At 45.2% G+C, this 54,860-nt stretch carries 42 protein-coding genes, 3 tRNA genes and 2 pseudogenes (1 of these 47 only partly in view); 22 read left to right on the top strand and 25 right to left on the bottom strand.

Going from position 1 to position 54,860, the window contains the following annotated elements; all coding sequences use genetic code 11:
- Positions 1-84: 84 nt before the first annotated feature.
- Together QUB35_RS08495 and QUB35_RS08490 are read right to left on the bottom strand one after the other, a co-directional pair.
- Positions 85-861, bottom strand: coding sequence for a polysaccharide deacetylase family protein (locus QUB35_RS08495; RefSeq protein WP_333141146.1), 777 nt, complete (start codon positions 859-861; stop codon positions 85-87).
- A complete protein-coding gene (locus QUB35_RS08490) occupies positions 854-1,582 on the bottom strand; it encodes a glycosyltransferase (protein WP_333141144.1) in 729 nt (242 codons plus the stop codon). Before QUB35_RS08490 ends, QUB35_RS08495 begins: the two co-directional genes overlap by 8 nt.
- Positions 1,583-1,718: 136 nt before the next feature.
- Between QUB35_RS08490 and QUB35_RS08485 the strand changes: the two genes are divergently transcribed.
- Both QUB35_RS08485 and QUB35_RS08480 read left to right on the top strand, forming a co-directional pair.
- A complete protein-coding gene (locus QUB35_RS08485) occupies positions 1,719-1,937 on the top strand; it encodes a hypothetical protein (RefSeq protein ID WP_333141142.1) in 219 nt (72 codons plus the stop codon).
- A 168-nt stretch (positions 1,938-2,105) separates the two neighbouring features.
- Positions 2,106-3,032: a polysaccharide deacetylase family protein gene (locus tag QUB35_RS08480; protein WP_333141140.1), complete on the top strand. Its 927-nt coding sequence runs from the start codon at positions 2,106-2,108 to the stop codon at positions 3,030-3,032.
- A gap of 61 nt (positions 3,033-3,093) precedes the next feature.
- Here QUB35_RS08480 and QUB35_RS08475 read toward each other — a convergent pair whose 3' ends face one another.
- Positions 3,094-3,240 (bottom strand): hypothetical protein, encoded by a 147-nt coding sequence (locus tag QUB35_RS08475; RefSeq protein WP_333141138.1) that lies wholly within the window; start codon positions 3,238-3,240, stop codon positions 3,094-3,096.
- Between QUB35_RS08475 and QUB35_RS08470 the strand changes: the two genes are divergently transcribed.
- Positions 3,239-4,687 carry a DUF5009 domain-containing protein gene (locus QUB35_RS08470; RefSeq protein ID WP_333141136.1) on the top strand — a complete coding sequence of 483 codons (1,449 nt, stop codon included), beginning with the start codon at positions 3,239-3,241 and terminating at the stop codon, positions 4,685-4,687. The genes QUB35_RS08475 and QUB35_RS08470 overlap by 2 nt on opposite strands.
- An 80-nt stretch (positions 4,688-4,767) precedes the next feature.
- Here QUB35_RS08470 and QUB35_RS08465 read toward each other — a convergent pair whose 3' ends face one another.
- Complete coding sequence (locus tag QUB35_RS08465) at positions 4,768-5,829, bottom strand: hypothetical protein (RefSeq protein ID WP_333141134.1); 1,062 nt, start codon at positions 5,827-5,829, stop codon at positions 4,768-4,770.
- 191 nt (positions 5,830-6,020) lie between these two features.
- On the opposite strand from QUB35_RS08465, the gene QUB35_RS08460 reads away from it, so the two are divergent.
- Together QUB35_RS08460 and QUB35_RS08455 are read left to right on the top strand one after the other, a co-directional pair.
- Complete coding sequence (locus QUB35_RS08460; RefSeq protein WP_333141132.1) at positions 6,021-7,070, top strand: AAA family ATPase; 1,050 nt, start codon at positions 6,021-6,023, stop codon at positions 7,068-7,070.
- Positions 7,054-7,659 carry a HEPN domain-containing protein gene (locus QUB35_RS08455; protein ID WP_333141130.1) on the top strand — a complete coding sequence of 202 codons (606 nt, stop codon included), beginning with the start codon at positions 7,054-7,056 and terminating at the stop codon, positions 7,657-7,659. Before QUB35_RS08460 ends, QUB35_RS08455 begins: the two co-directional genes overlap by 17 nt.
- A gap of 171 nt (positions 7,660-7,830) precedes the next feature.
- Here QUB35_RS08455 and QUB35_RS08450 read toward each other — a convergent pair whose 3' ends face one another.
- The 7 genes from QUB35_RS08450 to QUB35_RS08420 form a co-directional block, all read right to left on the bottom strand.
- Positions 7,831-8,196, bottom strand: coding sequence for a type II toxin-antitoxin system HicB family antitoxin (locus QUB35_RS08450; RefSeq protein WP_333141128.1), 366 nt, complete (start codon positions 8,194-8,196; stop codon positions 7,831-7,833).
- Positions 8,168-8,371: a type II toxin-antitoxin system HicA family toxin gene (locus tag QUB35_RS08445; protein ID WP_333141126.1), complete on the bottom strand. Its 204-nt coding sequence runs from the start codon at positions 8,369-8,371 to the stop codon at positions 8,168-8,170. Before QUB35_RS08445 ends, QUB35_RS08450 begins: the two co-directional genes overlap by 29 nt.
- Positions 8,372-8,521: 150 nt before the next feature.
- Positions 8,522-9,931: a ferredoxin:protochlorophyllide reductase (ATP-dependent) subunit N gene (locus QUB35_RS08440; protein WP_199292772.1), complete on the bottom strand. Its 1,410-nt coding sequence runs from the start codon at positions 9,929-9,931 to the stop codon at positions 8,522-8,524.
- Positions 9,928-10,212, bottom strand: a complete 285-nt coding sequence (locus QUB35_RS08435) for a hypothetical protein (protein WP_333141124.1) — start codon at positions 10,210-10,212, stop codon at positions 9,928-9,930. Before QUB35_RS08435 ends, QUB35_RS08440 begins: the two co-directional genes overlap by 4 nt.
- Positions 10,213-10,411: 199 nt before the next feature.
- Entirely contained in the window at positions 10,412-11,884 is a 1,473-nt protein-coding gene (locus QUB35_RS08430; RefSeq protein ID WP_333141122.1) for a DUF5331 domain-containing protein, read from the bottom strand.
- A 34-nt stretch (positions 11,885-11,918) separates the two neighbouring features.
- Positions 11,919-12,785 (bottom strand): ferredoxin:protochlorophyllide reductase (ATP-dependent) iron-sulfur ATP-binding protein, encoded by an 867-nt coding sequence (bchL, locus tag QUB35_RS08425; protein ID WP_006634709.1) that lies wholly within the window; start codon positions 12,783-12,785, stop codon positions 11,919-11,921.
- 913 nt (positions 12,786-13,698) lie between these two features.
- Positions 13,699-15,861 (bottom strand): CBS domain-containing protein, encoded by a 2,163-nt coding sequence (locus QUB35_RS08420; RefSeq protein WP_333141120.1) that lies wholly within the window; start codon positions 15,859-15,861, stop codon positions 13,699-13,701.
- 47 nt (positions 15,862-15,908) lie between these two features.
- Here QUB35_RS08420 and QUB35_RS08415 point away from each other — a divergent pair, with 47 nt between their 5' ends.
- Both QUB35_RS08415 and QUB35_RS08410 read left to right on the top strand, forming a co-directional pair.
- Positions 15,909-18,563 (top strand): PhoD-like phosphatase, encoded by a 2,655-nt coding sequence (locus tag QUB35_RS08415; RefSeq protein ID WP_333141118.1) that lies wholly within the window; start codon positions 15,909-15,911, stop codon positions 18,561-18,563.
- A gap of 148 nt (positions 18,564-18,711) precedes the next feature.
- Positions 18,712-18,921 (top strand): hypothetical protein, encoded by a 210-nt coding sequence (locus tag QUB35_RS08410; protein ID WP_333141116.1) that lies wholly within the window; start codon positions 18,712-18,714, stop codon positions 18,919-18,921.
- Between the two features lie 153 nt (positions 18,922-19,074).
- Here the strand turns inward: QUB35_RS08410 and QUB35_RS08405 are convergent.
- The 4 genes from QUB35_RS08405 to QUB35_RS08390 form a co-directional block, all read right to left on the bottom strand.
- Positions 19,075-19,146, bottom strand: a tRNA-Thr gene (locus QUB35_RS08405).
- 73 nt (positions 19,147-19,219) lie between these two features.
- Positions 19,220-19,301 (bottom strand) — tRNA-Tyr (locus tag QUB35_RS08400).
- Between the two features lie 854 nt (positions 19,302-20,155).
- Entirely contained in the window at positions 20,156-21,976 is a 1,821-nt protein-coding gene (locus tag QUB35_RS08395) for an ABC transporter ATP-binding protein (RefSeq protein ID WP_333141114.1), read from the bottom strand.
- 289 nt (positions 21,977-22,265) lie between these two features.
- A complete protein-coding gene (locus QUB35_RS08390) occupies positions 22,266-22,406 on the bottom strand; it encodes a hypothetical protein (RefSeq protein ID WP_172188980.1) in 141 nt (46 codons plus the stop codon).
- A 219-nt stretch (positions 22,407-22,625) separates the two neighbouring features.
- Between QUB35_RS08390 and QUB35_RS08385 the strand changes: the two genes are divergently transcribed.
- The 4 genes from QUB35_RS08385 to QUB35_RS08370 all read left to right on the top strand — a co-directional run bounded on the left by QUB35_RS08385 (position 22,626) and on the right by QUB35_RS08370 (position 26,088).
- Positions 22,626-22,697: transfer RNA gene (locus tag QUB35_RS08385), tRNA-Gly, on the top strand.
- 252 nt (positions 22,698-22,949) lie between these two features.
- On the top strand, positions 22,950-23,354 hold the full coding sequence (locus QUB35_RS08380) for a hypothetical protein (RefSeq protein ID WP_333056560.1): 405 nt from the start codon (positions 22,950-22,952) through the stop codon (positions 23,352-23,354).
- A gap of 4 nt (positions 23,355-23,358) precedes the next feature.
- Positions 23,359-24,624, top strand: coding sequence for a glutamate-5-semialdehyde dehydrogenase (locus QUB35_RS08375; protein ID WP_333141111.1), 1,266 nt, complete (start codon positions 23,359-23,361; stop codon positions 24,622-24,624).
- Between the two features lie 324 nt (positions 24,625-24,948).
- Positions 24,949-26,088 carry a fatty acid desaturase gene (locus QUB35_RS08370; RefSeq protein ID WP_333141109.1) on the top strand — a complete coding sequence of 380 codons (1,140 nt, stop codon included), beginning with the start codon at positions 24,949-24,951 and terminating at the stop codon, positions 26,086-26,088.
- A gap of 125 nt (positions 26,089-26,213) precedes the next feature.
- Here QUB35_RS08370 and QUB35_RS08365 read toward each other — a convergent pair whose 3' ends face one another.
- Positions 26,214-27,917 carry a lipoxygenase family protein gene (locus tag QUB35_RS08365; RefSeq protein ID WP_333141107.1) on the bottom strand — a complete coding sequence of 568 codons (1,704 nt, stop codon included), beginning with the start codon at positions 27,915-27,917 and terminating at the stop codon, positions 26,214-26,216.
- Positions 27,918-28,238: 321 nt separating this feature from the next.
- Positions 28,239-29,372, bottom strand: a complete 1,134-nt coding sequence (locus QUB35_RS08360) for a class I SAM-dependent methyltransferase (protein WP_333141105.1) — start codon at positions 29,370-29,372, stop codon at positions 28,239-28,241.
- Positions 29,373-30,067: 695 nt separating this feature from the next.
- Here QUB35_RS08360 and QUB35_RS08355 point away from each other — a divergent pair.
- From QUB35_RS08355 to QUB35_RS08345, 3 genes are all read left to right on the top strand, one after another.
- The gene (locus QUB35_RS08355) at positions 30,068-31,123 is read left to right on the top strand and encodes an adenylate/guanylate cyclase domain-containing protein (protein WP_333141103.1); all 1,056 of its coding nucleotides are present in this window, start codon (positions 30,068-30,070) and stop codon (positions 31,121-31,123) included.
- Between the two features lie 36 nt (positions 31,124-31,159).
- Positions 31,160-31,588, top strand: a complete 429-nt coding sequence (locus tag QUB35_RS08350; protein ID WP_333141101.1) for an NUDIX domain-containing protein — start codon at positions 31,160-31,162, stop codon at positions 31,586-31,588.
- 62 nt (positions 31,589-31,650) lie between these two features.
- A complete protein-coding gene (locus QUB35_RS08345; RefSeq protein WP_333141099.1) occupies positions 31,651-32,106 on the top strand; it encodes an HD domain-containing protein in 456 nt (151 codons plus the stop codon).
- Positions 32,107-32,650: 544 nt separating this feature from the next.
- On the opposite strand, the gene fabG is transcribed toward QUB35_RS08345, so the two are convergent.
- Positions 32,651-33,415 carry a 3-oxoacyl-[acyl-carrier-protein] reductase gene (fabG, locus tag QUB35_RS08340; protein ID WP_333141097.1) on the bottom strand — a complete coding sequence of 255 codons (765 nt, stop codon included), beginning with the start codon at positions 33,413-33,415 and terminating at the stop codon, positions 32,651-32,653.
- 73 nt (positions 33,416-33,488) lie between these two features.
- Here fabG and trxA point away from each other — a divergent pair, with 73 nt between their 5' ends.
- From trxA to QUB35_RS08325, 3 genes are all read left to right on the top strand, one after another.
- Positions 33,489-33,806, top strand: a complete 318-nt coding sequence (trxA, locus tag QUB35_RS08335) for a thioredoxin (RefSeq protein ID WP_333141095.1) — start codon at positions 33,489-33,491, stop codon at positions 33,804-33,806.
- Positions 33,807-33,965: 159 nt separating this feature from the next.
- On the top strand, positions 33,966-34,550 hold the full coding sequence (locus QUB35_RS08330; protein ID WP_333141093.1) for a hypothetical protein: 585 nt from the start codon (positions 33,966-33,968) through the stop codon (positions 34,548-34,550).
- Between the two features lie 663 nt (positions 34,551-35,213).
- Positions 35,214-40,325, top strand: a complete 5,112-nt coding sequence (locus QUB35_RS08325; protein WP_333141091.1) for a DNA/RNA non-specific endonuclease — start codon at positions 35,214-35,216, stop codon at positions 40,323-40,325.
- A gap of 204 nt (positions 40,326-40,529) precedes the next feature.
- On the opposite strand, the gene QUB35_RS08320 is transcribed toward QUB35_RS08325, so the two are convergent.
- The 3 genes from QUB35_RS08320 to serA form a co-directional block, all read right to left on the bottom strand.
- Complete coding sequence (locus QUB35_RS08320; RefSeq protein WP_333141089.1) at positions 40,530-41,012, bottom strand: pentapeptide repeat-containing protein; 483 nt, start codon at positions 41,010-41,012, stop codon at positions 40,530-40,532.
- 172 nt (positions 41,013-41,184) lie between these two features.
- Positions 41,185-42,075 (bottom strand): 50S ribosomal protein L11 methyltransferase, encoded by an 891-nt coding sequence (prmA, locus tag QUB35_RS08315; RefSeq protein ID WP_333141088.1) that lies wholly within the window; start codon positions 42,073-42,075, stop codon positions 41,185-41,187.
- Positions 42,076-42,259: 184 nt separating this feature from the next.
- Entirely contained in the window at positions 42,260-43,843 is a 1,584-nt protein-coding gene (gene serA, locus QUB35_RS08310) for a phosphoglycerate dehydrogenase (RefSeq protein ID WP_333141086.1), read from the bottom strand.
- 289 nt (positions 43,844-44,132) lie between these two features.
- On the opposite strand from serA, the gene QUB35_RS08305 reads away from it, so the two are divergent.
- Positions 44,133-44,639, top strand: coding sequence for a hypothetical protein (locus tag QUB35_RS08305; RefSeq protein ID WP_333105187.1), 507 nt, complete (start codon positions 44,133-44,135; stop codon positions 44,637-44,639).
- Positions 44,640-44,663: 24 nt separating this feature from the next.
- Here QUB35_RS08305 and QUB35_RS08300 read toward each other — a convergent pair whose 3' ends face one another.
- Together QUB35_RS08300 and QUB35_RS08295 are read right to left on the bottom strand one after the other, a co-directional pair.
- The gene (locus QUB35_RS08300) at positions 44,664-45,803 is read right to left on the bottom strand and encodes a transposase (protein WP_333141150.1); all 1,140 of its coding nucleotides are present in this window, start codon (positions 45,801-45,803) and stop codon (positions 44,664-44,666) included.
- Positions 45,745-46,350, bottom strand: a pseudogene (locus QUB35_RS08295) (IS607 family transposase); the annotation flags it as partial. The gene QUB35_RS08300 and the pseudogene QUB35_RS08295, both read right to left, overlap by 59 nt.
- A 154-nt stretch (positions 46,351-46,504) precedes the next feature.
- Here QUB35_RS08295 and QUB35_RS08290 point away from each other — a divergent pair.
- The 4 genes and pseudogenes from QUB35_RS08290 to QUB35_RS08275 form a co-directional block, all read left to right on the top strand.
- Positions 46,505-46,639 (top strand): annotated as a pseudogene (locus QUB35_RS08290) (Uma2 family endonuclease); the annotation flags it as partial.
- A gap of 377 nt (positions 46,640-47,016) precedes the next feature.
- The gene (locus tag QUB35_RS08285) at positions 47,017-50,295 is read left to right on the top strand and encodes a DEAD/DEAH box helicase (RefSeq protein ID WP_333141083.1); all 3,279 of its coding nucleotides are present in this window, start codon (positions 47,017-47,019) and stop codon (positions 50,293-50,295) included.
- 96 nt (positions 50,296-50,391) lie between these two features.
- Positions 50,392-51,216: an SWIM zinc finger family protein gene (locus QUB35_RS08280; RefSeq protein WP_333141081.1), complete on the top strand. Its 825-nt coding sequence runs from the start codon at positions 50,392-50,394 to the stop codon at positions 51,214-51,216.
- Between the two features lie 238 nt (positions 51,217-51,454).
- On the top strand, positions 51,455-52,234 hold the full coding sequence (locus QUB35_RS08275; protein WP_333141079.1) for a photosystem II S4 domain protein: 780 nt from the start codon (positions 51,455-51,457) through the stop codon (positions 52,232-52,234).
- Positions 52,235-52,579: 345 nt separating this feature from the next.
- On the opposite strand, the gene QUB35_RS08270 is transcribed toward QUB35_RS08275, so the two are convergent.
- Together QUB35_RS08270 and QUB35_RS08265 are read right to left on the bottom strand one after the other, a co-directional pair.
- Positions 52,580-54,034 (bottom strand): hypothetical protein, encoded by a 1,455-nt coding sequence (locus QUB35_RS08270; RefSeq protein ID WP_333141077.1) that lies wholly within the window; start codon positions 54,032-54,034, stop codon positions 52,580-52,582.
- A 90-nt stretch (positions 54,035-54,124) separates the two neighbouring features.
- Positions 54,125-54,860: the end of a tetratricopeptide repeat protein gene (locus QUB35_RS08265; RefSeq protein ID WP_333141075.1), read on the bottom strand. 2,930 nt of this gene lie beyond the right edge of the window; only the last 736 of its 3,666 coding nucleotides appear in the window; the start codon falls outside the window, past its right edge; its stop codon occupies positions 54,125-54,127.

The following is a 54,860-nucleotide window of genomic DNA, read 5'->3' as shown; positions in this document are numbered from 1 at the left end:
AGGAAAGAGGAAGAAGGAAGGAGCCAGAAGAAGGAAGGAGCCAGAAGAAGTATTTTTACAAATATGAGATGCTCCCTATTTGCTCTAAGGTTGACTGAAGTTGTGCTTAAATTCTGAAATAGAAATAAATTTGCCTTGGGTTTTCAGCTTTGTGAGGTATTTTTCTAGTTTGTCAACCATTTTGCTGCCTGAGTCTTTTTTGACGTAACCGGGTAATTTAAACTGGGAAATATCTGTGAATTCCCAGGGGTGAAAGTAGATGTTCAGATAAGAGTCGGTTTCTAGGGTTAGTTGGGTTGCTAATTCTATCATTGAGAGGGGGAAGTTTTTAAAGCTCAACCAAAATAAAGGAAATCTGATCAGAGGAGTGACTGAAATGGGAAGGTTGAGCAGTTTATTCGTATAATATGCAGTTCGGGGTTTAGATAGGTTGTTGTATCTGCCGGGGATGTAAGTTGGATTCATTGATGAGTTGTATTCGTAGCCTGCCTTTTCTATGTCTGCGTCGTCAACGGGCTGAAGTCTTGCCATCCTGAATCCAGTGATTTGAGTATTAGTTATTTGTTCTAAGGTTTGTTTAGATTTCTGTAAATCTTCTAGGCAAAATTGAGAGTGGTAAAAGCCGTGGGATGCGATTTCATGGTGTTGTGAAATTTCTCTGATTGTATCTGGGTTGTGGAGTGCAAAGTTAGCTGTAACAAAAAATGTGGCTGTAATATCTAATTTTTCTAGAAGTGCAATAATCTTTGACAATCCTCGATTAGAAATTTCAAACTTGAGCTCGGATTCCAGGGGTTGACCGTATTCTTCGGGGATGTCAAATTCTTCTATATCAAAGCTCAACAAAATTGATTTATTCATAGTAGCCTGCGCGGTCGTTGGCTCTAATTTTAAATAAGCAGAGCAGCATTTTTAGCGAATCTTTGAATATATTGACTTGAGATTTTTTGTAGATGTGGTGCTGGGCAACTTTGGCGGGAATTTCACCAATGGTATATCCTCTTTTTTTTGCTAAAAAAAGCAGTTCCGCATCAAATGAAAAGCCAGTAATTGTTTGGTATTTAAATATTTCTTGAGCTGGTATTTTGTTAAATCCTTTGAGTCCGGCTTGCATATCTCTATATGGGAGATTCAGAATTTTTCTAGAAATCCAGTTAAATATTTTGCCGGATATTTTTCGGAGTAAGGTAAGATTTCGGAAGTTTTCTCTATCGAGGTTTCTGCAACCAATTACGACATCAAATTCGTCTAATTTTTTGACTAAGGGTTCGAGGTGTTCGAGGGAGTATGCTAAGTCGCCATCCATGAAGCAAATGCAGTCGGCGTTTACAGATTCGCTGCCTTTTTTGACGGCATATCCTTTGCCTTGACGGTTGCTGTAAGAAATTAGTTTGATGTGATGTGTGGGGAAAGTTTTGAGTTTGTCGTCGAGAATTGGCAGTGTATTGTCGGTCGAGCCGTCATTAACAATAATAAAATTGTAACCATGATTTTTTTGAGAAAATTCTAAAATTATGTCAAAGGTTTGGGCTATGCAATTTGCTTCGTTGTAAACAGGCAGAATTACCGCTATCTTCATCATGGTTGTTGCACCGGGCTTTAGGTAAAATATGCTACCACCTCGGGACGTAAATCACAAGTAAAAAAATTACAGATAAAATTTTACAGGAAAATTTACAGATAAAATTTACAGATAAAATTTCTGGCGGGGAGAGGTATTGTTAACTGCGGAGGAGAAAATTGACTTCAACTTCGCCTTGAAAGTGCAAAGCGAAGTTGGACTTTTTGGAACCTTTGAACAGCGGGCAGTTTCGGGGTTGGAGGGTGCTGTCGGAATTGTTGCCATCGCCCCGCCCATACTGGCTAATCTATCTCAAATGATGATTTTTGAGCAAGGGGACGATCGCCACTCCTCTAGCACCATTTGTCAAGTGTGAACGGGGGTTGCCGGATAAGTGCGATCGAGACAAATTGTATCATGCTGGAGTTGATCCAGCTTATCTTTACGGAAAACGCGGGCGATCGACAATCTAGATTCTTCCAGCAGCCCGAAAAACCCTCTTACTCTCCCCCGAACCTTTTACCTCATGAGGTTGTAATTGTCAATGGTAAATTATTTAGTTAACAAATTGCCGGAGTATTTTCAACAGGGTATTACGCTCCGAAAAAAACGCATTATTAGCTTTTTACTAGCATTCATCCTAAGTTGCATCACTTATCAAGTAATCTTAGAAATCATCACAGTACAAATTCCGATTTTCGGCTTTCACGATATTGTTGACATTCAGAATCCCCAGGAAATACCGCCGCTGCGGCGAGAATTTCCCGGCGACTACAGCCAGCAAAACTTGGAAGCTTTTTTAGATTATTTAGTTAGCCATAACTATTGGTTTTTGTCATCCCAAGAGCTTTACAAGTATTTCATAGCCAATCCCAAAAAGCCGATGCCGAGTGAATATCGCGATCGCCCAAAAGTCATGATTACTTTTGACGACGGAAATAAAAGCATTTCTACGCACTTACTACCGATTTTAGAAACACTCGAAAATAAATACGGCAAAAAAACCAAAGTAGTTGTATTTATCAACTCCGGCTTCTTCGGTCATCATGACTCGCTCATAAAAAAAGTAACTTGTCAAGACTTGAGAGACGGAATGCAAAAAGGTTTTTATGATATTCAATCCCACGGACTGAATCACCAAAAGTTAACAAAAATGTCTCTGACCGCATTAGACCGAGAATTATCTGAAGATCAAATTAGATTGAGGAAATGCACCCAAGATTTAGACCCAAATCGAACAGTCGCCTCACACATAGCCTACCCGTTTGGCGCTGTCAACAAACAAGTTGACAAATACGTTGCCAAATATTTCTCATCAGGATACTTGTACGACACTTCAAAATTAAAACTGTGGTTTTTTCCACCCAATAAATACCGAATTTCGAGGTTAACAGTCAATAAAAAATACTCCGCAAAAAGACTCAGCAACCTAGCTTCAGGAAGCTGGCTGCACAAATTAATTGGCAAATAAGCCGGAGAGATTCTATTATTTTAGAACAAAAAAGATGTGTAGTAATATCCTGTCCCGTAAATTAACCGTTATTCCCCTCCGGGTTAGGTTCACCATTATCTATCAAAAATCGCAACAACTCCAGTAAACCCGCCCCGGCCGATATCTTGCGGTCAACCAACCCTACTTGATATAAATTAGAATCCCCAACATCAGAGGTAAAAGACATGGTGAAACAAGAAAATAGTTTAGCAGTTGCTGCCGTTTCCCAACGCGCAGACGCGCTGGATGCCCTGCGCGGACTAGCAGTTTTAGCGATGGTTTTATCCGGTACAATAGCCCGGAAAACATTGCCGGCGTGGATGTATCACGCCCAACTGCCACCGCCGGATCACATTTTTAATAACAAACTGCCGGGATTAACCTGGGTTGATTTGGTTTTCCCCTTCTTTTTGTTTGCAATGGGGGCTGCGATACCGCTAGCTTTGTCACGCCGCATCGCCAAGGGATGGGATACAAAAAAAGTGATTTTATCTATTTTGCAAAGAGGCTTTTTGTTAGCGTCATTTGCGATATTTCTCCAGCACATTCGCCCGACTATAATTAACCCAGACGCCTCCATCCCGCAGAAGTGGTGGATGGCATTGTTTGGATTTTTAATATTATTTTTAATGTATGTTCGCTGGCCGTCCAGGTGGTCTGTGTGGCGGCGGAGATCCTTAACCCTTGCTGCTTGGAGTGCCGGGATTGGCTTCGTATCTCAGATCAAATATCCCAACGGTGTAGGATTTTTAGTTAGCCGTAGCGATATTATCTTGATGGTACTAGCAAATATGGCCGTTTTCGGCTCGCTAATTTGGTTTTTTACTCGTTCAAATATGTGGTTGCGAGTGGGATTTTTGGGTTTGCTGTTGGCGGCGCGACTGTCTTCTCAGACTGACGGTTGGATTAATTTAGTTTGGCGGTACTCTCCTGCACCTTGGCTGTTTCAATTTGATTATTTAAAGTATTTGTTTGTGGTGATTCCCGGTACGATTGTGGGGGATTTGCTGGGTCGGTGGATAGAGTATTCTTCGCCGGAAGAGGCGAGTTATGCTAGCTGGAAGAGTTGGCGCTATTTCAGCATTATGGTTTTGATGTTTACTGTCAATTTAGTATTGTTAATTGGACTGCAAGCTAGATGGGTATGGCAGACTGCATTAGTGACGGTGGTGCTGTGTTTCTGCGCTTTGGTTTTGTTGAGAAAGCCAGGGAATGTCACAGAAAATTTATTAAACCGCCTTTACAAATGGGGGTTTTATTGGGTGGTTTTGGGTTTGCTGTTTGAGCCTTATGAAGGCGGCATCAAGAAAGATTCAGCGACGATGAGTTACTTGTTTTTAACCGCTGGAATGGCTACTTTGCTGTTGATTGGGTTGATTATAATTATCGATGTGTTTCACAGAAAATGGTTTTTGCAGTTGTTTATTGATAACGGGGTGAATCCGATGATTGGCTATGCAGGATTTGCGAATATTATCTGGCCTATTCTGGTTTTAAGTAAATTGGAACCGGTGATTATTGAGATGACTTCAACCAATCCGTTTATGGGGTTTTTGAGGGGGTTGGGATATACGATTATTCTGGCGTTAATTGTCGTAGTGTGTACGAGGTTTAAACTGTTCTTGAGGACATAAATTTTGAGGTTTGTAGTAATAAGTTTAGTTTTTATTGATTCAAACTAAGGGAGAGGACTTCCGTCCTCTCTACGAAAATATTAAGATTGGAGCGACTTCAAAATACCGCTTTCCAACTGATAAATTGCTGCCATGATTCCGCTTTCAGGATTTGTGAGCAGGGACTTTTTGACATCTTTCAAGTATTCTACAATGTGTTCCCGCAAAATCGGTCTTTCTACTTTGACTGTGTGATTATAATCCCACAAATCCCAGATGATAATCCCGATGCCGACAATCGGGTCTATTAAACTTACTCCCAACTGACTAGCGACTGTACCGCCTGTTTTTGTGGCTACCTTGGCGGCCGCTTTGCTGGCAACTTTTGCCGTAACTTTACTACCAACTTTAGCTGCTACTCCCAAAATTAAGGGTTTAGCCACTAAGTAACCGCTACCGCCAACTAATACTTTTAATGATAAATTCGAGACATTTCCTTTATCGCTAATTGTAGTAGCAATATCGTTCAGATATTTGTCCCACTGTACTTGCGGTATATTATAACTGTTTTGAACTACTTTCACATTCTTGCTAACTTCTGATATATACAAATTAGCAGTATCTTGAGTGATTAATTGAAATCGCAGTTGAGCATTTTTGGGTGCCAGAACGCGGTTAGCAAATTCTCTTTGAAAGTCTTCAGTTAATTTTTCGGAAACAGCTTGAGATGCTGCTGTCATATCAAATCTGTTGAGTACGGCAGATTTCACGAAGTTAAAAGGTACGGTAAACTCCATCTTTTTTTGAGTGAAGTAATCAAAGTACCAATCGAGGAAACTGTTGTCAACCCGCGCGATTACTTCGGTTTCCCATTTGTCCAATTCTTTGGATGCGAAAGTTTCGGCTGTTATATGGGATTTTTGGATGGCGTTTTTAATGTCTTGGTTGACTTTGCTGAAATCGTGTGGCGGGGAGACTACAACTGCTGTGGTTCCGGTATTTGTTAGTGACTGGGAAATTAGAAAGTTACCTAATAGGGGAATGATGACTACTAAAATTACGATCGTCCAAATCATCGGTGTCACAGTTTTGATAAACTGACCGATAACTCTGAGACGTTCTGTTTTCTCTGAATAGCTAATTTCTTCCTTGTCTTGACTCATGGCGGTTTCTCAACTGATGAGAGTTTGGCTAGTTTCGATTATAGGCGATCGTACCTGCGATCGTGTTACGGGCGTGTGGCCTGAGATTCTGGAAAGGTTGGAGAAAAGTGCGCCCTTTCATCCCTGACTGTATAATAGTCATAGCCTGAGTTATAGCTCAGGTACTGACTTCCCCAAAAGTATAAAAAAAGATGGTTCAGAAAATAGCTCTATTTAATCACAAGGGCGGCGTTAGCAAAACAACCACTACATTTAATCTAGGATGGATGTTAGCCACCAAGGGAAAAAAAGTAATCTTAGTGGATGCAGATCCGCAATGCAACCTCACAGGTATGGTTTTGGGGTCTTCAACTAAGGAAGAGCTAGAGGAAGTCTATAAAAAAGAACAGAATATTAAATCAGGCTTAGCACCTGCATTTGAATCAAGACCTAAGCTAATTGAGGCTGTAGATTGTTTACCAGTGGAGGCCTGCGAGGGTCTGTTTTTGTTGCCTGGTCATGTGGGATTTGCTGAATATGAGGTAACATTAGGAATTGCACAAGAGCTAAGTGGTTCAATTCAAGCACTTCAAAACTTACCTGGTTCAATTTCATATCTTTTGCAAAAAACAGCAGATAAATTTGAGGCAGATTATATTTTGATTGATATGAGTCCAAGTTTAAGCTCAATCAATCAGAATCTACTGATGACCAGTGATTTTTTTATACTTCCTACCAGTCCTGACTTTTTTTCAGTAATGGCGATTGATTCTTTGGCAACAATTTTGCCAAAATGGTATGCTTGGGCTCAAAAAGCTTCTGAAATGAGGATTTTGCAAGATGCTGCCTATCCATTTCCAAAAGTTACACCGCGCTTTCTTGGGACTGTAGTTCAAAATTATCGAATAATACGTCAAGAACCCGCTGCTGCTTTTCAGAAGTGGATCAATGCCATTGAAGAAGCTGTTTCTACTAGATTAGTACCATCTTTGCAAATAAATAATATGCTACTAAATAATCAGATGTACAATTCTCAAGGAATTGGCAGTGATTTCTGCCTTGCAAAAATTTCTGACTTTAACAGCCTTATTGCTAAGTCTCAAGAGCATCAAACACCAGTTTTTGCCCTCACCTCTGAGCAAATAGAACAGAGTGGTATAGTTTTAACAGATGCTCTAAAAGCACAAAAACCCTTCAGAGAAGCTTTTTCCAAACTAGCAGACAGAGTTATTGGGTTAACGTGCCATGCAGTCAGCAATTGATCTATTTCGCATCAGTATTACCCGCGTTCGCGATTTAATTGCTGTGCATAATTCTCTAAAAGCTCAAGCTAGTAGTGTTCTCGATCTTTCAGATATGCTCAGAGCTGCACTTGTTCTAGCGGTTAGCGCTTTGGACTATTATATTCACGAAGTTGTTAGGATAGGAATGTTAGAAATTCACCGAGGCCAACGTCCTGAACCTCCAGCATTTTCGCGGTTTCAAATTTCACTGGGTAACGCTCGCGCTGGTATAAACGCAGGACAAAATATTGATTCCTGGCTAGAAGATGAAATTCGGCAACGCCACAGCTACAAAAGTTTTCAACAACCAGAAGCTATAGCTGATGCTATCCGGCTGATTAGCGATAAAAAGTTGTGGGAAGAAGTCTCTACTAACATGGGTAGCCCTGCTAGAAGTATAAAACAACAGCTAAGTCTGATTGTCGATCGCCGAAATAAAATTGCACATGAAGCCGATATAGATCCTACATTATCAATAGGCAATCGCTGGCCTATTGATGAACTATTAGTTAATGAAGCGGTTGATTTTATTGAGCAAGTTGTTGAGAGCATACACAACATTTTGTAACCCGCGACGATTAATTAAAAAAGCGATCGCACTCTTCATCCGCGTTAATCTGCGTTAATCTGCCTGCATCAGCGGTTCATAAAAAAATAAAAGAGCGTGAAGCGAAGCTATCCCGAAGGGAATCGCCCTTTAACCCTCCCTCAAACTCGATCGTCCTTATCTGATTATCTTTTAACCTGCTTTACTTAACACAACCAGAATGTACTGGTCAAGACTAACTCCTTCCCTTTCCGCTTTTTCTGCTAAACTCAAATGTAGAGATTTAGGAATTTGCAACGATAAATTTCCGCTATACTCAATTTCCGTTGTAGGTAAAGGAATCTCATCTTCACACTCATAAGCTGTTTCTATCCATAATTCCCTAGCTTCCTGAATATTCTCCATCGCTTCCGATAAAGTTTCACCCTGAGACATACAGCCAGGAAGGTCTTTGATTATAGCTGTATAACCTTCGGATTCTGGATAAAAACTGATAGGATATTTAAGACTCAAGTAATAGTCTAGAGATTTAAGCTTGACTTTCATCTTCTGATTCATTGCTCCATTCCTCCAGTTTTAATAGCACAACAATTTGCTTGACGTATACTCCTTTTACCTTCTTCCCACCTTTTTTAGAAACTGTAATTTTTAATCCATCAGCATTTCGGAAAGTATGGTGACTTCCTTTCGATCGCTTTTCTTCAAATCCAAAAGCTGTTAGAATATAGCACACATCGTCAAAGCGCACTTCTGGTGGATTTGCTAAAAATTGTTCTACCAGTTTTCCTAACTTGCCCAGGAAGTTTTACAGATGCTTGTACTATTCTAATAAATAAGGGCGGGCATTGCCCACCCTCGCTATGAATCAGGTGTAATTCAAAAATTAAACCTTCGCTTCATTCTTCACCAAATTACCCCAACCCAAATCCTTCAGCGAATTATTCCGGCGCAACGGACGAGTCACCAACTCCAAAATATCCCGCGCATTACCAAAGCCGTGAATCTGAGCAAAAGTAAACTCAACTGACCACTTAGTATTAATTCCCCGCGCTTCCAAAGGATTAGCGTGAGCCATACCAGTAATCACCAAGTCAATATTCTGCTCGTAAATCCGCTGCAACTGATTGTAATTGTCTGGTTTCTCCACAATCCGAGGAGTAGGAACTCCCATCTCGTGACAAGTCTTTTCTAACAAAGCCAACTCGGCCGCCTGATAGCGCTTGTCCATGTAAGGAATGCCGATTTCCGGGCAAGTCATGCCGCAGCGAATCAAGAAACGTGCTAAAGAAATCTCTAGCAAATTGTCGCCCATAAAGAAGACAGATTTGCCGCGAATTATTTGCAGGTAATCTTCCAAACCTGCCCAGATTTGCGCTTCCCGTTCGTCCAAACCTTTTGGTTCAATTCCCAACACTGAGCAAATCTTTTCAATCCAAGCGCGAGTTCCGTCAGGGCCGATGGGGAACGGAGCACCAATTAATTTACACTTACGGCGGCGCATCAAAGTGCTCGCAGTACGCGACAAGAACGGATTCATGCCTGATACATAATAACCTTCTTCCAAGACTGGCAATTCAGTGTAGCGCTTGGAAGGAAGCCAACCGGAAACTTTGATTCCTTGCTTCTTCAATTCTAAGGTTAGCTGAGTAACAACCGGGTCGGGCAAAGAACCAAAAAGTACCAGCGGCGTGTGCTTGACATATTCCGATTCATCTGCTGCAACTTCCTCTTTTTTCTTGCCGAAATTCAGCAGTTGAGAGATAGCATTGCGTTCTTGTTTCTGAGATTCCATCACGGGCGCTTTCTCAGGGCATTTAGCAGCCATTGCTGCCAAAACGGTATCTTCCCCTTGAGTAAAAGCGTAATCCAAGCCGTTAGCGCGGGCTGTGACGATGGGAATGCCAATTTCTGCTTCGAGTTTCGGTGCTAACCCTTCCAAATCCATTTTGATGATTTCGGTGGTGCAAGTGCCGATCCAGACAATTACACTGGGGTTACGATCGCGCTTAATTTGCAAGCACAGCCGCTTCAACTCATCATAATCGTTTAACTGAGCGGAAATATCGCCTTCTTCCAACTCAGCCATCGCATAGCGAGGCTCAGCAAAAATCATCACGCCCATTGCGTTTTGCAAGAAATAGCCGCAAGTCTTGGTACCGATGACCAAGAAAAAACTATCTTCAATTTTTTGATAAAGCCAAGCTACGCAACTAATCGGACAAAAAGTGTGATAATTGCCTGTTTCGCATTCAAAGTTTAAAGCTTCCGGTTCATTAGTAGTAATAGCAGTCATATCTCAAATCTTCTCCATTTAAATTGTTTTTCGTCTCGAACAGGACTTGCGGCGGAGCGAGGAAACACCTGGATTTTGCGATCGTCTCGGTGCGATCGCCCAGGAGAGGAATAGGCTGTTTTTCCTCTCAAACGCGAACAGCCGCAGTGGCGATCAAACACCTGCGAAAGCGCGATCGCGACGCACAGCGAACAATAAATAGAAATACCTATTTTGGGGCTAATTCCTGTGAAAAATAGATGCAGCCCATTCACTATTTCCGCAGCAGCCGCAGCATCCAAAATTTGAGCTAAAAAATTCTGCGCGAGGGCATATAATCCCTCACAGCAGGGATTTAGTGTTCTTCAACTCGCTCGCGGGAAAAAGCCTTTTGGCAGTTGTGAGTTTGAGCTAATTAAAAATTAACAACTCGCAACTCACAACTCACAAATAGAGCGGAAAACTTCCAGACTAGAAGAGATGCGGGCGATCGCAACAACCTCACTTAAAATCAGATAAAAAGCCGGAAATTTCTTCATCTTCATCGTCGGAATCCAAATCGCCGAGATCTAGAGCATCTAAATCATCTTCATCTGGATCTCCGGTAGTTGCTTCCCCCAGATCGTCGAGTCCGAGATCGTCGAGGTCATCGTCATCAGATACAGAGAAATCGTCAATACCGTCATCGTCCAAGTCGCCCAGATCCATGTCTAGGTCATCTGAGGTCGCTGTCCCAAAAGGATCGGGTATTTCTTCGGCGACAAACTCTGCATCTTCTTCCCCAAACGGATCGGAAATCCCCGATTCAAGATCTCCAGAGGTCAAAGTCCCAAATTGTGAGGCTTCATCTTCCTCGTCATCGCCGAGGTCGAGACCGCCCAAAGCCGAGGCTTCATCTTCCTCGTCATCATCGCCGAGGCCGAGACCGCCCAAAGCCAAGGCTTCATCTTCCTCGTCATCATCGCCGAGGCCGAGACCGCCCAAAGCCAAGGCTTCATCTTCCTCGTCATCGTCCATATCAAAATCCGATACGGCGTCTTCCTCATCGTCGCCCATATCAAAGTCAGATACGGCGTCTTCCTCATCGTCGCCCATATCGAAGTCAGATACGGCGTCTTCCTCATCGTCTTCGAGACCGAGACCGTCCAAAGCCGAGGCTTCTTCCTCGTCATCGTCCATGTCGAAGTCGGAGACCGCTTCTTCCTCGTCATCGTCCATGTCGAAGTCGGAGACCGCTTCTTCCTCATCGTCGTCCATATCGAAGTCGGAGACCGCTTCTTCCTCGTCATCGCCCAGGTCGAAGTCAGATACGGCATCTTCCTCGTCATCGCCCAGGTCGAAATCAGAGACTGCTTCTTCCTCAAACTCATCGAAGGATTCGTCGTCGGAACTCAGTGCTGACGCAGCAGCAGCCAGACCGGCCGCTCCGGCGACTCCGGCGACTACTCCGGCTGCTGCTAAGGCCGCACCGCCCAATTTATTAGATTTGGCATCAGCGGGTGCAGCAGTTGCAGTTTGAGCGGCTGCGGGTGCAGCAGTTGCAGTTTGAGGGACTGCGGGTGCAGCAGTTGCCTTTTGAGCGGCTGCGGGTGCAGCAGTTGCAGTTTGAGCGGCTGCGGGTGCAGTAGTTGCAGTTTGAGCGGCTGCGGGTGTTGGAGATGTGCCGATCGTCTGCGGCACGATATTTGAGGGCATACCCAGCGCGATGTCAGGGTCAAAATTTAGCCCCAACACTTCGATCAGGCTGTCTGCATCCGGCTTGAGTTTTGAGAAGGGCAGCATTAATTGCTGGAGTTCCGGCTCCAGGGCAGCCGCAATTCCCAGGATGAGGTAAGAAACAGGCCTTTTCCCGCCGTCGGGTGTGGCGACCGTGTTGTCAGCCGTCATGTGCAGGAGCAGCCAAGCCCGATTTACCTGGTAGTAGTCCAACCACTTCTGTTTGAGAGCAACTGAAAAAGTATCAAAAAAAGCCATAACCTCTTTATCCTCATCCTGATCGCTAGACCTATTAAACCATCATCAGGTCTAGCTCATCTTCCTCCTTCTTGACCACCGGTTGCACTGGATTTAGATAAAAATCTGAAAGTAAGGCGAATAATTCGCGATCGGGCGTGTCGTTGGGCACTACTCCTTCGGGCATTGCCAAAATCTGGTCAGCGATGTTGAGGTAGTAATCGCAGACGTAGTTGAGGGAAGGATCGCTTTCGGCCATCTCAAACAATGTTTTGCCTTTGACGCGAGAAACTCGGATGTCTTCAATCAGGGGCAGCACTTCCAGCACCGGCATGGGTACAGAGTCAATGTACTTGTCGATCAAGTCGCGCTTTGAGGTGCGGTTGCCAATTAAACCGGCGAGTCGCAACGGGTGAGTGCGGGCTTTTTCGCGGACTGAGGCGGCGATGCGGTTGGCCGCAAATAAAGCGTCGAACCCGTTGTCGGTAACAATCATGCAGTAATCGGCGTAGTTCAAGGGGGCTGCAAAACCGCCGCACACTACGTCACCGAGCACGTCGAACAGGATGATGTCGTATTCGTCGAAGGCATTGAGTTCTTTGAGCAGTTTGACGGTTTCGCCGACTACATAGCCGCCGCAGCCAGCTCCTGCGGGAGGGCCGCCTGCTTCTACGCAGTCAACGCCGCCGTAGCCTTTGTATATGACATCTTCTGGCCAAACGTCTTCGTAGTGATAGTCCTTTTGCTGAAGGGTGTCAATAATTGTGGGGATCAAGAAGCCAGTGAGGGTAAATGTGCTGTCGTGCTTTGGATCGCAACCGATTTGCAAAACTTTTTTGCCGCGCTTGGCTAGGGCAACGGAGATGTTGCAGCTTGTTGTCGATTTACCAATTCCACCTTTTCCGTAAACTGCTAGTTTCACTCTTGGTTCTCCTATAGGTTTCTATCAAAACGATGAGGGCTGGGGTTTCATGCTTTTTTTCGATCGCCCAATTGCAATAGCCCAATTGCAATAGCCCAATTGCAATGCCTTTACTGTCAGTCGATTGGAGATTTCAGATTTGAGATTAAAGAATCGACTCCACAGATGAATCTGGGGCTTCTCCCTAACTAAAATTTTCGATCTCGACGACTTTTGTTTGGGGCTTGTATCCGTCTTTGGGTTAGGCCAATTTTGGACTCGGCCCTTAGTCACCTCGTTGAAAGCATTATTAGCTAACTTGCGATGAAAAGAAAGGGGGCGTCTAAATGAAAATGCTAGTAAATTTGTTTATTTTGCATCTTTGGGAATCTTAACTGGTTTTTGGATTTAAAAATCTATTTTTAGATTTTTTTTAGATTCTTAATTAATTTTAGGATACTTTTTTAATATAAAGAGGTACAAAAATAAAACAAAAATTAACTTGTCAAACAATCTGGGCTTTTGGCTTTGGGGCTAGGATGCAGGCAGTTGATGGCTTGTGCGGCTAACTTGAACGGGCACAAAGGCGCTAGTGGATGAGGCAAAGGAGATAGTGAGTTGGGCCCATTTGGGTCAGGGGAGGGCAAAGTGATGTTAGCTTTCGGCTGTGGCGGGTGATTTTGCTGGGGTTTTGAGTGTTGTGTAAAAAATTGTGAATTTTTAGGAATTGGCGGGTGAGGGGGAGATTGGGGGAGCGGGAGAGTTGGAGAGTTGGAGATTGGGAGAATATTATTTTTTCCCAATGACTACTGATACGAGTTAAAAAAAAGAATGCAACTGTAGGCCCGCGCTCCAAACCACGAGCTTCCTCAGTGATTTCCAATTCTTCAATCTAAAATCTAAAATCGAAAATCGAAAATCGCATGACTGCTGACTAATGACAACTGACGATCGGAATCTCGATCGCAAATTCAGTGCCCCCTCCAGGTTCCGAAACGCAGTCGAGCCGCCCCCCGTGCTGTTCGACAACTAAATGGTAAGAAATCGACAGTCCCAACCCAGTGCCCTTGCCGACTGGTTTGGTAGTAAAAAACGGGTCAAATAATTGGTGGCGAATCTCATCCGGTATGCCCCGCCCGTTGTCGGAAATGCGGATCGCGACAAAATCGCCACCAACAACTTCAGTACGAATTGTAATAGTGGGAACAGTCAATGGAGAACTAGGATTTGACGGGGGTGAATTTTTCGCATTTCTCGTCGCCCATTCCCCTTGCTGGATTTCTTCATCCAAAGCGTCAATAGCATTGCCGATAATATTCATGAACACCTGATTGATCTGACCGGCACAGCACTCGATGTGGGGCAAATTGCCATATTCTTTAATAATGTGAATAGTTGGATGTCCGCCGTGAGCTTTGAGCCGGTGCTGCAAAATCAACAAAGTGGTTTCGAGTCCCTCGTGAATGTCAACGAATTTGATGTTAGATTGATCCGATCGCGAAAAATTACGCATCGACACAACTATTTGGCGGATGCGCTCGGTTCCTACTTGCATAGAAGACACTAGCTTAGATAAGTCTTCTACCAAAAAATCGATTTCCATCTCTGCTGCTGCTTCCCGAATTTCCGAGACTGGTTCGGGATAGTGCTGCTGGTAAAGTTCCAAAAGTTGGATCAATTCTTTGATGTAGTGGCTGGCGTGGGAAAGGTTGCCGTAGATAAAATTAACAGGATTGTTAATTTCGTGAGCGATACCGGCAATCATTTGTCCCAAAGAAGACATTTTTTCTGTTTGCACTAATTGAGTTTGAGTTTGCTGCAACTTTCGCACAGTTTGCTCTAATTGCTGCGCTTGATTTTTCAAGCAAGTTTGCTTTCGCCGCAGCACTTCTTCGACTCGCTGGCGCTTGAGAATATCCCGTCTCAACAATTCATTGGATTCTAAAAGTTGAGCGGTGCGTTCTTCAACTTGTTTTTTTAAGTCGTCGTGAGCTTGGCGCAGGGCTTCTTGGGCCCGCTGCCGCTCTAAAATTTCTTGCTGCAAAAGTTCGTTGGCTTTCTGCAATTGGGTGGCTCGATCGTCCACTGCTTGTTGCAACAGCTCGATCGTCCCATACATTTCAGATTGGTTAAAAACTTGCGGCAAACTTGTCTGAGAAACAACACCCAAAAGTTCTCCCTGGCTGCCAACTACTACCAAACGGCGGACGCAGTGGCGCTGCATGGACTGGTGCACACTCCAGAGGGAATCGGCGGGAGATATGCAAAATAAAGGCGCACTCATGGCCCTTGCTGCTGGGATTTCCGAGAGGTTTAATTCGAGGGCGTGAAACTGCACGATGTCGCGCTCGGTGACAATGCCGATCGGAATTTGGTAATTTTGTGTTGGTGCGATCGCCCGATCGGGATGCTGAGTTTGCTCTTTGACAATGACGACGGAACTAACTCGATGCTTAACCATGAGCTGGGCTAAATCGAGGGCTGAGGCAGTTTTTGGGGCAGAAATCACTTGCTGCGTCATGACATCTGCTGCACAGCGCAAATTGGTTAGCAAGTTAATCGGTTGCAGGGCTTCGTGAATGGCTTCGCGGGTGATGATGCCCAGAAGTCGCGAGTCCTCGTCCACTACGGGCAAATGCCGGATGGAGTGCTGGCGCAACGTGAACATAGCGGTGAAAATATCTTGAGACTCGGATTGTTTGAGGGTAATGGGCGATCGAGTCATTACATCCGCAATTGTCAGTCCGACTGTACAAGCTGCGACGGTAGTTAGCTTGACGATATCCCGTTCTGTAAAAATGCCGATGGGCCGATTATCTTCGACGATTAAGACGCAACTGCGCTTGGCTGCGCTAGCAACAGCGTTTGGTTTTTCGCCACAAAGGTGACAGGAGACACGCATCGGGTTCATGAGAGCCAACACTTGGGCGATCGGGGTTTCTGGAGCCACGGTGAGGGGGTGGCGGTCGATCGCCCGATCTAAAGGTGACGAGTAGAGCGGCCGGCTGTTGGGGCGTCCAGCAGGTTCTGATGATTTAATTACCGACAACTGCGGGGCTGAATCTCGGAAATGTTGTAATTGTTCTTCTTGTAGCATGATTATTAATTTTAGTTAATGAATTGTTACAATTTTGGAGACTTGGGTTGGCAGACTTAGCATTAATTAAGCCGGTGACAGATGCTCGATCGCCTAAAATTCTGATTGCTAGAACACCCTTATTTAATTTTTATTTTTTAAATCCTATGTCGTGGACGCCATTAAGTCATCGAATTCATCACTTGCCGCTGATCCTTGCGGGCCCGATTTTGCGCCGGACTGAAAGTCGGGCCGTGACAGTTTGGCTGGCTCTGAAAGCACCCCGCCAAGTCGAACTCAAGGTTTATTCGACAGAGGGCGGAACCGGCGAAATTGTCGATCGGCCCTTGCTGCAAGGTGCGAACTCTACCGTGCAGATCGGCAAATACCTGCACGTAGTCGCGGTGACTGCTAAACCAATTAACAGCAATGTCTTGACATCTGGGCAAATTTATGCTTATGACATCGAGTTTGCTGCGAGTCGCGAGTCGCCGTCGGCGGGTGCAGTCCCAGAAAATGAGAAAGAAAATCTCATTTCTTGCCTGTGGCCTGCCGCCCCTGATTTATCGGCTTTGGGGCCGGAGACGATTAGTTATTTCGCTCACCAGTTGCCCACTTTTGCCCTGCCGCCGAACGATTTAAACTATTTGCGTATCGTTCACGGTTCTTGTCGCAAGCCGCACGGAGACGGCAGAGATGCGCTGCCAATCTTGGATAATTCGATCGAACAGTTTGCAGGAACGGCAAATAGCAGGCCCCACCAACTGTTTTTAACGGGCGACCAAATTTACGGCGACGACGTTGCCGATGCCATGCTGTGGGCCTTGACTGACGCTGGCGATACACTGTTGGGCTGGGAAGAAAGTCTACCCCTGATGGATGATGCCCAAATAAAAAAGAATTTGTGTATCAGTATACCTAAAAATTCGGAAAACGAAAATGCAGTTAGCCCAGAGAGGGAAATTTTTAGAGAGTCGCCAATTCAGAAACCGTCTGATGCTGAGTATCAGTCCAAAAAACCAATTGAGTTACAGCCTGGGACTCGCAGCGATATTGCCAGAGATTTTGGCGGCTTTACGGCGATGTTGGTGAATCAATCGGACAAGTCTAAAAGTCACTTGTTCAGTTTGGGCGAATATTGCGCGATGTATTTGTTAGTTTGGTCGCCGGTACTCTGGTGCACGAGTTTTCCGAAGGGTAAGGATATTTGTCCAAATTCTAAGCAGGCAAAAGTCTGGGATAGAGAAGTTGTTGAACTTGACGGTTTTGCTCGCAATTTGTGGAGAGTGAGGAGGGCGCTAGCGAATATTCCTACTTATATGATTTGCGATGACCATGATGTTAGCGACGATTTTTATTTGAATCGAGAGTGGTGTTACCGGGTGCTGGGAAAGCCGCTGGGCCGGCGGGTGGTGCAGAATGCTTTGCTGGCTTACGCTGTGTTTCAGGCTTGGGGAAATACGCCCGCACAGTTCGATCGCGAAAAACCGGGAGATAAATTATTCAAGGCTGCTGAAAAATGGTCTGCTTCGGCGGGGACTGATGTTTCTGCTTGGGAGGAGGCGGCTTCGTATTTGGGAATTCCCGGGCTCGACCCGAAAACTCATTTGCCTAAGTTGAAATTAGATGAAGATGTTTTTATTTTGGATCGGGATGGCGAGGGTGTAAGTGAGGTTTTGAATTGGCATTTTACTGTGAGAAGTTTTAAGCACGAGGTGATTGTGCTGGATACGCGGAATTGGCGGGGGTATCCGGTGGAAAGCCCGATCGATCCACCGATGCTTTTGACTCACAAAGGTTTTGAGGAGCAAATTCAGCGGCCTTTGAGGGAGACTGATTTGCTGAATAAAACTGGGGAGTTTGAAATTGAGGCGACTCTGGTGGTTGTGCCGACAAATTTGGTGGGTTTGTGGATTATTGATGCGGTGCAAAAGTGGGATGTGGCACAGGGGAAGGTTTTTAATAGTGATGCGGGGGATGCTTGGAATTTTCATGAGTTAGCTTTTGTAAAGCTGTTGTCGGAGTTTTTTAAGCAGCGCGATCGGGTGATTGTGTTGACGGGGGATATTCACTATGCTGCTGCTGTGCGACTGAGTTATTGGTCTGATTGTCATTTTGGCGATTCTCGATCGAATATTGAGCCTTTGACGAGGGAGAATTATCGGTCAAATTGTCAATATTCTGTGTTGGCACAGTTAACTGCTAGTGCTTTTATTAATGAGGAGTGGAAAACGCATTTAGTTCATACTAAGATTAAGTCGCTGTTGCCTGAGCGATCGCACGAATGTTTGGGATGGAATGACCCGCTGGAATTAATGAAAATTTCGAGGGGTGGCAGAAAGAAAGCTATCGCTGCTGTCAGGAATCGACAATCTATGCCTGATTGGGGCTATCGGATTGACTGGATTAAACGGCAAAGAGCTCGGGTATTTTTGCTGCTAGAAAAGGGAACTGCGTCAGATAGATCGCATAAAAATAAACAATTGCCCTTCCTGCATAGGTTGTGGAATTTTATATCGCTGTTGTGGCGCAATCGCTGGCTGCAAGAGGGTGATGAGATTGTGGGATATAGTAATATTGCGATCGTCAGTTTTCAGTGGCCTGCTGATGGTGATGGGGAGAAAGCGGTGATCCAAAATGTTTATTGGCGACCGCTTTGGGAGCCGAATAGTGTGGTTTACAGTCAATATTTTGTGCCACTGGGATTGGATGAGGATGATTAGATTCACGATTTCTTGAAGAAGTCGGGGATTTCGATACGGGTACAATATTGTGATCAGTTTGTGGCAGTATCCGCCGGGGGGAAACCCCAGTCTCATAGCTAAAGTCGATTGGAACTGAGATGTTTCACCATTCTCAAGAACAGGCAAGATGCCTGTTCCACAACAGATGAATTTTATTGTGGAACAGGCCGAAAAGCCTGTTCATAAAAAAGTAATGGAGAATGGTGCAATATCTCAGTTGGAACTGAGATGTTTCACCATTCTCAAGAACAGGCAAGATGCCTGTTCCACAAAGAATAAGTTTTCTTGTGGGGAGTCGCAGAATTTCCATAGCCAGCCGACTTGCTCAATCAGTTAAAAGCCAGACGCAAAAAGTCGAGGGCGGACTTGGCAGATATGGAAGTTGTTTGGGACATATTAGAAAACCATCAGCACCAAAGTTGAGCGGAAAACTAACCTTCTTGCTGTGCAATGAGCGTGAAACCCTTGATGGATATACTATAAATTAGGAAGCCCGTGACGAGATTTGAACTCGTGACTTCCTCCTTACCAAGGAGGTACTCTACCACTGAGTTACACGGGCATAAAAAATTAAGAACCTCCAATTAAAAAATTAATTTTTAATTCTTAAATTTTAACTTCTTATTAAATTGAGGTGGGCCGAGCTAGATTTGAACTAGCGTAGGCGTAGCCAGCGGATTTACAGTCCGCCCCCATTAACCGCTCGGGCATCGACCCATTTCCATCACAGTTATATATCCTAGCACCAGAATCTTTATTTGCAACATTATATTTAAAACTCTAATCATTAAGTTGAGAACACATAAGTGAGTTAGCGGCAGACGGGAAAATTGAACACTGTTTAAGGTGCAATACGCTTGGGCCCGAGCCCGATCCCCCCTAGCCTAGGGCGGGCACGGGGGCACCGCCCCTACGAAGGGGGGGACCAGAACTTACTCTTGCGTCTCCCAACAACCAGGGGGATGCTGCAAGGGATATCGCCCGGAATAAACAGTTTTAACCCAAGCGTATTGGTTTAAGGTGTGCATTCCTAAGTCTAGGCTGGGTGCCCGCCCGCAGCAGGGCTGTTTCATTCTCTTGTAGGGGCAGCAAAGAGTGGCTGCCCCCATGTCCCAAACGCCTGTGAACTCGTCTGTGGGGGGGTAGGCACGGGGAGTAGGGGTAGCACTACCCCTACAAAAGCCTGATTTTCCTGAGAATGAAACAGCACTGCCGCCCGGAGCACCCTAAGTCTAGACTAAGAGGTTGATTAACAGTCAGACTTTTTCTGACATTTGCTAACAATCACTTACATTTGCCTTCTGGTCTTCATGTCATATAGAATGAATTTAGCCACTCAGATGTAGGTGAAAAACCTTGGTAGTACGCAACCGCTATATAAATAAGTTGCCTCTACATTATCAAAGCAAATAATCAGATTGGCGTGGGGCTGTAAGCGATAACCAAGCTGAAGGCAAGAATATAAGTGCTTGTAGAAATTTCTACGGGCATCGGTTGATACGCCTTGGTTGAGATCTGATCTCAACTTATGTATTTGTTAGCAAATGTTAGCAAAAAAGTATCGGAAATCCCTAACTCACTAATTCCCCGGTTTCTTGCAGGGAGTGCAGCCGGCGATAAATGCCTTGTTGACTCAAGAGTTCGTCGTGACTGCCAACTTCGACGATTCTACCGCCGTCGAGTACGACGATCGCATCGGCTTCGCGAATTGTACTCAGTCTGTGGGCAATAATTATGGTGGTGCGCGTACCGAGAATATTTCGCATGGCTATCTGGATCGATCGCTCCGACTCATAGTCCAAACTAGAAGTAGCCTCATCAAAAATTAACACATCCGGCTCCACCAACAGCGCCCTGGCAATCCCCAATCGCTGCCGCTGACCGCCGGACAAGCGCATTCCTCGCTCCCCGACCACGGTATAATAACCTTGGGGCAACAGCCGCACAAAATCGTCTACTTTGGCAATGCGACAAGCATCCTCAACTTGCTCGAAAGTTGCATTTCTGTTTCCGTATGTCAAATTTTCCAGCAAAGTACCGTTAAAAACGTCTACTTCTTGGTGGACAATGGCTAAACGCTGGCGGTAGCGAGTCACGTCTAAGCTGCAAATGTCTTCGCCGTCGATCAGAATGCGGCCGGAGTTTGGTTCAAAGTAGCGAAACAGAAGTTTAACTAAAGTCGATTTCCCGGAACCCGATCGCCCGACTAATGCTACAGTGTGACGGGGATAAATCAATAAATTCACATCTTGCAAAACGGGTTTTTGACTGTCGTACCCGAATGTCAAACCGCTGATCTCAACTTTGCCGGTAAATTTATAAGGTGGCTGTGCCGATCGAGCATTTTCTGCTAAATTAACCACATCAACACCGTCTGGCGTTTGCATAAACTCGTGGAACCGGATCATTGAAGAATAACGCCGCGCCAATAATTCGGCGATAATGCTAATCGGACGCAGTTGGGAATATGCCATGCTTGCCAACGTGTAAAGGGTAACAAAATATCCGAGGGAAATTTTGCCTCCTACCGTTTCTGCTAGGCTAAAACCGAGAACTGAAAACAAACACAACTGGACGATCGTCTGCTGGTATGTCCCCAGGGTGACGTATCCTTTGTGAATGCGGTGGATCACGACTTTTAATTCGCGATCGAGTCTGGTGGTTTGCCTTTTGAGTTCATCGCTTTCTGTCGCAAAAGCTTTGACTGTTTTGATGTTGGTGATAATTTCCGAGTTGCGGCTTTCGGTATCTTCGATGTATTCATCGAGAATTTCTTCCCGCGCAGTCACCTGTTGCAGGCCTTTGAGGGTGAAACTGAGGATAAATAGGAATGAAACCACAATTAATAAGCCAATCCGCCACTCAATTAAGCAGATAACGGCAAAAATGCCGATTAAGCGGACGACTTCGGGGATGAAGTCGCCGGCAATTTCTGGGTAAGTCCAAGTATGGTTGGCGATGCCTTTGGCGATGCGGCTGGCAATCCGTCCGGCGTTGTTTTCGTCGTAGAATTCTAGGGGTAAGGTGAGGATTTTGCCGATCGCACTTCTCATTCGATCGCGCCTTGCCCTCAATGGTATCACCCAGTGGAACCAACTTCCCACCCAAGGCTGTACCGGTGCTTTGGCGACTGTTACCAGAAAAATTATGCCCAGCAAGACGGATAGCGATAATATTTTGTTGGGTGACTGCTGGGTAACAGAGGCGATCGCTGTTATGAGTTTTTGCGTTACTGTATCTGTAGCTTTACCCGACAATACGTTTAATATTTGACCGATCGCGTAAGGAACAAGCAAATCGGCTAGTGCCAAAACGCTGGATGCGCCTATGCTGTAAACTGAGATTTTCCAGTACCGACTGTAGTATTGGAAAATGTCCTGAAAGCTTGCCATAAATTTGTGTTGAGATACAACCCTTGCAAACACTTGCATTTAAAACTGCGCTCTCGGCGCGCCGTGTTTACAAGTGTACTACAAAAGTAGTTGATCGGGGATTCATCTCGGCTCATGCTAGCGACTCGCCCGATCGGGTGATTTATGGCAATCATTCGATCGTCAGCAATCGATCCGCATTCCTGGGCAATAAATTCAAGACTAAGGGCAAAAAAATGCAAAAGACAGAATTTTTCTTAAATTCTGCCTTCTGAGCAATGCCTTATAAGTTTTACGTTGGAGTAGTCTGTTAGCTGAAGGTGTAGGCTGATTGCAATGCCCACCAGATCAAGAAGCCGATTCCGCCGGCAATGACAATCGCCGAAATGGCGATCGCTATAGGACTGTCAGCTCCCTTGAACTTCATGATTCCGCGATTTAAATCTGACATGACAGTGTTCTCCCACAATTCCAGCTTGATTGTAGCTTTGTAGTTAGCCGATGGCGGTCAATTTTCACGGCAATTACTGATTTGGTTAATGATCTGGCTGCTGAAATTGCAGGTGGGGAGTGGGTTTGGGGGGGGTTTACTGGGTTTGTGAAAAAAACTTACTAAAAAGACTTGACAAATTTAGAGAATTGAGACAATATTATTAATACCGCAGGAAATGCGGGTGTAGCTCAGTGGTAGAGCGTCACCTTGCCAAGGTGAATGTCGCGCGTTCGAATCGCGTCACCCGCTTTAGAAGATAAAAAAATCAAGGAAACCGGAAAGTAGATCAAGAAAGTTTTCGGTATCCTCCTAATGAAGGATGGTTGAAAATACCTAAGTTAGTGGTAAGATTGAATGCAGAACTTGTAAGTCAAAATTGCCGATCGGGCGATATCTCGAAACAGGCAGTTGAAAGCCTCGCTTTGGCGGAATTGACAAGTTTGATTAAGTGGATATGTTAACGATTATTTTTGCAAAAACGCTTTTTTTATCCGATCGCTAGTGCCATCTCAAAAAGCTCCAAAGATTGACTTAAACGATGAGTACCCCTGTCCTTGCCGACGGCGGGGTCGTCTAGTTCCCATAACGTTGACAGAAGCCTTTGGCTGCAACCGCTGTCAACAAATATTTGTATTGGACGAAAGTGGAGACGTGATCGAGCAACTATCAACGAACTATCCTTACAAGCAGGCTTGGCGGTGGACGGGCCACCAGTGGAACAGAGCGCATCCGGGTTTGAAGGCCCATTACTTGCCACTGGCTTTGGGTATGATATTGGTGCCGCTAGTGATTTGGTTGCCCTTGGCGCTACACTCGCCGGGCCCAAATATTATTCTGTGGGCAATGGTCGCGGTGCTGCTAGCAATGCTGCCGGCGCTGATGGTATGGCTCGCTTACAGGCGTTAGCTAGATGATAATAGAGGATTTTACCCATTCATCAGATGCCGCAAATGTCGCGCGTCGCGCTTATCAAGCTTCTTTGGAGTTGGCTACGACAAAGAGTGCCGATCGCGCTGCAGCTTTGCAGGCGATGGCGGGCTCGCTGAAACGGCGGCAAAATGATATTTTAGAAGCAAATACTCTGGATCTAGAAGCGAGTCGGGACATGGCGATTCCCGAGTTGATTGTGGAGTGGCTGAAGCTGACGCCGGAACGGATCAAGACAACTGTGCAAATTCTGCAACGGTTGGGGGAAATGCCAGATCCGATCGGTAGGGTGATCAATGCTTCTTATCAGGTCGATCGGTGTCAGGTTTACTGTCAGTCGCTACCACTGGGGGCGATCGCTCTAATTTACGAGGCCTTTCCAGAGTTGGGGGCGATCGCCGCGGGTTTGTCTCTCAAAAGCGCTAACAGTTTGATTCTTAAAGGCGGCAGCGAAAGCTGGCACACTAATACAGTAATTGGGGAAGCTTTGGTGTCGGCGATCGATGAGGTAGGTTTGCCATCGGGATGTTTGCAGATACTGCCGCCGGATCGGGGCGCTTCGATCCGAGAATTGGTCACTCAAGACCAATATCTCAATTTAATTATTCCCTACGGTAGACCAAGTTTGGTGCAGCAGGTGGTAAGGCTGTGCACAGCACCAGTTTTGAGGTCGGCAATGGGAAATTGTTACCTTTATTGGTCGCCGACTGGTAGTTTGGAGATGGCAAGGTGGATGATTTTGGACAGCCATCAAAGCGTGCCCGATCCTGTTAATGCGATCGAGAAAGTGCTGATCGATCGCAACCAAAAGCCTTCTTCCTTAGTCAGGCTGTGGAACAGTTTAAAAGAAAAAGGCTTTCAAATTAGCGGCGATGCGGATCTTGTTGCAGATTTCCCAGAGTTGAAGCTGGCGGAACAATACGAGTGGACTCAACCGTATTTAAACAAAACCATAGCGTTTAAAGTTGTCGATAGTTTAGAGATTGCGATCGGCTGGATCAACCGCTACAGCAGTGGTCACGCTGACTGCATTGCCACTGAATCTTACTTAGAAAGTCGCCAATTTGCTCTGGATGTTAACAGCGCCTCAACTTTTATTAATGCCTCACCTCGGTTTTGGCGCTATCAAAATCGGGGAGATGCGATATTTTTGGGAATGTCCAACCAAAAAGGTTATCGCCGGGGATTGATCGGGTTAGATACGCTGACGACAATTAAAGAAATTGTTCAGGGAAACGGACTTTTTTAATTTTATAGGTTATTTAGAATTGGTTATTGGGATTAAACCAAAGTGAAAAGTGGGAGACTATTATCGATGCGTAAGCCTTTAATAGTTGTTCCAAAAATCTTTTTATAGGATACAATAATATCTTGGTAGAACAATCAGGCCGCCTCGATCTAAAGCAATTTGATCGCAAGCTCCCGGATAGCTGCAGTGGAGACAGATAAAATCTCCGCCTCCTGACAACAATAAGCCGCCGGATTTATGTGTGGGTTCAATCTAAAATCGGGTACGGAATCTAATTAAATTTAGAAACTTATTAAGTCACCTCAAAATCCTCTTAGCGATCACATGAAATCCGAAAAATCAGTCAATACTCTAGACAAGACGGCAACGCCGACTTTAGGCAAAGAAACGCTAATTCACCACTCGGTATATGTTAAAAAATTGCGTCCGCTGCTGCCATCAGAGGCCTTTGAAGCGAATTCCAGCAAGTTAGGGATACTTCTGATAAATATCGGGATATTATTGTTAGGATGGGGAATTGCTGATAATCTCGATCGCTGGCCTGTCTACCTTTTATGGCTTTACTTACCTTTAGCCGTCATGATGGGTAATAGTATCATAGTTTTGCTATTTAGCTCCCACGATTTGATGCACGGCAGCGTTCAGAAAAAGTCTCGCCTGACTTATCCGATCGCCTTTTTGGGACTAAGTATGCTGTTTATGCCACCTACACAGTGGAAATCCCTGCACAACCTCGTACATCACAATAACACGAATTCTGTGGCAGATCCCGATCGCAACTATCTGTACCAGCAACCAGATACTTGGGGAAAATGGATTCAAAATCTGTTTGTACCCTCGGTGGAAGTCAATCCGGTGTGGTTAATTGTAGGGATGGCCGGTTCGTGGTTAGTGCATAATTTCCGCAATCTCACCTCGGTGCTCTTATTTAACGATAAATCTGTTGATTACGTACCGGCTGCCTTTACAGTTAGTCCTAAAGATAGATTGACAATCGCATTTGAATGTCTGGGAATTTTAGGCATTCATGCGAGCATTTTATTCTACCTAAATTTTCATCCGCTCAAAATCGCTCTTGCGTACTTTTTGCCGATCGCAATTGGTCATGCAGGGGCAATGTTTTACATCTATACCAATCATATGGGTTGCCGGATGACCGCCATTAATGACCCGCTGATCAACAGTGCTTCTGTGCGGGTTCCTAAAATATTTGACCTGCTGCACTTGAATTTCTCTTACCACACAGAGCATCATATTTTCCCCAGCATCAACTCAAACTATTATCCGATGGTGCAAGAGTTATTGCAAATTCACTATCCCGCTCGCATGAATTTAATCAATGCTGGCGACGCTTGGCGGTTGCTGGTGGAAACACCCCGGCATTATCAAGATGAAGTTACCTTCACTGATTCCTCTGGAACAATGTCTGTAAATTACTCGATCGCTGAAGACTACAAAAGCTGAGAATTCGCATGGCAGCCACATCTTGAACCATGCTTAAGAACAGGCTTTCCGGCCTGTTCCACAAACAATGAATTTTCTTTTGGGGAGTAGGGGTTGGGTGTCTCGCCAACCCCAAAAATACACTCCTACATACTGATGCTATTGAGTACCAACGAAGGCTTAAGAGCAATGTAAGGAATTACTCGTTTTTGATTGTTAGCATCAATTTTTTGTTCTGCCATATTCAAATTTTGCTGGAACTGTCTGGCCAAAAGTTCGATCGGGGTTCCCGCAAAAACTTCGTCGAAACTCATGCGGTAGAGTTCTCGGAAAGATTTATCGTAAAAACCTAAACGGTCATATCGATAAGCTGACAAAATAAACATAATTTTCAGTTGTTCAGCCGCTCGCTTGTACGGAGGAAGCAACCGTAAAATGTCCTTTTCCGTAATCACTTCGAGAGTCCCAGAAGCATTAATTTTGGGAATGTCCCGGTATGCTGCCAAGGGCATATTGGCGGCAAAACTCATGTATTCATACTGTGGAAAATTGACTGCTGAATGCTGCGGGCCGCAGGTAAAAATTATGGTTGTGACAATTTTAATTAATTGTTCAACTGTGTCGATTTTGCTGGGCATTCCTTTGACTTTACCGCCCTCATTCGAGGCTAATTCTTGGGCCCAAGTTTGCAGTTCCACGTCTTGGACGAGTGCATCATTTGTCGGGTAAAAGTGTTTGAGATAGCCGGAGACAAAGGTTTCGATCGCATTCCACAGCAGTAATCCATCATCTCGGTAAGGATAGTGAGGCAGTTGATTTGGATCGTCCATGCCCCGATTTTTCAGTTCGGTTGGGAAGGCAAATTGATCCAGACTCCAGTTACTGCAAGCCTCTCTAGCTATTTCCATTGTCTCTGGCAAGCTACCGCTTAGCAAGTCATCGACTGGCCCGCCCGGAGCGATCAAATAAGAACGCGCCAGCTCGTTGTTGACCAGCATAAACCGAAAGTGCGGTTTCAGCAGCAGGCTAAGGGGGTGATTTTTAGCCAACTGTCGGGCGGTGACGATCGCGATTGGTTCCATCACCAGATGAGTTCGACCTAAATGCGAACTCATTTCGTGGTGATTGGCATCTGCTACTTGCACGCAGAGTTTCGCAAACAGCCAATCCACAGGAGGATCGAACGGGGTGTAAAGATGGCTATTTGGGGTCGGATCTAGTTGAATGGCGATCGGCACCAGTTCACCGCGATCGCGGATTCCCGTCCACCGCCAAGCGAAAAAAGCTCGCGGTTTTGGCAAGAATTTTCTGCCTTTTTCATAGCTGCCGCCTCCAATTTTTGAAGGCGCGCGATAGTGTTGGTCGCTACCCGTATAATCGGCAATGTAAATGTTTTTTTGTTGCAACTCTTGGCCCAGATCGAATAATGGGTGAAAGCTGGAAATTTGTGCCAGTGTTTGCGCCCGAGGATCGCCGGCATCTAACAAACGAAGCACCATCGGATTTGCTCCAGACAGGCGCTGTTCTGCAAAAGAGCGATCGGTTTGGTAGATTTTGGCAACAGCAGGTAGCGGCAGCAGAGTAAAGAAATCTTCATAGTCTTGGAGGTCGTCGAGAGGATCGAGAAAACTTCTCGAATCGGCTGCCAGCATATTTCCGGGAAGTTCCGATGTTGCTAGTATCCGCTCTCCAATATACTTGCTCGAAAAGTTCTCGACTGGCGGCACATCTTTCAATAATGCCAAAGGCGATAAAGCGTCATTGTCAAACTGATAAGCTTGTTGCTGACGCTTCAAGGAATCTTTGCGCTGTTCTTGGTTCTGGTCGTCTTGAGGAAGAGAAGGTTTCATATTGTCTACCATTGTATAAATCAACTCTCTTTTTGTAGTAAAAGCTCGGAGATCATCACTACCGATCGAGGATGGAATTTAAAAAGTATTGTGCAGGCTCACGCTTGATATAGCTCTTATTCAGCGAGCAATAATCGTATTCCGGACTTTTTTAAACTCAGAAAAATTCCTCAAAAGAAGGCAAAACTTCTCGATCGCCCTAAATCAACGTAGAAAAGTTTCATTCTCAGGATAAGTAGCTCGCGCTCAAGAACCCCGACTTCTTTGAGATGTCGGGGTTTGGGGTGTTCGGTTTTTTGAGCTGGGTCTGCTGATTAGCGGTTAGGCACGAACCATTAAATATTGACCGTTGCCGTTATATTCGCCGTCACAACTCGCGAAATTAGCCACAAACCAAATTAAGTAAAACCGCCAGATGCGGCGAAATTTGGCATAGTCGATGCCGTAGTCGAAATCTTTGACTATGGCCTGATAATCGTCAAAGTTTTTCAGCCAGTTAGCAAAGGTTGTGGAGTAATTGTATCCGTTGAGATACCAGTTTTTTATGGTTTTGAGGTCTTTCTTGTGGCTGGCAACTGTATCGTATTTCCAGTAACGGCCGTGGGGGAAAATGTATTTGTGGGTGAAAACGCTGGAGATATTGTTGGGAGTGCGAACTGTGATGATGTGAATGAAAACTTTGCCGTTATCCTTCAGGGAAGATGCCAGCTTTTGGAAAGCTTTCGTTAAATTGCCTACATGCTCAAAAACTCCGATGGAGAGAATTTTGTCAAATTTTGTCTCGAAGTTGGCGTCGTTCAAATCGCCTTCATATAGGGTAAATCGACCTGAACTAAGGTAGCTTTCGGGGTATTGCATCTTCTGACGCATATACTCGCATTGGTGGTGGCTGAGGTTAATGTCAGTAAACTGGACATTGGGGAATTTGGAAAGAATGTAATTGGGAACACAACCCCAACCGCAACCAAAGTCTAAAATATTGTCGCCATCTTGAATCTCTAGCTTTTCAATCACATCATCAATCATCTGCATTTGCGATTGTTCAAGGTTGGCGGCTCCTTTTTCCCACAACCCCATGCTGTATTTAGGATAAATGAGTTTTCCATCGCCTAACATCGGATTCAGCATTGCTTGAGGCAAGTCGTACTGAATCTTCATTAAATCCCGCGGCCCTTCGGCTGTATGGTCTGTTTCTGTTAGTACCCATTCGTAGGGTGCAAGCAGGGACGGGATATGCTTAAAAAAGACGGGCATACAGGTATCAAAAAGCGATCGCAATACTGAATCTGCGACTTCTAAGCCGTTGATATAAGACTCTGCTACTGCCATTTGCACCGCGTTAACTGCACTGACTGCGAGGCGGGTTGCTCCGTAGGCGATCGGACTTTTGGTATGCACATCTCCTACGATGGGAATGTGTTTTTCGATGTTTTGTAGGGCTGTTGATGAAGTCATGGTTATACTCGTTTTAAAGATGCTGCTATTCTATCTCACGAAAATTGGCTAGTTGTTAGAGAGCAAAAAAGCTGAAACTATTGCCAAGTAAGGTTTGCACAGCAAAACTCTGCAAAATCCTAAAAATATATGGCGGTTGAAGGGGATTTGATAACGGATTTATAGGGTTTGGGCGATATAAATTTTATTAAGAATTATGTCAGTCTATTTTAGATTTTAGATTTTAGATTTTAGATTAACTCCAGAGCTTGAATTGGGGTATTTTTACGCTGAGATTAAAATTTTAGTGTTCAGTTATACCATTTTAGATATTAGAATTGAAAATGAATGATGAGCTAAGAGTTGGACTCTTGCCTAGAGTTGCATTCTTTTTTTAAACTGGTGTCAATCGATTTTAGATTTTAGATTTTAGATTTTAGAGGCGACCCCACGGATAAATGCGGGGGCAATAAGTGATTTTCTATTTTCGATTTGGGATTGATTCCACGGATAAATCACGTGGCGGGTACCACATGAAGAAATTCGTGGTCAGTTGGGCGCTTGAGCTGACGAAACGAGAAGCAAATGCCGATCGCGACTTATAGTTAAGGAATCAGGGATACAGAAAAAATGCCCAGAAACCGGGTTTGCATACAGGTTAGCTGCAATAACAGATGTCCGCGAGATTCCTCGCTAATTAGCTAGACGCGCCACATATGCCACAGATTCACTATCTGCCGGACGATCGCACGATCGAGATAGACGACGACGATATAATTCTCGAAGCTTCCCTGCGTGCCGGCATTCCCCACACCCACATCTGCGGCGGTAGCGCCCGGTGTTCGACTTGCCGGGTATTGATTGTCGAAGGTTTGGAATTTTGCTCTCCGCGCACTTCGCCGGAAGAGGAACTTGCCCAAAAATTGCGTTTAGAACCGGAAATTAGACTGGCTTGTCAGACACAGGTTGCGGGCGGCAAGGTGATTTTGCGCCGATTGGCGATCGATTCTGAAGACTTGGAATCATTTAACGACGAAATGGCGGGAAAGTTGATTTCTACTCCTGTCGGGCAAGAGAAGAAAATTGCAATTTTGTTTGCCGATATTCGCGGGTTTACTGCGTTTGCAGAATCGCTGTTGCCCTACGATGTAATTTATGTTTTAAATCGCTATTTCCAAAAAATGGGTTATGCGATCAACCGCAATGGCGGGATGATTAATAATTACATGGGAGATGGTTTTATGGCACTGTTTGGGTTGGAAAATCCCGACAAGGCGGCGGAACAAGCAGTGAGGGCTGGGGTGGAGATGCTGGAGGAACTAGAGAAACTCAATCCCTATTTTGAGACTTTATACCGTCACCGATTGCGGATTGGGATTGGCATTCACTGCGGCTGGGTGGTTGTGGGGAATTTGGGGGCGTCGAAGAGTCAGACAGTTACGGCGATAGGAGATGCGGTGAATTTGGCCAGCCGGATCGAGGCTGCTAACAAGCAAGTAGGAACAAGTTTACTGATTTCCGAGGAGACTTATCAGGAAGTTAAGGAATTGGCGATCGTCGATCGGTGCGTATCCGTGCCAATTCCGGGGAAAAGTGGCGAATATCCGCTGTATGAAGTAGTCGGGATGCCGCCGCTGCCCGTGGAAACCGAAGAAGTTTCTGAGGTAAGGGAAGGTTCTATTTGGCAAAGTTTTGTCAATAAGTTACTGGCTTTGTATGCTGCGGTGTACAATTGGATTAGGAAAATTTGGATTCAAATTAGAAAACTATAGCTCAACTTTTTTGAGTTTTGTTATTCCATCGATAACATGAATATTCCTCAGTCAATAGTTCGCATTTTTCTCATGCTCCCCAACGGTCAGATTGGGGCTCAACTGCGAGATAATATCCCAGGTATTGCCAGTCAAGGAATGCTTTCTACTTTTGGTGGTGGCGTGGACATAGGAGAAAGTCCACAGGAGGCAGCAGTGCGAGAAATGGAGGAAGAAACTTGCCTCACAACCAATTTTTACCAAATGGACTTTATCACAACTTTTACTCACCAAAAGACTCAAAATGATAGAAAAGTTTTACAAAAAAACCACCTTTTTTTGGCGAGAGTTAGCGATTGTGATAAAATAGAAATCCAAGAAGGTGTGGGTTTGGTAGTTTTGAGAAAAGATGTAGATTTTGAAAAAGTCAACGCCGGGGAAGGTACTCACATGGCTTGGAAATTGTTGCAGGAATATTTAAAATAAAAACTCCCACACTACGTTTTCCCCGCGAGGGGACTGAAACTTTAATAGAGAACTTCTTTACTATGTTGTCAAATACGAACTCAGAGTACGAATCATTACTACAACGAGCGATCGCGATCGCAGCCAAAGCTCATGATGGGCAGGTTGATAAGGCAGGCAATCCCTATCTCGATCATCCGCTATTTGTGATGGAAAATGTAACTTCTATAGAGCAGAAAATCGTTGCGGTTTTACACGATGCGGTCGAAGATTCTGAACTTACACTTGAGCAACTTAGAAGCGAAGGTTTTCCTGAAGTTATCGTCTCGGCGATCGAGGCGATTACCAAAATAGAAGGAGAAGCTTATCCAGCTTATTTAGAACGTGTTATTGCCAACCCGATCGCATTGGCAGTCAAAATCGCTGATGTTACTCATAATCTTGATATTCGTCGCATCGCCAATCCCACAGAGGCAGATTTTCAACGCCTTGCCAAATACAAAAAAGTCCTCCATCAGTTGCGTGCAGCTTTAAAGTAATTATTTTTTATTACAGCCTCTTCGGTGGTTCATGAAGTACACTATAAATATAGTGTGTGGTGTTAATCTGTAGGGTGCGTCGCTGCGAAATATTGGTCGATAAAACTTACAGATTGACGGGTGGCGACGCACCTTACACGGGCTAGAAGATTGTGTGTACCACATCTACATGGAATATGCTGTAAATAAACTGAAAATAGGTAAATTCAGCCTAATTAATTTCAGTTCAAATACGCTAAGCTGTTGCGCGTTTAAATTGCATATTCGGGACGGGCTCGCGTGCCCATCCCACAATAATTTGAGTGATTTTTGACACACAATTTAAATGGAGAACAGCTTAAGAGACATAAATTTAACCGCAGATATCCGCGTGGCACAGGCATCTTGCCTGTGCGATATCTAGGCATCTTGCCTGTGCGATATCTAGGCATCTTGCCTGTGCGATATCTAGGCATCTTACCTGTGCGATATCTAGGCATCTTGCCTGTGCGATATCTAGGCATCTTGCCTGTGCGATATCTGCGGTTAAAAAAATCCCGAAATCCTAAGCCATTACCATCCCCCCATCCACATTAAAAACCTGCCCCGTTATATAAGCCGCCGCCGCATCTGCCGCCAAAAACTTCACCATCCCCGCAACTTCCTCAACTTCCCCGTATCTCCCCAGCGGAATATATTTCAAAATCTCATCAGACTTGACATCCTTAGTCATATCTGTAGTGATAAAACCCGGTGCAACCGCATTCACCGTAATCCCGCGACTCGCCAACTCTTTCGCCACAGTTTTAGTAAATCCAATTACCCCAGCTTTCGCCGCACTGTAATTAGCTTGTCCGGGATTGCCCATTTGTCCAGCAACCGAAGCAATATTAATAATTCGGCCGCTTCGCTGTTTCAGCATGATTTTACTGGCAGCTTTCGCACACAAAAACACGCCAGTTAGATTCAAATCAATTACCGCTTGCCAATCTTCCAACTTCATCCGCAGCAGCAAAGTATCGCGAGTAATGCCGGCATTGTTCACCAAAATGTCAATTCGTCCCCATTTTTCCATGACATTACTGGTGAGTAAATCTACTTGGTCAGTTTTCGAGACATCTGCTGCAAGTGCGACAGCTTCTCCTCCAGCAGCGACTATTTCTGCTACCACCTCATCAGCAGCCGCACTCGAACTCGCATAGTTGACGGCGACTTTAGCGCCCTCTGTGGCTAGGGCTAAAGCAACGGCGCGGCCGATTCCCCGCGACGCACCGGTCACGACAGCAACTTGACCCCGCAATCTCTGAAAAGTCTCTGGTAATAATTCCATAATTGTATCCTCGCAATCTACCAGAGAATTTTGCACTAAAATCGAGCCAGAACCCAAAAAATTATTTTGTCTTATGGCAGTTCAAAAACAGTTCAGCAGTTTTGAGGAGTTACTATCGGGCTCTGACTTGCCCGTGTTGGTGGATTTTTACGCTACTTGGTGCGGGCCTTGTCAGATGATGGCACCGATTTTGGAGCAAGTGAGTGGTCAGATGAAAGACAAGCTGATGGTTGTCAAAATTGACACGGATAAGTACGAACAGTTGGCGTCGCAGTATCACATTTATGCTTTGCCGACTTTGGTGTTGTTCAAAAATGGCGCTGAGGTCGATCGCATTGAGGGAGTTATGCAACCGGCGCAGTTGATCGATCGAGTGCAACCTTACTTGTAACCGGAGCCAATTATCTCACACGTAGGGTGCGTCACCTAATAGACATCTCCCAAAAAGATATTCAAGAACAGGCAGGATGCCTGTTCCACAAGAATTATGGGAGATGTCTAATATCTGATCAATTATGAATAAGATAATCCTAGTTGACGCTCCCTACTGATGAAGACTCCCAGCCACGCTATTATCAATCTGGCAATTCTTGGCACACCGCAACTGCCGCAAGCTAATCTCATTATTGTCATTGGCGGAATCTTACCCGACATCCCAATATTTTTATTTTACTTTTGGGCGAAATACATTGCTCGCTTGCCCGAAGCTACAATTTGGTCAAAAGCATATTATGAGCCTTTTGTGCAAGATATTGTGGCTCTGTTTCATTCTATACCTCTGGCGGTTATTGGTTTGCTAATTGCTTATTACTTTGGCTGGCAAAGTGTGCAAATTCTGTTTATCAGCATGATACTACACTCTCTGGGAGATTTGCCTGTCCACAATGACGACGCTCATCGGCACTTTTTTCCGTTCAGCAATTACCGTTTTATCAGTCCGTTTTCTTATTGGGATCGGAAGCACTACGGGTCAATTGTTTCTTTGGTTGAAATGTTGTTAGTCCTGCTGTCAACTTACCGCGTTTTTGGTTTTGTTAATTCTTATGTTGGAAAAACGTTGTTGATTTTGGTGAATGCTTTTTACTTAATTGGATCGGTGTCTTTTTACGTCCGTTCTTTAGTTTCTCGTTCTTAATTATTCTGCTGCAATTGCTCTCTCACCGGATTATCGAGATTGTTTTGGCGGAATTGTGCGATCGTACTGGGAATCTAGAACACAATGTAAAGTTTTATAACAAAAACCCACATTTCTGCCTCAACAGCTTGACAAAAACAATTTTCCTATGGTGAGATACTAAGAATCACAACAAGTTACTGTATCGCTTGTTCGCATCTTAATGAAATTTTCCAATAAATCGCCCTTCAACAGTCAAGAGCCGTTCCCTATTGGTGAAACGACCTTAATACCTGAATTCGACCTAAATACCGCAAACTTACTCAATCCTCAAGCCCTTAGCAGCCCTACCCCAGAGCCAGCACTCCCCGGACTTCCAGACAGTTTTAACAATAACCCCGAAGACACCACAATCTCCTCCAAATCCATCAATTTTAGCCCCACATTAAAGGATTTCAGTTTTACCCCCCCGTAAAAAAATCTCTTGAACTCGATACTCTCACTGGCGAACCTGTAAACGAAAGACAAATCGACTACTTCGGTAAAGAGGGTATTTTTGCGGAAAGACGCGCATCTCAACTCGCTCCAAATGCGGCAAATCCCAAAAATCCTCCACTGATTGAAAGTGCAGAAGTCAAATTCAAAGACGCAAACAATCAACCTTTTGAGAACAATCTACCAGTTTTGTTTCTGACGGGAAGCAACGTTTTAGCAGACAACTTTGGCGACCCCAAAGGTAGCCAATTTAGCGATTTAGTGGTAAAATTTTATGTTGGTGACCAAGCTTACGAAGGCACAATACTAACCAACCTCAGTCGCGAATTAGCAGACAATAAATTTGAAGTAGCTGTCAGAGTTCCCGACACCGTACCCTTGGGCGATTCCCGAATTGTCCTCAGTCGCAAACAGAACGAAAAAGTCAGTTCAAATCCGGCAGAACCAGCAACAGAAATTCTCTACAACAGCAATTCCTACCGGATTGAAAACGATACAGAATATGTTTTTGGGGCCCAGTGGACAGCGGATAGAATCGCCGTACTCAACGGTTCCGACCCCGAATCTGTTGTGGCGACAACGAACAGCAGCGACTTGCTAATTGGTAACATTGCTGTAGGTACGGACGATCGACTAGATAGAGCCAGAGATTTGACTGTAACTAGCGACGGTTCTCGCGTGTACGTGCCTCTAGAAGCTTCAGGTCGAGTCGCTTTAGTCGATCCGATAACCCGACAGCAAATAGACACCAAAGCCGATATAGCTGGCATCAATCCGATCGATTTGCCTAGCGGTGCATCGCCTCGTTCAATTGTACTTGATTCTCGCGACCAATACGCTTACATTGCTGACGGCAAAGCTGGCGGCAATTCCATCTACGTTCTCGATATCAACCCGTTCTCCTCCAAGTATCACCAAGTTACCCAAACTATCACAGTTGGTGCAGCACCTAGCGGTTTGCGACAGATGGCAATTAGCAGCGACGGCAAGAAGCTATTCGTTACCGCGCCCAATGGGTTAAACAGCCAGATTTACGTTGTGAATATTGACCCCAAAGACCGACCCCGCGATCCAAGTCAGAACCCCCGAAAGTGGAATCAATTAATCGGAACTGTAACGGCTGATGAAGGGTTAGAAGGATTAGCTGCTACGGTCGATCCGCTGAAAATGACGTTCACAAACAGCGGCAAAGATAGCAAAGGATTTGGCGTACTGGATATTACTAATAATGACCCGGTAAGTTTTGCTGCTACCACTCGCTATGCAAGTTTAGGGCTGGGTTCAACTTTTGATTACTTCGATGTGAATGAGGGAGTTTCGGTAACGGTTTTACCGGATGCTAGCTATGCGTTTGTTGTGGGTCGCAATGCGGACACGAAATTTTTCGGTCAGGAATTGCCCAGCGTGGATGGAGACCCGCGGGCCGGTAGCAATATCGGCATTATCAAAGACCCGCTGACAAATCCGCAATTAGTAGCAGCAACTCGACCAATTCCCGACGGATTTGCTACTGATTTAGCGCTTTCAGGTAATAGCAAGTACCTCTATGCTTCCTATCCCAATTTGAGCGGTGCTAATGGCAAGGTGTATGTTTTTGACACTGAAGAATTCGTCAAAACAGTGACCAACCCCGCTCAATTTCAAATTGATGCTAAAGGTCGAGGTGTCGGGCTGCCTTTGTTTGACAGCACTACAGCACGAAATGCTACGGTTGCTGACCTTTCCACAGTGCCCATTGATAATATTAACCCAGCGGTTAGTGTTGCTGCTGACTTCCAGATTCTGATTGATGCGAACAGCCAGTATACTTACGGCGTGCCGCCTGGTAGCAAGCGAGCTCCCGTTTCTGCGACTAACTCTCGCGGTTTGGCGGCGACACCGCTGGATTGGTTGGATTTAACAGGGCCAGGGGATAGTTCAAATGACTTGACTCCTACTTTTGAATGGGAATTTGACGAATTGCCGAGTGAAAATGTAGAAGAAGTTAACCTCTTCCTCAGCGTATTCGATGAAGGTGAAGGACTGCTGCCGTGGGATGAAGTTGTCGATTTACCAGACCCGAATGGCAATGAATTTCTGTTCAATCAAGGATTGAGCAAACCAGAACAGTTGGACTTATTGACAAAACCTTGGAATACTTCTTTTTACCGCAGCCAAGAGAACGACTTCAACCCCAACCGAATTCTAACTGCAACTTGGCAAAGAGGTGATGACGGCATTGGCAAGTGGACTTTGGATGGCGGGCAAACATTTATTGAAGGTACAAATACCAGCTTCACGCTACCTGACAACCTCACTTTGACAGCGGGTCAGGAGTACAATTGGGCTGTTGAAGCTTGGAATAAAAATGGCAGCCGGAACATAGAGTTTGGCGATTTTTGGACGCCAATATTGACCGAGCCCGATGATGGTAATGATGTCTTCCCCAGCGTAACTGTGCTGACTCATGGCTTCAAGCCTCCCTTTAGTGCTCCCTTTTTTGATAACCCTGGAATTCCTTCAGAGTTTTACCAACTGGGCAATAGTATTGCCAATGCAGGTGCTGAGGACAACGGTTTGATGATGAGGTACGACCTCGCTACTGGTTATTGGGTTCCTGTCACCAAATATGGAGCGGTTGCGCCAGATTTCCCAGCAGGTGAGAATCCAGAAAATGACGCCGACTATCTCACCAAGTTGGAGAGTTACATAGCTCCATACCTTGACAACAATCAACCGTTAGTGCTGCTGAATGACTGGTCGAATAATAATGAATCGGCAGCTCCTGATTCAGGTTTTAGCGAAGCAGTGGCAGATACTTTCTTTGCTTCCATCGTGCAGTTAGACCAACTGTTCATTGATGAAAATAGCACGGCAAAACAAGGAGCAATTTTCAATTCACCGCTGCATTTTGTTGGTTTCAGTCGGGGAACAGTTGTTAACAGCGAAATTATTCAGCGTTTGGGGACTCATTTTCCTGAAGCTGGTGGAAAAGAAAACTCTGATATTCGCGACCTTCAGATGACAACTTTAGACCCCCACGATTTCGACCAACCGGGGCTAAATGTAGTGACAGATAATTTCGGCGATTTCCGCGAACCGAAGGTTCAGGTTTGGGAAAATGTCACTTTTGCGGATAATTACTATCAGACAGTACCGGATTTATCAGGAGGTACGGTTTCGCCTGCGGGTCGGGATATTCCCAATCTTCCGTCTACTGAAGATGGAAAAACAGCCCCCGGACTTCAGTTTCCGCGAGAAGGTTGGAGGTCAGAAAATCCCGATGCTACTGCTCCGCTGTTGGGAGAACCGGATTTGTCTGTTTTTCTGGGAACTAATCAAAATAACCCAGATTATGACAACAGTCGTGCTGGGTTTACGAAGGAAACCGATCCTACTGTTGGTATTGCTGGAAGGGGAGCTGTACACGGACGTGTTTTGAGTTGGTATGGGGGGACATCAGATTTGTTTCCAACTAACTTCCCGTTCGATGAAAACTTAGATGCTAATCCTCTTTTCCGCCGACGCGGCGATGGGTATCGCGAACCTTTGTTCGATAAGGACTTTTCATTTGGCGCTACTGTTTTGACAGGTGCCGCTCGCGTTAGCCCTTGGTATACGCCGGAAGACAGTTTTGAGCATGGTGTTGATGCTGCTCCTTGGGAAGGAATTGGTACGGGGTGGTTTTATTCGGTTTTGGGTGGCGGAAAGGAGTTTCGTCCCCAAACGAATGTAGAGCGTATCCCGGTAGATTTTGACAATACTTATGATGCCAGGATGCGGGGAGATGCTGCGGTTCCTACTTTGTTTAACGGCAATTTTGATGCGGTTTTCAATCCGCAGGGTGGTAATCGGACTATTTTTTCTAATGCGATTCCTGGTTGGTCTTTTCATAATGGCGAAACGTCAGCGAGTGTGTCTACCAGCAATCTCGTTGATGTGAATCAGCTATCTGCAACAGAGGCTCCGGCTTTGCACGCGGAACTCGATAGGATTGGGGTCGATCGAACTCAAGCAAATTATGCTCTGAAGCTAGAATCAGGTAAAAGTATTACTCACAACCGTTTTGTTGTGCCTGAGTGGGGGAATTTACGATTTGACCTCCATGTTCCCGAAACAGAACTGGTGGATCGAGATCGACGCAGAACAGTTTTGGTCACTTTGTCAGCAGCAGATGGAAGTCCTTTAGGCGTTTCATCATCGATCAACTTGAGGCGAGCGAATCGTACAAGAGGTGCATATTTAGCAGATACACAAAGGATTGATTATGGAATTCAAGGGTTTGAGACTTTCCAAGTAGAGGTGCCTGACAATTTGCGCGGTCAAGTAGCAACTCTGAAGTTTGAAGTTGTTGGTGGCGGTAATGTTTACTTAGATAATGTATTTTTCAAAAGCCAACATCTACTGTTTGGAAATCCCTCAGATGCCAGGAACACAACTGATCTTGCTATTGCGGAGCGCAATAACTATTTGCTAGAGAAAGCACAGTTTGCCACTGCTTATGATGACAGCAGTAAAACTCCTAAATGGGTAAGTTGGCAACTGAATCAAAAGTGGCTGGGTAGTGTTGCGCGCTCAAATCTCAGATTTATCGAAGATCAAAGTATTCCTGAAACTTGGGGTCGGGTCAAAAATGAGGACTACAGCAACAGTTTGTATTCAAGGGGTCATATGCTACCTTCGTCTCAGCGAACTAATAGTGAAAAGGACAACATAGCGACTTTTTTGATGACGAATGTAGTTCCACAGCATCAAGATAACAACGATCTCAGCCTAGATGAAAATCCGCCAAGTCCAGCATGGACGAGTTTTGATGATTTGCTTGCATCCACTACTAATATTGACTCAAAAGAGCTTTATGTTGTCGCTGGGGGTTATGAAAGCAATCTAAATCCTCAACGTATAAGCCATAGAGCAAGACCCAGCAGATTAACAAATCCCCAGATTCTTACAAGCAAAGGAATCAATATTCCTGGTTGGACTTGGAAGGTCGTACTGGATTTAGAGCAACCAGGACTGAATCCTGCTAATGTCACAATTGCTAACACTACAACTTACGGCATTTTGACACCCAACGAGGTTGAACCAGCTCACGTCCCAACTAATCCAAATGGATCGGTAGATGCGAATGGAGATTTCCCACTTCCAGTTCCTCACCCATTCAATACTTTGTTGGGGTTAAGTCTTCCAGACATACAAAACAAAGCTGCTTGGAGAAATTGGCAAACATGGCAACTGACTGTTAACCAAATTGAGGAGTTGACTGAGCTTGACTTCTTCTCAAATATTCCAGACGAGATAGAGGAAATAATCGAATCATAAGGCTGATCGTATAGACATCAAACAAATTAGCCTGGAAAGCTTGCTTAGCATACCAGGCTATTGACTTTTAATAAAGTCTATGAGTTGAAGCTGATTTGACTTTTTCTTATATCAAATCAATCTTAGACCGTGCTAATGAGATAATCAAAGTATATCCTACCATCTCCAATACCCTTTTCCAGCAAAACCGATCTATCAATCCCTTTAGGAGCAATCGTCATTCCTAATAGTACCATCAGGCATAATGGTATTGCAGAAAATCACACGACCTTCTCCGGTGGCTGCAAATTCTGCACCCATTAGATTGGCTCTAGTCAGGTTAGTATCAATCAATCGCGTACAATGCAGGTTGGCTTCTCTCAAGTCGGCATCAACCAGTTCGCCTCCCAGTTCGGCATAATCTAAGATAGCGTCCCTCAAATCGGCAGCAATCAATATAGTACCCAATAGGATAGCAGATTCAAGGTTCGTACTACTCAAATTAGCACCGCTGAGATTAACAAAACTCAAATCGGCTCTAGTCAAGTTAGCACCGCTGAGATTGATACCACTCAACTCATTCTGACCTGGTGGGAGGTCTCTAATATCACCCACGTCAGCAACGTTTAAATCAGCATGACTTAAATCAACTCCAGAGAAATCCCTCTCTCCGACAGCGTAACGTCTATATAGTTCTTCAACGTCCATAGCTTTCTTATTCAAGCTGTTTATACTTTGATAATAGCGCGATTACTTCTACTTTTTATCAATAAATATATCAAGCTGTGCGAGAGGTTGAACCCGATCGCATACCAAGTAATCCAGATGGCTCAGAATGAATACAACAGTCCTAAAATCTCAACTCTCAAATCTAAAAACGCTAACTGCGCCGAATATTAAAACAACACCAATCTTGGCGCTTCCACAAAGTAGCGACAATCCAGCCGTGCTGTTCGAGAGTGTCAGCAATTGGCTTAGCTTGTTCGAGCAAAATGCCGCTGAGCACGCCCCAAGTAGTGGGTTTGCTAATTGCAGTGAAGTGCGGGATTAAATCAATGATTACTTCTGCTAAAATGTTGCATATCAAACCGTCGATCGGCTCATCGACCATTTCTTTCAAACGATCGATACTTCCGAGCTCTGCAACCAACTGCTGAGAATTAACGCGGTTGAGTAGTCTGTTGCTAATGGTCGATCGCACTGCCAAAGGATCAGTATCCAAAGCATAAACTTTTGTAGCGCCCAACAACACCGCGCCGATCGACAAAATACCCGATCCGCAGCCGATATCAGCAACGATGCACTCTTTGTCATCAAAACCGAGCCGCATTTCCAGCGACTCCAGACAAAGTTGAGTAGTAGCGTGAGCACCGGTACCGAAGGCCACACCGGGATCTAAACGCAAAATAACGCGATCGGTATCAGTCGGTAAGGGCAGCCAAGCCGGGTTAATTAAAAAGCGATCGCCCACTTCTTGAGGCTGCCAGTGCTCCTTCCAAGTGCTGCCCCAGTCTTCATCTTCAATCAAATCCCACTGCATCGCAGGTAGGGGCAAACCTGCACACAGAGCATCTTGGCGCAGCCACAGAGACAGAGCGGCCAAATCCAGCAATCCTGCCTGTTCTTCGGGCAAATAAGCCGACATCAGGCAGGAATTGCTTTTGAGCTCCGTAGCAGTTCCCCGACAGTTAAATCGTTCCAGACGCCAAAAGATGATATCTTCCAGCGCCGGATCGCAAAGAATTCTAATTTCCCACCAGCTATGTGCCATAACGATTTTAGATTTTAGATTTTAGATTTTAGATTGACCCAGGGGAACTGGAGACTGGGAACTGGGGAGTGAGGAATGAGGATTGGCTAATAGAAAAATTCCCGCTTTCAGGCCAATTACCAACGATCAATTACCCATTACCAATTATCAGCCCTGGCATCCAAAATCTAAACTCCAAAATCCGTCAAAGATTTACCGTGTAAGCATCCCGAATTCCCGGAACTTTTAGGATCTCGGCCAGTATCCCCTCTGGTAGAGGGTCATCGAGGCTCAAAACCATCACCGCATCGCCTCGCACGATTTTACGGCCTACTTGCATACTGGCAATATTGACATTAAAACTGCCCAATTGGGAACCAATTTTGCCAATAATCCCCGGCATATCGCGGTGCAGGGTAAACAGCATATGGTGAGTGGGGGAAACGTTGACCGGGAAATCGTCAACGCTGGTAATCCGAATTTCGCTTTCGCCGAGCACAGCACCCGTGACTGTGTGTTCACCGAGAGTTCCCTTGGCCGAGAGGTGCAGGGAGCCGGTGTAGTCGCGAATTGAGGCGTCTCTGGTTTCGACGACGCGAATTCCGCGTTCTTTGGCTTCAATGCTGGCGTTGACGTAGTTAACGCGCTCTCGCAGGGCTTGGGAGAGCAGGCCTTTGAGGGCGGCGACGACTACGGGCTGGCTTTGGTTGCTGGCCAATTCGCCTTGCAGTTGAACGTTGAGGTAATCGACTCGGCCTCCGGCTAGCTGGCTGACGAGGTTGCCGAGGGTTTCGGCGAGTTGCAGGTAGGGTTTGAGTTTTTCGATCGAGTCTGGGTAAATTCCTGGTATGTTAACAGCCGATCGCGCGGGCAGCCCCAACAGTACATCGCGAATTTGTTCAGCCACGTCGATCGCCACATTCACCTGAGCTTCCGCTGTGGATGCTCCCAAGTGGGGCGTCAGCACGATGTTCTGACCGACACTCCGCAGCGGGGAATCAGCTTGCAGCGGTTCGTGTTCGTAAACGTCGAGCGCTGCGCCGGCAATCTTGCCTTCTTTAATGGCTTCTGCGAGGGCTGCTTCGTCGATGATGCCGCCTCTGGCGCAGTTTATGATGCGGGCCGTGGGCTTCATTTTCGAGAGCACTTCAGCGTTAATTAAGTGCAGGGTTTCCGGCGTTTTGGGAATGTGCAGGGTGATGTAGTCGGATTCGCGCATCAGCAGTTCGAGTTCTACCAAGCGGCAGCCCAACTGATCGGCTCTTTCGGTCGAAATGAAGGGATCGTAGGCCAGCAGTTTCATGCCCATTGCTTTGGCTGCGGCTGCGAGGTGGGAGCCGATTTTGCCCAAACCGACGATGCCGAGGGTTTTTTTGTAAACTTCTACGCCGAGAAAGCGGTTGCGTTCCCATTTACCCGCTTTGACGGATTCGTTAGCTTCCGGGATGTGGCGGGACATCGAGAGCATCATGGCGAGGGCGTGTTCGGCGGCGGCGATCGTGTTGCCTTCGGGGGAATTGACGACTACAATTCCTTTGCGGGTAGCGGCTGGTACATCGACATTATCTACGCCGACGCCGGCTCTGCCGATAATTTTAAGTGAATTCCCGGCTTCAATGATTTCTTTGGTAACTTGGGTGCCAGAACGGATCATTAAAGCGTCGTAATCTGGAATAATTCGTACCAGTTCTTCGGCTGAGAGTCCTGTGTTTACGTCAACTTGCGCGACTTGGGAGAGGATGTCAATTCCGGCTTGGTCGATCGGATCGGATACTAGAACTTTAGGCATAGCAAGCAATTGAGTGCAATAGTAAAAATAGACCGAGCGTTGGCGAGCTCAAAGTTGAGACTTAGACTTAGAGCAGTATCTAACAGCTCAGCTCAAGCTTGCCTTTGTGCAGTTTGAATTGTATCTGTATTCGGTCAAGGTCGGCCGTTTTTTGCATGAAATATTTTAGCTTTGCGGGCGATCAGACTCTCTGACCGTCTGAAAATCCCCCAAGTGCTTAGCTAGTATGTCTTTTCGGTCTATAATAGACTTTGGCTATTTCAGCCTAACTATCAGGAATTGTTTTCTAATGAATTATCTTATCGCCGTACTGCCCGATCGAATTCAAGCCGAAGCTGCCTACTGTGCTCTCGAAAAAGAAGGCTTGCCTATGAAGCAAGTGAGTATTTTGGGCCGCGGCTACAAAACTGCTGATGAATTTGGCTTGATCGACCCGAACCAGCAAGCGAAGAAACAAGCTAAACTCATGGCTATTTGGCTGATTCCCTTTGGCTTTATTGCTGGGGTTACTTTCAGCTTGATTACTGAGTTGAAGACTTTTGCCTGGGCGGGGGAAATTGGCGATCACGCGATCGGCGGTGTACTCGGTGCGATCGCCGCTGCGATGGGCAGTGTTTTTGTTGGAGGCGCGGGCGGTATGGCTTTTGGTAGTGGCGATGCTTTGCCCTACCGCAACCGTTTGAATGCGGGTAAATTTTTGATTGCGGTTAAGGGTACTGATGATTTGACTGGGAAAGCTGCGAAGATTTTGCAGCAGTTTGAACCGGAAAATATCCAAGGTTATACAGAGACTTAGTTATTTGTTTGTTAACAGATACATTTAACCCGGCAATTCCCGGAAGTCCGGGATTGCTGAGTATGGTAGGACTTGGAAATCAGCAAGAATTCCAGTCAAAGAGGTATCTCTCAAAGCTTTTAACAAAATATTAAAAGCGCCATTGGCGTCCCGATCTAGTTTGTGACCGCAGGAGGGGCAAGCAAAATGCTTGCTACCTCCTAATTTTGTATGAATGTGACCGCATTTTGAACAGGTCTTAGATGTGTACTCTTCTGTTACGTCTACTACAACACAGCCGTGTTTAGCTGCTTGATGCTTCAACGTTTTTTTGAACTTGTAATGCGAGAGTGTAACCATCGCTCTCGCTGTTTTGGTGGCAAGGCGACGCTTACCTTTCTTTACCATTTGCTGTGTCTCGAAAGTGGGAAGAAAGATTGCCTGATACTTGTCGCACAAGTATTTTGCCGTTTTTTTGTGGAGTTCAGAAACTAAATTTTTGATTTTGATTCTGATCTTAGATGCAGCTTTTCTCAATCGATACCGAAGTCGCTTAAAACTCCTACCCTTATTTTGACCGATTCGACTCATCAATTTATCTAAATGGCTGGCAAGGCGGTAAACGCGGCCAATATCGTATTTGCCTATTTCTAAAACTTCTTGTCCGTCAAACCCAGTCATGAAAGTTCTCACTCCAGGGTCAAGCGCTACAGCTAACTTTGAGTCGGTAGCGACAGGCTTAGTTTCATCAACCGCATAACTGATGAACCACTGACCGTTAATGAGACTGAGGCTCGGTTCATGCTGCATAACTTCCAGTATTGGTTCTGCCGACTTAAAACTTAAACTTTTGGTTGCTTGGGGATAGAATATACAGGATTTCCAGTTATCGACTTGGAACCTAATCGTTTGAGAAGTATCGCGACACGTTCTAAATTTGGCTAAGCCTCCCGACTTCTTTGCGGCTTTATAAGCTTCAAACGCTTGAAAAATTGCTAACTGCCTGGGATTGTAAGGTTGTTGTTTTACCCAGTCCGGTGCGCCATCCATAATCTGCTTTCGCAGATCGTATTTACCGATTCTTTGGGTTTTTAGAATAGCAATCGCTTGGTTGTAGCACCACCGACTAGCAGCTATCCAAGTTCTCCAAGTTGCTGCTAATTTCGTTTCCGGGTAAACTCGGATCTTCTTTGATAGTAGATTTGTATTTTCCGAGTCCGTAGAGCCGACAACTGAATACGTGGATGATGGCAAGGATATCTTCAACCATTTCTCTTTCTGGAGATAACTCTGTTCGACCGAGAACCACGAGTTTGCAATCGTTTTGCTCGCATACCCATCTGATGAGGTCACAACCAAACCTTGCGAGTCGGTCAAGGTGGCAGACCACAATTTGGCTGACAGTTCCTGACATGACTTGTCCCAAAAGGGCAAGAAGACTTTTTCTTTTAAAATTGAGTCCTCCGCCGATATCTTTGAAGACTTGGCCTTGCGGGTAGATTCCTTGGAGGTAGCTAATTTGTCGGTTGAGGTCTTCTTTTTGTTTGGCGCTGCTAACTCGACAGTAGAGGGCGGTAATTCTTGGTTCGAGTCCGTCACTGAACACTGAGTCAATGTCGTAACGCCGCTGGTTAGTAGGAGTTCTAATTGTCTTGATTTTTCCCGCTTCGTCCCAGTTTCTAAGGGTTTTTTCGGAAACCGAGAGGAGTTTGCAGGCTTCTCTGGGGGTGACTCAAGCGAGTCATGCTGTTTGTTTTTTGCTTGCATCTCCTATGTTATCCTGTTTTACAAGGTTATTCCGGGAATTTACTAGAAATAATTTACTTTGTCGCAGCAGTTGACTGTTGACTGTTGACATTCAACTCGTGTAATATTTGGAGGCAGTTATGGAATCACAAACTATCCCCCTACATTCTCCCCTAGAATTAACGCTGGAATTAACCGACGAGCAGTTTTTTCAGTTGTGTATTGACAACCGGGATTTGAGATTTGAGCGGACTGCTAGTGGAGGATTGATTATTAGAGACTGTTGGCGAATGAATAAAGGGCTTCACCCCTCACCCCTAAAAATATAGCAATCCTAAATGATTATACTCGTTACCAGGCTCTTCCTGGTAACGCATATCCGGAGGCTCTGCCTCCATAGTCTGGGCCGAGGCAGAGCCTCGCTTACATCGGTTCCCAGGCAAAGCTTGGAAGTTAACCAGTTATTGAAACTGATGCGAGGATTGCTATAGTGGTTCTAGACTAAATGTCTAATTGACCATATAGCCATTAACTACCAATAGTGAACGGAAATACTGCCTCCTAGAGGTGATGGGTAACACCACCAGCGAATTCGCCAACAGTCTCTTTCAACCGCCGTCTTATCTTTTCCCGCTAATTGATGGTATAACCTATGAAAATCCTCCACGGGACTTGGATTCCTCAAACAGAAGAGAGTTTTGTTCAAGGTGGAACTTTTTGTCTTTGGGTTGAAACCACTCAAAAGAAAAAACAGCCTGCTAAGGTTCATCCCCGACAATTGGAGACGGCACAGTTAAGAGAGTTTCTAACGAAAGAAGCCGGGATTCAACTGTCAGCAGTCAGCAATACAAGTGCGATGGGGCGAGAATACGCGATCGTCCCTCGGTATTTTTTACTGCCCACTGCTGACAATCAGCCGTTGCCCTCTTTAGAACTAGCGCGATATTTAGAGACAGAGTTACCCGAAACATTTGAGTTGGAGTATTGGCAAGTTGATTGTGTGTCCATCGCCACCCACACTTTGACTAAAGTATTGAACGATCTGCATTTTTTTGCCCTCTACGATGTAGCAGAAGTTCAGTTTGGTTCAGACTTGCTATTTTGGTATCACTACACCCAAAATTTTAAGCAAATTGTTCTGAAAGATCATTATATTCCGGCGTTGCGCTATCGAGAAACTGCTCCGATCGCGATCGCACCCATCGAAACATCCGAACCCGCTGAGAAAGCCACGCGCGGGCGTAAGAAAGCGGGCGAGACAAAAACCAAAACAACTGCAAAAACTCCCAAAACACCTGCCCAAATTGCACCCAGCTTTGAGATTTATCCGGGATGGGAAATTGTTTCCACACAGTACGAAACTGATTTACAACGCTATGTTGAATGGATGCCTTTAGTTTGTGTGTCCGGTTTTCGGAAGATCCAGCTACAAGATACACCAAAGTTCTACGATCGCGAACGGTTGCTGCGGCATTTTTCCGAGTGTGCGATCGTGGAAATTGTCACTCAAACCCCCATCCCAGCATCGTTTGAAAATAAGATTGCGGATTCTTTACTCCAAATCTGCCTCAACCAAACACGAAAAATCGCACAAGTAAGCCTCGATCAATACCGGCAATGGCAAACCTGGCGCGATCGCATTACGCGCAATCAATCTGCTGACTCATTCTCCCTCTGCTTTCAACTACAATCCCCCGAAAACCCCGAACAACCTTGGGTTTTAGAGTTTCAGGTGGCTGCGAAAAAAGACCCATCTCTGCGGATGCCGTTGCAGGATTATTGGCGATCGCGATCGACTCAACAAAAACAGTTGCAAACACAATTTGGAGACAACTTTGAGCAACATTTGCTGACAAATCTCGGCTACGCTGCCCGCATTTATCCCCAACTTTGGCAAGGGCTAGAAACCGACAAACCTGTTAACATTACCCTCAGCTTAGATGATGCTTTCACCTTTCTCAGCGAGTCCGCTTGGGTATTAGAAGATGCCGGATACAAAGTGATTGTCCCCGCTTGGTGGACGCCGAAGGGGCGACAACGGGCGAAGATTCGCCTGCAAGTCAAAGGGAAGGGCAGCAAGAGCGCTGCAATCAAGGGCAAAGGATTGTTTTCGGCGGATTCCTTGGTGGAATATCAGTATGAATTGGCGATCGGGGGTGAACGGGTTAGCGAACAAGAATGGCAGGCGTTAGTAAATAGCAAAACACCGCTGGTGCAGTTCCGAGGACAATGGATGGAACTGGACAAAGACAAGATGCAGGAGATGCTAAATTTTTGGCAAAAACATCGCGAAGAAAACCCCGATTTAAGCCTGATTGACTTTATGAAGTTGACGGCAGAAGGAGAAGCGAGCGAACAGTTGGAGGTTGAGCGCGATCGGGCGTTATCGGATATGTTGGAGAAGCTGAACGATAAGAGTCGGTTAGAGTTAATTGCAGATCCAGCAAAGTTTCAGGGCAAGTTACGGGATTACCAAAAGCGCGGCGTTTCTTGGTTGAGTTATTTGGAAAGTTTGGGATTAAATGGCTGTCTTGCAGATGATATGGGTTTGGGTAAATCGGCGCAGGTAATTGCTCGATTATTGCAAGAGCGGGAAGTTTTATCTACTACAAAAGAGACAGAAAAAGCGATCGCACCTTCGGTTCTACCCACGCTGCTAATTGCGCCCACATCCGTAGTTGGTAACTGGCAAAAGGAAATGGAAAAATTTGCTCCAGAATTGCGATCGCTGATTCACCACGGCCCTCAACGTTTGCAAGATGCCAAAGCATTTAAAGCCGCCGTCCAAGGTTGCGATATGTTGATTACTTCCTTTACCTTGGTGCGAAAAGATGAGAAGCTGTTGAGCAGCGTAGCGTGGCATCGCGTGGTAATTGATGAAGCCCAGAATATTAAAAATCCCAAAGCGGCGCAAACCAAGGCGATTTTAAAGTTACCGGCTACCCATCGACTAGCATTGACTGGAACACCAGTGGAAAATCGATTGTTGGATTTATGGTCAATTTTTAATTTCCTCAATCCCGGATATTTGGGAAAAGAGGCACAGTTTCGGAAAATGTTTGAATTACCGATTCAAAAACATGGGAGTCGCATACAATCAGCCGCGCTCAAAAAATTAGTAGAACCTTTTATCCTGCGCCGTCTGAAAACCGATAAGTCGATTATTCAGGATCTCCCCGACAAAGTTGAGCAAAAGCTCTACTGCAATCTCACCCGCGAGCAAGCTTCGCTTTATGAAGCGATTGTGAAAGAGGTAGAACAAGAAATTGACGCGGCGGAAGGGATGAAGCGCAAGGGGATGATTTTGGCGACACTGCTGAAGCTGAAGCAAATTTGTAACCATCCGCGCCAGTTTTTGCAGGATGAAAGTGAGTTTACACCAGAGCGATCGCACAAACTGGAACGGCTGATCGAGATGATTGAGGAAGTCAAAGCAGAAGGCGAAAGTTTATTGGTATTTACGCAGTTTACAGAACTGGGAAGCGCGTTGGAAAAATATATTAAACAAACCCTACATTACAACACTTACTATATCCACGGGGGAACCAGTCGCGAAAAACGGGAACGGATGATTTCAGAGTTTCAAGATCCAGAGTCTGAACCTTCGGTATTTATTCTGTCACTGAAGGCCGGCGGTGTGGGAATTACGCTGACAAAAGCCAATCACGTGTTCCATTTCGATCGCTGGTGGAATCCGGCAGTGGAAGATCAGGCGACGGATCGGGCGTTTCGGATCGGACAGGAAAAAAATGTGTTTGTGCATAAGTTTGTAGCAATTGGCACGTTGGAGGAAAAAATTGACCAAATGATTGAGGATAAAAAGAAATTGGCAGGGTCAATTATTGGTGCTGATGAATCGTGGTTGACTGAGTTGGATAATGAGGCATTTAAGAAATTAATTAGGCTCAATAAAAATGCGGTTTTAGATTAGGAGAAACAACATAAGAGAGGGAGAGGGGGAGAGGGGGAGAGAGGGAGAGGATTTTTGATTGTCATCGAAATATACAATTTAAATGCAGAACAGCTTATGTCACAATTTACTCGGACTTGGTGGGGCAATAAATTTATCGATGCGTTAGAAAGATTTACTGATTCTGGGCGACTCGGGCGGGGACGTGCCTATGCACGAAACGGCAAGGTAAAAAGCTTTGGCATGAATGATGGGTTAGTGATGGCACAGGTGAGAGGCTCGGTTAATCCTTATTTTGGGGTTTATAAGGAGCCTCTGTACACAACTCAAATTGAGTTTGAGCCAATTAGTCAGGCAAAGTGGAAAGTGGCGATCGCCCAAATGGCATCAAAAGCCAGCTTCATTTCCCGGCTGCTACTCAATGAAATGCCCGACAATATTGAAAAGGCTTTTGCACCCCTCGGATTGCACCTTTTACCCAGCAGCCGCGAGGACTTTAAGACTACTTGCTCTTGCCCAGACTATAGCAATCCGTGCAAACATATTGCCGGAGTTTATTATTTGGTGGCGGCCGAATTGGACAAAGATCCTTTTTTACTGTTTGAATTACGGGGGCTTTCTAAGGAAGTGCTGCACCGCGAATTAGCAAAAACGCCTTTGGGCTTGGCGCTTTCTGCAGAGTTAACTGCTGATGCAGCGGCCCCTGTGGCGGTGGATTCCTATTACACGCGGGCGATCGCCAGTGAGGCGCAAACGGTCAGCCTGAAAGAGTTTTGGCACGGTGCGAAGCGATTACCGCAGACGATTGATGTGGGGGTACAGAGTGGCGTAAGTGCGATCGTGGTGAAGAAACAGGGAGATTTTCCACAGTTTTGGCACAAGGATGGTTCGTTTATTGATGCGATGGAAGAACTGTATTTGCGGGTGAAGAAGAATAAGTAGTTGGGTGGACAATTTTGCTGCCATACTCGATCGAGCTCTTGCAAAAACTTAAACTCGAAGACTTCATAGATTTGGTACAATAATCGTACTCATCATATCAGCTTTACCAGCAACTAAAATCATACGATCGTTATTTGATGATTTTAGACTATAATTAAAGTAGTGCGACTGTTAAAAAAGTAGACTTTTTAGTTACAGCAAACTTTGGCAATTTCAAATTAGAATCTAGCATTAACTGATGTTACAAAGAGAAGAACTGTTAAAAGGCATTGAAAACCGCGAATGTGTGGCGCGGGCGATCGACCAAGCAGAACAAGCAATTAAAACTTGGGAAGTTACTCAGAGTGATTTTCTGTCGCCTCCAGAATTGGCGGACACTCTGACGGTATTTAAGCGCTTAACTGATGTGGAATTAGTGGCTTGGGGCGGCTACCCGCAAGCTGAAAGACAAAGAATTGCGATCGCGCGATCGGATATCCCGATCGACTCTGCTAGCGTTAGCATTGCTGCGGTAGAAATCGCTGGTAATTTCTTGTTCGATACAGCTTCTCACCGCGACTTTTTGGGGGCGATGTTGGGTACGGGAATTGTCCGCGAGAAAACGGGCGATGTGATTGTTTTGGGTGAACGCGGCGCCCAAGCGATTGTCATGCCGGAGATGGTAGAGTATTTGGAGATGAGTTTGCAACAAGTGCGATCGGTTCCTGTGCAAACGCGGCGCATTGAGTTGAGCGAACTCAAAATTAGAGAACCCAAAAAGAAAGAAATGACCACCGTTGAAGCATCCATGAGATTGGATGCTGTCGCCTCGGCTGGATTCGCAATGTCTCGCAGCAAAATGGCGGATTTAATTGATAGTGGCGACGTGCGAGTTAACTGGAAAGACGTTACTCAAGCTAGTTATAATGTCAAGTCTGGAGATTTAATTGCTGTTACCGGCAAGGGAAGATTGGAAATTGGGGAAGTTGCTGTTACTAAGAAGGAACGCTATCGAGTCCAGTTAACTCGATATTTGTAATTTATGGGCGGCATCTTCGGCTTGTGGAACAGGCAAGATGCCTGTTCTTAAGAATGCTGAGGCGAAGATGCCCAACCCCTACTCCCCCCAAAAAATTGACTCTTTGTGGAACAGGCATCTTGCCTGTTCTTAAGAATGCTGCAACATATAAGTTATACCACCCAAAAACCCCGAAAAACCCGGTTTCTTTGGTTTTATGCGTAATATCATGTCCGGTCAATTAACCATGATTCCTGTAGGGGCGGGTTCACCAAGATATTGAATAGAAACGGGAAAATCTGTAAACCCGCCCCGGCCTTTAATCGCGGTCAATCGATCGGACATGATATAAGTCATAAATCCAAATTATCGGGGAAAAGTTTTCCTTACCAAAACGGCGATACCCAGCATTAATAAGCCAAATAGTAAGCCAAACAGCAGACTCCAGATAATTGTCGCAGCAAAGGGATGCAGCGGTAGAGAAAAATCGAGTTGCCATTGAATCGGTGTATCCTTGATTAGAGGATAGGCGGCGGAAAAGATTTGTCCGCCGCCGATCGCAGTTCCGACAAAAAAGATGATATTCTCAAGCTGGCGATCGCGCTTTTTCTCCCCGTCTTCCTGTTCCCTGTCCAATTCTACTTGTTCAATTTCCACCATCCCGCGCACAGTGGATATCGACTGCTGGAACAACTCTTGACTAGCAATCAGGTAGTTTAAATCGATTTCAATTTGCCGCTGATACTTATCCTCAGCTAAATCTAGAAACTTCTGCAAGAAATCCAGATTGTCGCCGGGGATGCACAAACTTTTAATTTTTGTCAAGGCATTACCATAATTTTCAGCATTAGTGTCAATAGTATTTTTGTCTTCTTTCAAATACCGCACTTGCTGAGCACAATCAAACATTTTTGTGCGGACTTCAGCCAGAAATTGCTTTAACTTCTGCAACTTAACTTGTCTATCTTGTTCGCTTTCTATTTGACTGAATTCGGGAAGCTTCTTTTCTAACTCGCTGACTATTTGCTGTGCTTGGCGATACTTTTTCCTAGCTTCGCCATACACAAATACAATTTTAGCGCGAGAACACAGCAGATTCATCAAGTTAGAATTAAACGCCAGCGTTACGAATTTCAAAGTTTGGGGATTCTCTTGCAACCATACTAGAAAGTGACATCGCTGACGCGCATCATCTTGGCGGCTATCATACTCAAAAATCGGACTGCCGAATAACTTTCCTTCGGCGCGAAACTCTACTAATGGTTGCTCTTTATCTTGTACAAAAGCTTTAACCGATTCGTCAGCTAGTTTGCGGTAAGTATCATAAACTGCTGGTTCGGCGTATAATAATAAGGTTTGTCCCAGAGAGGGTTTAATTGCATTTGGCAACAAGCAACCTTGGGGATTTAATCGAGTTAAGTCCGCTACTTTCATTGTGACATTTTTATAGTAAAATGTCAAGTCTGCGGTGTAAGTGTCGTGAATTCGTAGGGCATAGATAGAACCATCAAGTTTCTGGTTATCTGGCTGAGTTATTTGCTGAAAATTAAGAGTTTTTCCATCGGGCTTTAGTAATTTGCCGTTATTCTGATTTTCCTGTTTATCGTCTGGTTCGTACTGTCCGTTTTTGTAGCAAGTTAGCTTGTCTCTGAGGGATTTTAGTTCGTTGATGTTAAATTCTTTGCCGACATTATCTGCTAGATTTTCCCACAAGGATTGAGCATTTCGGGCTACTTGTCCGTAGCCTGCGTCGCTATCATCCCGCAGGTGGAAAGGATAGAGGGTAATGCTGGAATTTTTAATTTGCCATTCTTGGCTCATAATCAAGTTTTTGAGATGTTTTCGAGTATTTCTATCAGATATTTGGGGCGGGCAAGATGCCCAGCCCACAAGATTTTTAGGGTTTGTCTTCTAGGAAGGTGTTTCTGGATTATTTGTTGGCGGTGTAGGCGGTGCAGATGACACAGACAAACCCAATCGAATCTTATTTTCCTTGAGCGTTTCGTAAAACTCCCTCACAATTTCCTCCGGTGCATCGCTATCAGTCCCACCCGCACCCGCGTGATAAATTTCGTTCTCTAAATTCTCTTCAATTTGAGGCCTGCTTTCGCACCAATCCTTGATTGTTTGAGCGATAATATTCACATTATCTGTCACAGAATCATCAAGCGCTGATAAGTGATCGACAAATAGCTTCGGATCGGATATTTTCAATAACTTACTAAAAGCCGCCACAATTTCTTCGGGTGTGGCCTCATCGGGAAGTGACATTACTAATCTCCTTAAATTACTCTTTTGAGTTGATAGCGGTAAAGTTTCGGTTTCGCCAATTAAGGTAAATGCAGCCCAAGCTATGGGACTCGGAAATCGCTCTTTTGTGGTTAGCATAGCACACCGCAAGGCGGCTGCTCGATTGTCGCCCCGTGCTAAATTTTGGTAGAATTCAGTCATTAGTAATTTGGCTGAATTCGCTCCCATATTCCACAGGGAAACGATGATGCTGGGGACTCCGGCGACGATGAAGCAGCGCGACAATCCGATGACTCCATCTCCCGTGATTGTACCGCGCCCGGTGCTGCACGCGCTTAAAACAACCAGTTCGGAATCGAGTCTTAATTGCAGGATTTCTGCGGCTATAAGTGCGCCG

The organism is Microcoleus sp. B13-B6, from assembly GCF_036705405.1.
Lineage (GTDB): Bacteria > Cyanobacteriota > Cyanobacteriia > Cyanobacteriales > Microcoleaceae > Microcoleus.
This window is presented reverse-complemented; position numbering and strand designations above follow the sequence as displayed.

Bases quoted from the DNA above. Each gene is read 5' to 3' on its own strand.
- QUB35_RS08495 (WP_333141146.1), bottom strand. From the start codon at position 861: ATGAATAAATCAATTTTGTTGAGCTTTGATATAGAAGAATTTGACATC.
- QUB35_RS08490 (WP_333141144.1), bottom strand. From the start codon at position 1,582: ATGATGAAGATAGCGGTAATTCTGCCTGTTTACAACGAAGCAAATTGC.
- QUB35_RS08480 (WP_333141140.1), top strand. From the start codon at position 2,106: ATGGTAAATTATTTAGTTAACAAATTGCCGGAGTATTTTCAACAGGGT.
- QUB35_RS08470 (WP_333141136.1), top strand. From the start codon at position 3,239: ATGGTGAAACAAGAAAATAGTTTAGCAGTTGCTGCCGTTTCCCAACGC.
- QUB35_RS08475 (WP_333141138.1), bottom strand. From the start codon at position 3,240: ATGTCTTTTACCTCTGATGTTGGGGATTCTAATTTATATCAAGTAGGG.
- QUB35_RS08465 (WP_333141134.1), bottom strand. From the start codon at position 5,829: ATGAGTCAAGACAAGGAAGAAATTAGCTATTCAGAGAAAACAGAACGT.
- QUB35_RS08460 (WP_333141132.1), top strand. From the start codon at position 6,021: ATGGTTCAGAAAATAGCTCTATTTAATCACAAGGGCGGCGTTAGCAAA.
- QUB35_RS08455 (WP_333141130.1), top strand. From the start codon at position 7,054: ATGCAGTCAGCAATTGATCTATTTCGCATCAGTATTACCCGCGTTCGC.
- QUB35_RS08450 (WP_333141128.1), bottom strand. From the start codon at position 8,196: ATGAATCAGAAGATGAAAGTCAAGCTTAAATCTCTAGACTATTACTTG.
- QUB35_RS08440 (WP_199292772.1), bottom strand. From the start codon at position 9,931: ATGACTGCTATTACTACTAATGAACCGGAAGCTTTAAACTTTGAATGC.
- QUB35_RS08430 (WP_333141122.1), bottom strand. From the start codon at position 11,884: ATGGCTTTTTTTGATACTTTTTCAGTTGCTCTCAAACAGAAGTGGTTG.
- QUB35_RS08420 (WP_333141120.1), bottom strand. From the start codon at position 15,861: ATGCTACAAGAAGAACAATTACAACATTTCCGAGATTCAGCCCCGCAG.
- QUB35_RS08410 (WP_333141116.1), top strand. From the start codon at position 18,712: ATGCCTGTTCCACAACAGATGAATTTTATTGTGGAACAGGCCGAAAAG.
- QUB35_RS08395 (WP_333141114.1), bottom strand. From the start codon at position 21,976: ATGGCAAGCTTTCAGGACATTTTCCAATACTACAGTCGGTACTGGAAA.
- QUB35_RS08390 (WP_172188980.1), bottom strand. From the start codon at position 22,406: ATGTCAGATTTAAATCGCGGAATCATGAAGTTCAAGGGAGCTGACAGT.
- QUB35_RS08375 (WP_333141111.1), top strand. From the start codon at position 23,359: ATGATAATAGAGGATTTTACCCATTCATCAGATGCCGCAAATGTCGCG.
- QUB35_RS08370 (WP_333141109.1), top strand. From the start codon at position 24,949: ATGAAATCCGAAAAATCAGTCAATACTCTAGACAAGACGGCAACGCCG.
- QUB35_RS08365 (WP_333141107.1), bottom strand. From the start codon at position 27,917: ATGAAACCTTCTCTTCCTCAAGACGACCAGAACCAAGAACAGCGCAAA.
- QUB35_RS08360 (WP_333141105.1), bottom strand. From the start codon at position 29,372: ATGACTTCATCAACAGCCCTACAAAACATCGAAAAACACATTCCCATC.
- QUB35_RS08355 (WP_333141103.1), top strand. From the start codon at position 30,068: ATGCCACAGATTCACTATCTGCCGGACGATCGCACGATCGAGATAGAC.
- QUB35_RS08350 (WP_333141101.1), top strand. From the start codon at position 31,160: ATGAATATTCCTCAGTCAATAGTTCGCATTTTTCTCATGCTCCCCAAC.
- QUB35_RS08345 (WP_333141099.1), top strand. From the start codon at position 31,651: ATGTTGTCAAATACGAACTCAGAGTACGAATCATTACTACAACGAGCG.
- fabG (WP_333141097.1), bottom strand. From the start codon at position 33,415: ATGGAATTATTACCAGAGACTTTTCAGAGATTGCGGGGTCAAGTTGCT.
- trxA (WP_333141095.1), top strand. From the start codon at position 33,489: ATGGCAGTTCAAAAACAGTTCAGCAGTTTTGAGGAGTTACTATCGGGC.
- QUB35_RS08330 (WP_333141093.1), top strand. From the start codon at position 33,966: ATGAAGACTCCCAGCCACGCTATTATCAATCTGGCAATTCTTGGCACA.
- QUB35_RS08320 (WP_333141089.1), bottom strand. From the start codon at position 41,012: ATGGACGTTGAAGAACTATATAGACGTTACGCTGTCGGAGAGAGGGAT.
- prmA (WP_333141088.1), bottom strand. From the start codon at position 42,075: ATGGCACATAGCTGGTGGGAAATTAGAATTCTTTGCGATCCGGCGCTG.
- serA (WP_333141086.1), bottom strand. From the start codon at position 43,843: ATGCCTAAAGTTCTAGTATCCGATCCGATCGACCAAGCCGGAATTGAC.
- QUB35_RS08305 (WP_333105187.1), top strand. From the start codon at position 44,133: ATGAATTATCTTATCGCCGTACTGCCCGATCGAATTCAAGCCGAAGCT.
- QUB35_RS08285 (WP_333141083.1), top strand. From the start codon at position 47,017: ATGAAAATCCTCCACGGGACTTGGATTCCTCAAACAGAAGAGAGTTTT.
- QUB35_RS08280 (WP_333141081.1), top strand. From the start codon at position 50,392: ATGTCACAATTTACTCGGACTTGGTGGGGCAATAAATTTATCGATGCG.
- QUB35_RS08275 (WP_333141079.1), top strand. From the start codon at position 51,455: ATGTTACAAAGAGAAGAACTGTTAAAAGGCATTGAAAACCGCGAATGT.
- QUB35_RS08270 (WP_333141077.1), bottom strand. From the start codon at position 54,034: ATGAGCCAAGAATGGCAAATTAAAAATTCCAGCATTACCCTCTATCCT.